This is a genomic window from uncultured Psychrobacter sp. (assembly GCF_947495825.1).
In the GTDB taxonomy this organism is placed as follows: domain Bacteria; phylum Pseudomonadota; class Gammaproteobacteria; order Pseudomonadales; family Moraxellaceae; genus Psychrobacter.
The window spans coordinates 115,344-173,014 of record NZ_CANMAH010000007.1; the positions used below are offsets into that span (position 1 = coordinate 115,344).

A 57,671-nucleotide genomic window follows, 5' to 3' on the forward strand; every position below is an offset into this window, starting at 1 on the left:
CATTGTCTAAAAGCAATTTCACATCTTCAAATAGACGTCTGACCTCATCGTCTTTGATGCCTTTATTGATTCGCTTTACAGCATCATTGAATAGCTCAGGGAAAATATTGGTATCGATATCCCATGTCGTCTCTTTGAGCGATAAATACTGATAGCCTAGCTTCATCAAGTGAAGAATAGTGGGTATTTTGACACGGGAGTCTTCGTTAAATTTCATGGGATAAGCTCATGGTTAAAGTTCATTTTTTTTATAAACATAGATCTAATCGTATCTTATCATCTATTGATTTTATAACGATGTTTTCAGCAAATTATGATAAGGCATTCTACTGACAATCATAGAACGCCTTACCTATCTTGTTTTTATATATAGGCTTATAGACCTTTATAAAGCCCAAAGCTTACGTTGTCTTGCCTGTTGTTCATCTAGTAGCTTTCGGATAGTTTGCTGCGTCTCTCGGCTCTTTTGGGTACAAGCGACTGCCTCGTTTTGCTCATCCTCAGACGGCATAATAACTGGCATCTGTTTGAGTTCTTTTAGCGATATATTCGCAATCGTTGCCCCTTTAATCAGGCGTGAGATCTGCACAGTACCAAAGTCGGATTTTAAATAAGTGTACAAGGCTCTAGGATCAACTTTACTTGAAGTCACCCGTATCACAATCCCAGACTTGTTCACCATCCAGCGCTTGTCCCCTGCGGTAGGGACGCTCTCAGGTACAATACCAAGCTTACCAGCACTGCCTTTCAAGATCATAACGATATCATTGGGTTGCAAAAACCCAGCTTCATTCTTTGCACGAACAGATTCTGATATACCTACCTCTTTGGTAGGTGTAGCAATATCACCGATACCCTCAATCTCACCTGCCCCCACTTCTAAGACAGTATAATCCCCTTCATCGGCATTAAAAGGTAGACCACGCTCAAACCTGACCAATCTATCTAAATCTATGGTCTCAGACTTTGCAATAATTGACTTAACCTTTTTTTCCTCAGGACTCAATACATAAGCTGCGCTATAGAGAGTATAGTCTTTATCTACGATACTTTGACGATCAACTGATAAGGCATAGTCTGTTTCTTCACTAGACTCAATCTGGGCTAGAATACCTTCGATATCTGTTAGTCCAACCAACCAGCGATTGGTTGTTTTATCAACAAACTCAGACTCTGATAAATCAACGAATCTTACTTGATCATTGCCCCCTTTGGGATCAAGAATCAACATAGACGTTTTCACACCCGTACTTGTCCAAATATTACTAGGTAATGAAATAACCGTGCTAACCATACCTTTATCAATCAGATATTGTCTGACTGGCTTTTCCATACTAGAAAACAGTATGCCCTCTGAGACAGTAGTAATGACTTTTTCAGAGCATTGTTTGATGAGATGGAAGATATCCGCTGTTTCTATCTTCTTTGGCACAACCTCATATCTACCATACTTATCATTTTCAGCATTCTTGCTTGAAAATCGAACGCCCATTGGTGAGAAACTTACACCATAGTCAAATAGCTGAAGCTGATTTTTATCATCAGTGTAGCTAGGAGACAGAAGCGGGTTTGCATAGTTAACATCAAAACTATCTGAACTAATCAATGACAGCACATCTGCGATTATCAAGTCAGCGTTGATCGTCTCGTAACTAACGTCACCATTTTTTTCACTAATAATGGTGCATAAAGGTGCGGTCGCTGGTGATGCTATATAAACACTTTTATTGTGTACGTCACCTAGGATAGCAGCTACTAAATCGTATAAGCTAATATGAGCGTAATAACCATTCATTTTTGATTGGCTACTAATATGTAAAATTATAAGCTCACGAACAAGCTGATTGATTTCTTGCTCAGGGACTTTGAGCAAGGTTTGTAGAAGCTTACTAACTAGCGACATTGGCAGTTGCTCTACATCTTTACTATTAGCAAAGACTCTTTGTACTTGTTCATCTTCGCTATTTTTTAAACTATCTAATAGTGCTAACCACTTATCTCTGTTTTCAGCAGTACTAGAGTCCAGTTTTATATCCTCTGGTAACTTATTTCGCAAAAATAGAGAATACATTGCTGTCATCTTTAACGCAGTGATACTATTAGTCTCTAAAATGTTCTGACCTCTTAAGACATCATAGAGCTGATAAGCAGTATTTTCACTAGTTTTAAAGTTTTGCATAAAACATGCCTTTTATAGATTATGTAATGAAGACGAGCTGTTTTTAGCACGTCGACGGTCATAGCTGTTTAGATGGTAAGCTGTGATCAAAGTATCGTTCTCAGATACTGCTACCACCCCACCTTTCTTCAAAATCTGCTTCAACGTTTTAATAATCATTTGTACTTCTCTTGCATCAAACGCCTTACCAGCTTTCATTGTTTCATAACAGCTTAGTTTCATTTTGCTCTCTCCAATTGATTATTATGAATATACTCAAATTCAGCTAGTAGCTCTTTTATACGCTTCTTATTAAGGACTACTTTGTCTCCTCTCACCTCTCCAAACGCTAACGTTATGTCTAGCTCAGACATGCTTATCGCTCGTTGACTCATTCTAGCTTGCAAGTGTCTTGTAGTATTCATGAGAGTATCCTTGTCATCCATCATTTGATGAGATAAGAATAAGCGAGTTTACTTTCCTTGTCAAATAATATTTTTGTTCCATTTAAAATAAATTAGTACTAAATTTTATATAAAGATGGTTTTATTTCTAGGAATTATTAAGAAATATCTATGCTTGAATTCTCACCGTTTTCTGACTGTCGGTTTGATTACTACCTTATTGCTTTGTATGCTAAATAAGTTTTGTACAAGGATTGACGCTAATGATTTGATAAGCTAGAACTGGCTTAGTGAGGAAAAAAGAGTTTTTTGATGATAATATATACCTGAGCTGAGTTTATGGCGTTGCTATGCGCATGTATATTTTTAAGTAATATCTTGATACAATTAACTATGAGATAAATCCCGTTTTTTACCTTGCATCCAATACTATATTACTGCTGGTCTATTTGTTGGTCTATAATAATATTACTGAATAAAAAACCTATAACTATCAATAATTTAAGAATATTGTTCGAATCCCTCCTTCACCGCCAATCTTATTCTGCTTAATCCAGCTTTTAGTTTTACTATTCCTCCCTGCTCAACATCATCAAGACTTTTACATTACGCTGCTCACAAAAGTCATTTAGCTGAGCGTAGGCGGTACGGAATATGTGCCAACTACGTGGGCTACCATATCGCTAGAGCCTTCTGAATACAAAGAGACCTCACCTACTATTAGTGTGCGCCCTACTTTTATCAACGTACACTCGGCAATAATACGCGCTTGGGCTGAAGGTTTGCGCAAAAAGTTAATGGTAAGGCTCGTCGTTACAGTCAGCGGGACAATACCTATTTTGCCCAGTATCGCCACATAAATGGCGACATCAGCGATACTCATCATTACTGGCCCAGAGACCGTACCACCAGGACGCAGCTCGTCTATGCCAATATCATGTGCTAAGGTCGCCCCTTTATCATCTACTGCTTCGATAATGCATTTGGTTTGGGGAAACTCCGATGTTATAAAAGCGACAATCTCTTCTTTGGTTGCTGACATATATCTTCCTTGAGTTTAATTCTTATTACCTTTCTGTCTTTATCTGAACAATACTTTTCTCAATCATCATAACAAATTTTTCAATCATTACATTTAACTATCTGTTGTCGATGTCTTTGCTATTGCCACACCGCCCCAGGTAACCAGCGCGACACCAAGCGCAATTAAAGAAGCGCCCAATAACAACCCCTCTGGCGGCGCTTCACCTTGCAAAAAAATAGCAACAGGGACGCCCACGATCGCTCCTACTGCGCCTAATAAGCTCAATAAAACTGGACCGCCTGTTTTTTGTAGCAAAAACAGCAGTAAAAATTGACCAGCAAAGATTAATGCTTGGATAGCGATTAACCAAAGCGACTTAAACTCTGTTAGCGGTACAGTAACTGAAAAGCTAGGCAGCGCGCTGACAGTGCCAAGCAATATTGCAGCGGCAATCAGCATGCCTGGGGCAAGCGAGCTAGGAGATGCGTTATCTGGCCAGCGTAAGGTACGATAAAGATTGCCGATTGCAAGCAAAACTGGTCCGCAAAGCGCCAATAAAATCCAAAACACACTGGCATCTGGGGTAGAGAACTTGCGGGCTGCCAACACTCCCACACCCAAAAGTGCTGCCACAACACCAGTAGCACGGAGCGCATTAAAGCGCTCTATTCGTAGCACTAAAGCGCCAAGATAAGTAAGCAGTGGCGGCAGAGCGATAATCAGGGCGACAAAACCTGCACCAACATGTGGAATGGCTGAAAAAAAGATTAAATTGGATCCTGCAACGCTCACCAACGCTGCCACCAAGTAATACTCAAAACTGCGTTTATTTAAAGGTGGTAGCTCATTTTTAAAAAAAGCGATGATGAATAAAATAATTGCGGCCCCTGTGATCGACCAAAACAAAAAAGCCAATGGCGTCAAATCAATGACGTTTGCATATTTGGCTAGATTGGTAGACACCCCAATCAACACACCGCCAGCTAACAGGCAAACTAAAGGAATAAACCATTTAGACTTATTGCGTGATATTCCTTGTTGCCCGTGTTCATTCATCGTTTATCCTACTCACTTGAAACGTACTTGGTCAATTATCGTTGAAACTTTACCTGAATAACAACCAAGTAAAAACCAATACAATGAACATTTTACTTATCTCTATTAAGGCCTATCATGGGTTAGCACATTTATACTTAATAAAGGTCTTAAAACAGTTAGGTTTCTCAAAATGTGAGTCGGCCTTGTAATATTCATAGTCAGTATTAGCTGACTATTATCTAATCACCTACCACTGATATACTAATAATTATTTTTTAAAATCCAAGTCGCTATCCCTCATATAAAGGTTCTAAGTCATTTATTTATATATTAAAATACCTCCAGCCACGGTCATGAACTTTGTTGACAATCAATATATTAATAAACTATAGTTTGCATTTTCACTCTTATCGTGTATATTCGTTTTTATGAATGTTGATGATAAAAAAAGGATGCATGGCAATGGAAAAAAGGGAACACGTCATATTACTCACTGACCATGAAGTGTCGTTAATACATACTTCACTGAGTAACTTTCAACGTGATCTGATTAATCGTTTTAAATCATTAAAGGAAGTGACTGAAGAAGGAGAAGAGGTTTGGATTGGGGATTATGACAGAATGCAGCTGGATGTCATCGATTCAATACAAAAAAAACTCTCAGAGTTTTGATAAATTTGCATATCATTGTATAGCGGTTCGATTTGCTATAATGATTAAACTTATTAACCATCACTCCCTGATTGGTTAATGAAGATATAAGAGACTTAAAACCCTGCCTCATCCTGTGTTAGTGGACTAATCTTGATAGGTACCGCGAATGACCATGCCATACCAGCCGTACAATAAAAACCATTGTCATCAAAAGACATAATGCGAGCTGTAAAGTCGTTGTCGACTTGATCTGACATAGCTTCTTCGTCACTGCTATCACTTACTGCACACCATATTTGTGTGTCACCACGATCCAACATCGCACGTGTTAGTTCACTACCAGTTAATTCTTTATACATTCTAATTCCTCCTAATTACGGTTTATTGTTATTAAACACTAAAATACTTTATGGTTTAATACTTTTATAAACCTAAGTAGTTAAGTACATCTAAAAATACTTTGTGCAAAAAATATTTAATAAAATAGTGTTTAGATGTATTGGATTTGAATGTTATAAGTTATTGTTTCTTTTATCTATTTATAATTGTATAAACGGTCTTTTCTTTGACTTGAACGGTTGTTTGTAATTGTTGCTACGATTATTGAATTAATATTGTTCAAAACCCTATCTCGTTTTGACTAAGCTCAACTCTACGAACAGGAACTGCATACTTCCATGATTTTCCCTCATTACAAACAAAATAGTCATTTGTATAAGTAACAATAGGATAGATACAGCTATAGTCAGCTTCATTGATAGTAGTCAGAGCTTGTCCATCACTATCGTTACTTACCGCGCACCATACCTGCTTATCACCGCGATTTAACATTGCACGTGCTAGATCACTACCTACTAAATTATTGTTCATATATATATCCTTATTAATAGACAATCGTCGTTATTTTCAAGCATACTCTTTATAGTATCGATTTATATTTATAGAATGTTCACTTTTGTGTCTTACTTTTTCAGATACGCTTACACTGATTATACAAAGCTCAAGCAGGTAATTAAAAAATCTAGTTACTTAAATGAATTTATTACTGACGTATAGATACGACTTATCTACATAGACAATTTCTACCCAGAGCAGTACACCTTAGGGAAGTTCTTCATATCTTTCAACCCTTGGATATGGGGTTCAGAAAACCAATAAGTTTATCAATTTTAATAAATAGTCAATAAAAACAGACAAAACACTCCTATCGACAGCTGTTACTTGAGTTTAGATTGGTATTGAGATCAACACGATATGAGTCTATTAAGAAAACCAGACGTCACTTATTTAAGGAGTCTACAATGAGACATATATTGCTAAAATCGAAAAGAATTACGCGCTTACTAGGAATAACCCTTGTCACGACAGTCGTAGGAATAAGCGCTTGTAATAGTGAGACAGAAGAGGCGAATGATACGGTAGCATTAGATCAGTCTACCGCTAACGTAGAGTCGACAGCGATGACTAAAGAAGAAAGTGTCACGGAGGAGCCATCCGAGCTTATGGACAACACTATGCCTGATAATACAAATAACGATGAGATGATGACTGACTTTGCGGAGAACACAAATATCGATAAAACAGATGCTGAAGGCTTACAATAAATGGCAATTGAGTAGTAAATAACTAATCGAGCATAATAAATAAAGAGGCAGACAGGGTTGCCCTAGTTGTCTGCCTCTTTATATTAAACTTAATGGTATCTTGTCTTGTCTAGACAAACGAAAGACAATTTTATTTACCTGACAATTTTGCCATCTATATTATCTATAGTATCTATTGATGTTGTGTGCTTATGAATTAATCTTTAGCATCTAATTGCTCTTTTGAGCGCCGCTCTTCCCAGTACAGAGCGTTTTTAATACCCAGTTTGTTAGGATCAAATGTATAGCGAGTCACCCCTGCTTTACGCTGGTTTTCATAGTCTTTGAGTGCTTTGAACGCAGGACGTGCCATAAAAAAAATCAGCAAGATACCAACGATATTTAACCATGCAATCAGACCGACACCAATATCGCCAACCGCCCAGATATAGCCTGCCGAATTGAGTCCGCCATAAGCAATCATCGACATCGTCAATACTTTAACCAACAATAATCCTATTCTGTTGACCCTAGGACTAATAGAGCGTGTCAGATAGGCAACATTAACTTCAGCAATATAATAATTGGCTAAAATGGTAGTAAAAGCAAAAAAGAAGACGGCAACAGCAATAAATGTATCACCAAATGCGCCATAGACCGACTCCATTGCCAGCTGCGTAAAAGCAGGAGAATTGATTTCAGTACCTGCCACGACGTTTTGTACAAGGTATTGACCCTCAGGTAACGTTCCTTGAATGTTATAGGTCCCCATCGTCAAAATCATAAAAGCCGTTGCTGAGCAAACCAATAAGGTATCGATATAGACAGAAAATGATTGTACCAATCCTTGCTGCGCTGGATGATCGACCTCAGCGGCAGCAGCAGCATGAGGGGTCGTGCCTTGACCGGCTTCACTTGAATAGACGCCACGTTTGACACCCCAACCGAGGGCGGCTCCCAGTCCTGCCTGCGCGGTAAAAGCATCACCGACGATTAGCGCAAATACTTGTGGTATCAGCTCAAAATTGATGAGCATAATTATTAAGGCTAAGACAATATAGCCGATTGCCATAAACGGTACGACAATTTCGGTAAACGTTGCAATACGCTTGATACCACCAAAGATGATAACACCAAAGACAATGAGGATGAGCGCTATTGCCCCAAGCCTCATGCTACTGACGTCTGTGCCTAAGATGTTTAACGTAGTTCCCTCACCCATTACCTGTGTGACAGCATTGACCACGCCATTTGTTTGAATGCCGGGTAAAAATATACTTAAAGCGGTGATAGCAGCAATCGCAAAAACGATACCGTACCAGCGTTGTCCCAGTGCCTTTTCAAAATAGTAAGCCGGACCACCACGATACTCTCCAGTAGTCGCATCTTTTTCTTTGTATATCTGCGCTAGTGTTGCTTCAATATAAGCCGTAGTCGCGCCTAAGAATCCAACCACCCACATCCAAAATACAGCGCCTGGTCCACCAAAGCCGATAGCTGCGGCAACCCCTGCTATGTTGCCCATCCCCACACGTCCCGCTAACGATAAGGTCAATGCTTGAAAGGAAGAGATACCATTACGACTTGCTTTGCCTTTAAATATGAGACGTAACATCTCTCCAAAGAGACGTACTTGAGCAAACCGTGTGACTATCGAGAAGAACAGACCTGCTCCTAAACACAAGTAAATTAGCGCTGAGCTCCAAATGATGCCGTTTATTGTATTGACAAAATCTTCCATGTATCTGTTCCTATTACTGTAGATATAACGGCAGTAGTGATTTGTTTGGCCTTTTATTTAATCGTAGATTTTCTATACCGTAAAGAGACTGCAATTTGGCATAAAATTAAAATAATTACTAGACAGTTTTTTCAACGATTGTGTTCGAATTAGCATATATTTAAGTTTGATGTCATAAAAGTGCGCATGACGATAGCGTTTCTTATCGTTAAAATAACCAATTCGCTGCTGTCTAATACAATAAGCTTGCTACCTTAACCGTTTGCTAACCACACGAATGTTTGGAGTAAGTTATACTAAACATCTCATTTATCTTGACAACGCATTTAAAAATAATAACAACGGATTGCTCTATGGTATTGGATATTTTACTCGTTATTCACTTTATATTATTACTGATCATATCTTTACGAGTACTTTCACGTCCTGAATTAACGTCACCAGCTAGGCTTGCTTGGTTGGTTGTTTTGTTCGTGCTTCCGTACATTGGCGTGGTTGTCTACTGGATGTTCGGTGAAGTCCATTTAGGAAATGGCTTTGCACAGCGTTATAAAAAAATCATTGACGATCTGCATCACAATAACCCTGAAGTACTCGGCTGCAAGGGCGCGCTAACAGAGGCTGTCAAACCGGAGTACCGAGCTGCCTTTGCATACTCAGCCAATATCACAGGCTTTCATACTACCTTAGGTAATAGTGCTGAGCTGATGAAAGATGCAGCGGATACACGTCAGCGTATGATTGCAGATTTCGATGCAGCGACCGATCACATTCATGTGTTGTATTATATTTGGCTAATCGACGGTATGGGAGTTGATACCGCTAAAGCCCTGATACGTGCTGCTAAGCGAGGGGTTACTTGCCGTGCAATGGTCGATGGGATGGGCTCGCGTAAGATGATCGGCTCCAAGATATGGCAAGAAATGAAGGATGCTGGTGTACAAGTCAGCGTTGCCTTACCGATTAGCAATCCAATAAAGGTGCTATTATTTAGCCGTATTGATTTGCGCAATCACCGCAAAATTACAGTCATAGACGGGAAGATTGGCTACTCTGGTAGTCGCAACTGTGCGGATCCAGAGTTTCGAGTAAAGCCAAACTTTGCGCCGTGGGTAGATATTATGCTACGAGTTGAAGGGCCTGTGGTTGCACAAAATCAAATGTTGTTTGCGAGCGACTGGTTGATTGAAAACCCAGATACTTCTTTTGATAGTTTTCCTTATTATACTGAATCTCATACTAAAACCAGTAACGAGTCTTATCCTAAATGTCAGGAAAATTCAAAACAAAATGGTTTTGCCGCGCAAGTCTTTGCAGATGGACCGACTCAGCAACATGGCTCAACTCCGCAGTTTTTAGGTGCTCTTATCAGTCAAGCTCAGCACACCTTAATTATCTCTACTACTTATTTTGTACCAGATTATTCGCTAGTCAGTATTTTATGCGCGACGGCCTATCGCGGGGTAGAGGTCACGATGATTTTCCCAAAACACAATGACTCATTGGTAGTAGCAGCGACCAGTCGCAGTTACTATTGGCAACTACTACAAGCAGGAGTGAAAATTTATGAATATAGGCCAGGTTTGCTGCACGCTAAAACTCTGACTGTTGATGGTAACATCAGCTTGATTGGCTCGACCAACTTAGATCTGCGTAGCTTTGATTTGAATTATGAAAACAACATTGTGTTTAGTGATACAGCGCTAACTGCTGATATTATCGAGCGCCAATATCAGTATATCGCTGATTCTGATGAGGTGCAGCTTCAACAAGTCAAAGACTGGCCGTTGCCTTATCGGATTTGGAATAATATCGTCGCTACCATGGGGCCTATATTATAAAGCGACCAATCTCACTATCAAGTTGTGCGTTTTTTTAATATATACACCACAAATTTTGCTTCGGTTACAAAGGGTGCAGTCTCAGCACTAGCCAGCAATATTTGGCGACTTTCAGGACGAGCACGGTAAGCATAAGGCGTCATGGTTAACAGATCGGTTAATGCCTCTACTGGTAAGCTTAATGAGACGCTAATATTGTGCGTGTCTATCAGCGCAAAATAAGGCGCTAAAGCGGGCAAAAACTTATCGGAGTCATGCTCACGTACGCTATCAAACAAGGCTTCACGTATACTCGCCAAGTGCCCGACATCCGGCTTGGCAATCAATAGATAACCCTCGTCCTGTAGAGCTGCTGCAAACGCTTCTGGTAAAATGGGGCTAAATATACTACTAATACCTGTCATGCTATGAGGACGCAGAGGTAAATGCGCAGCGCTGGTCACCAATGGATAAATAGCTGCCATTTTAGTATCAGTCTGTTTGCCATCGATATTTTGTTGATACCAAAGACTGTTTGCCGCTTTACTGACTTTAGCCAAGCTGGCAAGCGCGGGCTTACTAATATCTGCAGCGATTAAAGCGTCCATACCAGTTTGCGCCATTGCTTGTGTGTAATACCCTTCTCCGCAACCAATATCTAGCCAGCGCATAGGCTGTTCATCATCCTCCATTGCCGCTCTATTTTCTGCCAATAACTGCGTCATTTGCTGACAGATTAATGCTTGCAGAGGCTGATAGTAACCTGCTGCCAAAAACCGCTTGCGAGCATCGATAGATTGCTGACTGTCACCAGGCACTTTGGATTTTTTTTGTTGGACTGGTAACAGATTGACATAGCCTTGCCGTGCTACATCAAATGGATGCGAGGTTTGTTTAGGGTGTAGGCTACCATCACAGTGCCACGTATTTCTAGCAGGCTGCATAGGTGAGTGGCAAATAGGACAAGTAAATAAATACACAGGCAACTCAAAATCAGACATATTTGATGAGCATATTAGCAAAATTTATAGGTAATGGATGATATTAACCATTATTAAATAATAAAAAAGCCATCTCGACAGATCAAAGATGGCTTTTTATTGGATAAATTATGATTTTAGATTAGCGTAGCTTGAGCGTCATCAAACCTAGTACCACTAACACAATGGCAATAATCCAAAAACGCGCGACCACTTGAGTCTCTTTCCAACCAATCTCTTCAAAATGATGATGCAATGGTGCCATGCGAAAGACGCGCTTTTTACGTAGTTTATATGACCCTACCTGAATCATGACTGACATTGCTTCGGCAACGAACAGACCACCCATAATAGCAAAAGCAATCTCTTGCCTTGTCATTACTGCAATTGTACCTAGCATCGCACCAAGCGCTAGCGCACCCACATCACCCATAAAGACTTGGGCTGGATGCGCATTAAACCATAAGAATCCAAGACCGGCTCCAATCATTGCACCACAAACGATAATAACTTCAGAGTTATAGGCTATATAGGGAACATGCAAATACTCAGAAAATCTAACATCACCTGACACATATGCCATCGCACCCAGACCTGCTGCGACAAGCACTATGGGCAAAATAGCCAAGCCATCTAAGCCATCCGTTAAGTTGACTGCGTTAGAAGCACCATTAATGACAAAGTAGGTAAAGACAATAAAACCGATACCAAATGGAACTGCCGAAAATGGAATCGTTAAGTTTTTGAAGATGGGAATCAGCAGATCCTGCATCTCACGTGTCGTTGCCATATCAGGCTGTAGCGTAGCTATATAGTAAAGTGAAGCTCCGACAAATAATGCACCAACAGACAGCCAAAAATACTTTTTGCGGGCGATCAGCCCTTGAGGGTTTTTATATTTAATTTTTAGCCAATCATCTGCCCAGCCAACCGCGCCAAAGATAATCATTACAATCAGCAATATCCAAATGTAAGGATTGCTCAGCCTTGCCCATAGCAGTGTGGCGACCCCGATGGAGGTCAGAATCAAAACGCCGCCCATCGTGGGCGTACCGGTCTTGATTAGATGTGACTGAGGACCGTCATCACGGACCGCCTGCCCATACTTAAGTGAGCGTAGATGACGGATAACCCGTCCGCCAAAAAACAAGCTAAAACTAAGCGCGGTAATGACCGCAAGTAACGCTCGTAGTGTCAACGAAGAAACCGCAAAAAACGGTGTGTAATACTGACCAAGCCATTCAAACAACCAAACTAACACCGTCTACTCCTCAACTAGCGCATCAATAAGTGTTTCCATTTGCATGGAACGAGAACCCTTGAACAACACAGTACAAGGCTTGGCTTGTTGCGCTTGCAAAAATGTCTGCAAGTATTGTAGTAGACTTTCTTTGTCATCAAAAGCATGAGCACTGATCGCACTCACCTCTTTTGCACCTGCAACACTATAGGCTGCATATTCGCCCACACAGAGCAGTACATCGATACCCGTGGCACCAATAGTCCGTCCAAGGCTTTGATGTTCGCTGACAGCGGCATCACCAAGCTCTGCGATGTCGCCCAATACCATGACCTGCGTACCTGTTTGTGCAGCCAATACTTTAGCGGCAGCACGTACTGAGTGTGGATTGGCGTTATAAGTATCATCGATGAGCCTATGCATGCCTAACAGCTGACTGTTTAAACGTCCCTTAGCAGGTCGGGCATTTTCTAAACCGATTACGATATCGCTGACATCGATGTTCAACGCATGCGCACAAGCAGCAGCAGCCAAAGCATTATTCACATTATGCTCGCCTGCCAAAGGCAAATTGATATCATAGACCTGATTGCCCACATGCAGCTTAAACTCACTGCGCTCAGGCTCTACGTCTAAGTGGCTGGCACTGACATCGGTGTTACCAAAGCCAATTACATGTGAGGTGTGCTTTTCAGCGATGCGGCGCAATTGATTGGTAAAATCATCTTTATCGGGAACAATAGCAAATTGAGCATCCGTTAATGTGTGATAGATTTCAGCCTTGGTTTGACATATGCCTTCACGACTACCAAATTCCCCTAAATGTGCTGTACCGATATTTAATATACAGGCGACATCAGGTCGGACAATCTCAGTCGTATAAGCAATCTCGCCGATATGGTTTGCGCCCAGCTCTAGTATGGCATAACGATGATGATCAGATAGCTCAAGCAGCATCATCGGTACGCCCAAATCATTATTAAGATTGCCGCGAGTGATGAGCGTCGGTGCCAAGCGGCCAAAAATACTACCTAGCATCTCTTTACAAGTCGTCTTACCACTAGAGCCCGTAATAGCGATGACCGTCAAGTTTTGGTGCTGCTGACGACGATAAGCGGCCAAATGCCCTAAAGCCAAACGGGTATCGCTTACCACCAACTGCGGAATACTAGTAGAAATCGGACGTGATACGATCGCTGCGACCGCACCTTGAGCAGCGGCGACATTGATATAGTCATGTCCATCAAAATTATCGCCACTGAGTGCTAAAAATATATCACCTGCTTTGATGGTGCGCGTGTCGGTTGTGATACGATTGCTTGTAACGCCAACCTCTGTGCCTGATTGAGCTTGTTGCCAGTGACTGCTAAGCGCCTCTGTAGCCGCCAGCAAGTTATCTGCTTGCCAGACATAAAGTCCTTGCGACTGAATGGTATTGTTATTGCCAGCTGTCATAGTGATTGCCTTGTATGGTGACTACTGTATTTCGTTGTTTTTGATCGATTTGTCTTTTTAGTTATATTTGGCTAAGCATAAAACCATATATTTATAAGCGTCCCGCTTGTTGTAGCGCCTGCTGCAAGATAACGCTGTCATCAAAATCATGACGGACACCGTTAATCTCTTGGTAAGTCTCATGACCTTTACCCGCAATAACGACAATGTCATTGGCACTGGCGTTACTCACTGCATACTCAATCGCTCGTTGGCGCGCAGGCTCGACATGCGTACGCTTATACTGCTCTTCATCCATACCAGATTGCATATTTTGCAAAATTATATTTGGATCTTCAGTGCGCGGATTGTCGGCAGTTAGAATAACTTGATCAGCACCGGACAACCCCGCTTGTGCCATTAATGGTCGTTTGCCTGCATCGCGGTCGCCGCCACAACCAAACACCGCCCATAGCTGGCCTTGGCAATGCGTTCTTAAGCTATCTAGCACTTGTGTCAACGCATCAGGAGTATGGGCGTAATCCACGATAAAGCATCCATTGGTCGATGGCACGCGCTGCATACGTCCAACTGCACCTTGTAACTGTGATACCAAACTGGCAATGCGCTCAAGGTTGATGCCTAATGCTACCGCTGCTGCTATTGCCGCCAGCAGGTTAGCCACATTAAAACGCCCTAACAAGGGGCTGATAATATTGACATTATTCACATCGTTACCCTGACTGTCACCTAGTACACTTCGTAAAGCAATTTTTACGCCTTGTAGACTAGGCTCAATCTTAGTAGCGACAAAATTAGCATCCTCTGCCCCATTATCAGCTTGCAAGCTGTATGTCCATACAGTCAGATTACTGGCTTTAGCTGTATTAAGCATCACGTTAGCATGCTCATCATCGATATTAATAATAGCGTGCGTTAAGGTTGGAAAGTGGGCTTTATCAAATAGCTTGGCTTTTGCAGCAACATACTCTGCCATATCTGCATGATAATCTAGATGATCTCGGCTTAGATTGGTATAAATGGCGACTTTTATGGGTACACCTTGCAAACGCTTTTGATCCAATCCATGCGAGCTGGCCTCAAGTGCTAGTAAGTCAACGTTTTGCTCACCCATATGATATAAAAACTGCTGCACTGCTAAGGCATCACCCGTGGTATGGCGGGCTTGTAACAATGCATCAAGCTTACCATTACCTGCTGTTCCCATGACCGCGCTATCGATACCAGCCAGCTGTGCTAATTGTGCGACAAGTTGACTGATCGTGGTCTTACCATTTGTACCTGTTACAGCGACGACTGTCGGCAGTGTTATGGGCTGCTGATATTGCAAACGTGCCTGTATCAAGCTCCCCAAAAAATGGCGAATATCAGGTACATACAGGATGGGACAAGGTAGTATAGCGGTATTACCAAATAGTGCTAATGGATTGATCTCTGAAAAAATAAGAGCAGCACGTTTGCCAGCTTGTAATAGATAATCTCGAATTTTTTGTGGGTCTTGACCTTGCTGTGTCTGACTCTTTAATAGTATAAACGCATCATTGTCAGCGACATGACGGCTATCCAAACACAATTTATTAAAAGCAGTATTCGCTATCGCTTCTGGATTTTTAGCATTGTCTATCATCTTTGATAATTGCTGCCCCAACGCATTATTATTACTTTTTATAAGTTGTTGCAACGTAACAGCGTCATAGGCTGATGAGGTCATGGGCAAATCCTAAACGATTGAGAAAATGAAAAATTAAGACATAGCAAACATGCATAAGGAATGCTTTGAAATAGCAGATGTCGTTTACAAATCACGAAAACGACACCTGTTTGCTTGGCTTATTCAGTTTGTAAAGGCTTATCTAAAGGCACATTATACAAGCGCAAAGCCTCTTTCATAACATTGTGAAAAACTGGAGCTGCAGTCAAGCCTGCATAAATCTGACTACGAGGGTCTTCGATCAAAACGACACCGACTAACTTTGGATTTGATGCAGGAGCCATGCCAGCAAATACGTTGCGATATTGGTCAGTATAATAGCCTCCATCTGGGTTAATCCGGCGCGATGTCCCTGTTTTGCCAGCGACGCGGTAACCATCAATAGCTGCCGCCTTTGCGGTACCACCTGGCTCTGTTACTGCCTCAAGCATCTTGACAATCGACATCGCTTGCTCATGTTCCATAATGCGCTTACTGGGCAATGGCTTATCAGTCTTAGTCAAAGTCAATGGATGCATGACACCGCCCGAGGCCAATGCTGCATAAGCCTGTGCTACTTGCGCAAGCGTCACTTGTAGGCCATAACCATAACTGACTGTCGCACGGCGGGCCGTTTCTTTTTCTTTTGGCGTAGTCACTAGACCTGCGCCCTCACCTGGGAATTTAAGCGGGGTTTTGGCCCCAAAGCCAAATTGTTTTTGCATATTGGTAATCGCATCAGGCGGTAGAGACAAGGCAATCTTAGTCGAAGCCACGTTACTCGATTTCTGTAGTAGCGTCGCCATATTAATCATACCTAGATTACGGTGATCGCGAATCGTATAACCACGGACGCGAATAGAACCGGGGTTGGTATCGATTAAAGAATTGGCAGTGTATTTACCAGAGTCTAACGCAGCAGCGACGGTAAAGGGTTTCATCACCGAACCTGGCTCAAAAACATCAAGTAGCGCCCGGTTGCGTTGGTTTTCACCAGTCATATCATTGAGATTGTTAGAGTTAAATGATGGCCATGTCGATAGCGCCAATACTTCACCAGTTTGTACATCGACCACCATACCAGTCGACCAACGTGCTTGCTGCAAGCGTCCTGCTTTCTCTAACTCTTTATAAAGCAGATACTGCAAACGCGAATCAATAGTCAACGCCACGTCCTGCCCTGCGATTTCTGGTTCGACTTGTTTGATTTCTCTTAAGCTATTTTGTTTGGCATCTTTTAACACCAAGACCTTGCCATCTTCCCCTGCCAATGTTTTTTCGTACTGACGCTCAATACCTGCACGACCTTCGTAACCACCCTCAGGATCGTTGGCATTTTGTCCCATAAACCCAAGCAATTGCGAATTGGGCTGCGGCTGCGGGTAATAACGCTGAAAAAAGTTTTTTTCGTAAACACCAGGAAAATCAAGCGAGCTAACACTTTGGGCAATCTCAGGGGTGACCTTATTTAGTAATGGCAAATAATGCGAGCCAGGGCCCGATGGAAGTGCCGCTTTTACCGCTTCCTCATCGGTGACGTCGATACTGTCATCAATGGCGACTGCTTTTTCAAGCTCACCAACTGGGATATTAGCGGCAGCCGCTAAGCGGGTTAAATCCATATTGTCTAAGCGTTTTTGCATACGCGCTTGTAGCTGCGGACTATCAGGATTGGCGATTTTTACACGATTGAGCTCATAGTATTCGCGCGCATAATCATGCGGACTAAACGACACAGTCGCAAGCGGAGCGCTGACTGCTAAAGGCAAATCGTTGCGATCAGTAATCATGCCGCGATAGGATTTTTGTGTACGCACGCTTGTGATAAGCTCATTGCCTTTATCTTGATAAAACTGTGCGTTAGCTACTTGTAGATAATAAGCGCGTGCTATTAATAAGCCTAATACGACTAAGGCAATGCCCCAAATAGTACGAAAACGGTTTTTGTCGTTTTCAAACCCTCCACGCGAGGAGGCGCCAGAGGCTTTGCTAAAAATGACTTTTTTGCGGTTTTTGACACTGGTGTAAGCGCCTTGATTGTCGTTGTTCTTCAGTCGTCCAAACAGCTTAGCAGAACGATTGTTCGTACCTGCTTTAGAAGATTTGGTGTTTGAAGTCTTATTGTCTGTTTTAGCAGTATTGGCACGGCGTAAAGGCTTAATGACTTTACCGCTGGCTGGTTTTTTGCTGGTATTTTTTGCATTTTTCTTGCCAGTGCTTTTTGGTTTTTTATCACTCATTGTCCTGCCTCCTCTGCTGGCACATCAGGAGACAAATCTGTAGAAGCTCTTGGTCCAATATCGTACGAGCCATTCTCAGCTGAGTCGGTTACCACTGGTTTCAATGCGGTAGCAACTCCTGGCTGAATAATTAGCTTGTCCTTTAGCGTTGGTGAATACATACCTAGCTCAGCAACTGCGCGACTAGCAATCTGCGGTGTGGCACTAAAGGTTTGCTGCTCAATGAGCAAACGTTGGTGTTCTACTTTTAGCTTACGCTCTTGTTTTTTCATGTCTTGCAAGGTTCTATAATCCTGATGATATTGCTGAACGTCTTCAGCCGTTTTGATACCGCTCCATACGATTGCACCTGCCAATAGCAACAGTACAACCATATAGATACTGACGACATTGAATCGACGCGCGAATAGTTCGCCAACATCGGTCGTATTGGACATAGCGGCGTGGCGGTTTGCAGGTTTGTCAGATATTGCCATGACGATCTCAAAAAGTGGGCTTGAAGTATAAAAGCGCTAACTGTTTTAGATTTACAAATAACTTATCAGCACTATCAATAAAACATAAAAACAAATATCTCAGTCAACTGACCAAAAAACAACCAAACGAAAAATTAACTGCTGAGCCTAGCAGACAATATTTACAGCTTTTTAACAGTGGCGTAGCGATTAACACATTCGCGCACTATTTAGATAAACATTAGCAACCATACGTGGTTTGTCCAATGATTTCACCTAAGGTTTAAGATGCATCTGTCTGCTGATAGGCTGTATCTGTACGTGTTGCCATTCGTAACCAAGCACTACGCGCGCGTGGATTGTGGCTGACCTCAGCTTTACTTGGACCGATACGTTTGGGCTTACTAAAATAACGTGGACGCTTGGGCGGCATCGGTAGATTCTCATCTTCTGGATACTGCCCTTTGCTATGGCGCTGCAAAAACTGCTTAATACGTCGATCTTCTAACGAATGAAAGCTAATGACTGCCAGCTGTCCTCCTGGCTTTAGGATCGGAATACTTTGTGCTAAGAAGTCATCGACATCGCCAAGCTCATTATTAATAAAGATGCGCATGGCTTGAAAGCTTTGCGTCGCTGGATGCTTACCGCGTTGCCAATTAGGGTGCGCAACTTTAATCACTTCTGCCAGCTCAAGTGTGGACTCATAGCTGTCCATCTGTTTGATAGCGCGCGCAATACGGCGACTATGACGCTCTTCGCCAAACTCATAAAGTACGTTAGCCAAAGTCTCATCATCGACTTGCTCGAGCCATTCGGCAACCGACTGGCCACGACTGGTATCCATACGCATATCGACCGCGCCATCGCGCATAAAACTAAAACCGCGGCTACCATCATCAATCTGCGGTGAGGAGATACCCAAATCCGCCATGAGCCCATCAACTTGAGTAATACCCAAATCCGCCAGACTGTCAGTCAACGTAGCGAAGCTATCATGAATGACCTGTACGCGGCTGTCTTCACTTGCAAGCTTACGAGCAACGTTAATCGCAGTCGGGTCTTTATCAAAGACAATCAGCTGAGCATCATCGGCAAGCTGACTTAATAGCAGCCTGCTATGACCGCCACGGCCAAAGGTCGCATCGACATAAATACCACTTAACTGTAAGCTGTTTTGATCATTACCATCTGTTTGTTTGGGTAAGGATTTTATCCCTAATACCGCAGCGACGGTCTCTTGCAGCAGCACCGCATCGTGCACAAAACTTGCGTCATCAACCATCGTATCATCTTGACTAAGTGCTTGAGTCGTTTGATCACTCTGCTGGTTGACCTCTTTAGTAGGGACGTTTTTCATAGAAGATGGGCTAACCATTGATTCAGACATTCCGGTATTAGAAGAAGGGTTGGCTTTGGTATCTGACTTAGATGTCGGTTTAGGTTTTGGCTTATATTTTGACAATGACACAAACAACTCAATAGATGACGACCACCAAGGCCAATAATTAGATAAAAATAAACAAGTTATGACTTATCTAGCGTTATTATCGCAAGGATACATCTGTAGTCAAGCGCTAGACGGCCTTTTCGTTAAAAATATCATGTCTCTCTGTTATACTAGCGCTATATTTTACGCTATTTTTCTACTTTAACTTCTATTCATTCTTATTTCTTACTCATTCTTATTTTTCATTGTCATTTTTTATCATAAACAACCTTTTTGAGAACTTTATCATGCAAACCTCTACTCAAACTACTCCTAACGGCTCGCGTCCTGTCCGTACTCGTATTGCGCCATCCCCGACTGGCTTTCCACATGTCGGTACTGCTTATATTGCGCTGTTTAACTTAGCGTTTGCTAAAGCGAATGGTGGTGAATTTATTTTGCGTATCGAAGACACCGACCAAACCCGCTCAACCGAACAGTCTGAACAAATGATTTTGGATGCACTACGCTGGGTCGGCCTGGACTGGAGCGAGGGGCCAGATATTGGTGGACCACACGCCCCCTATCGTCAAAGCGAGCGCAGCGATATTTATAAAGAACATGCGAACAAGCTATTAGATAACAATCATGCGTTTCGCTGTTTTTGTACTAGCGAGGAGCTAGATGCCATGCGCGCTGAACAAATGGCCAATGGCGAAACCCCGCGCTATGACGGGCGCTGTGCTCATCTTGCTCCCGAAAAAACTGAGCAACTGGTCAATGAAGGCAAACCAAACGTCATTCGTATGCGCGTGCCAACCGAAGGCGTCTGCCAAGTACATGACATGCTACGCGGTACTGTTGAGATTCCTTGGGCGCAAGTTGACATGCAAGTGCTACTAAAAACCGACGGCATGCCAACGTATCACCTTGCCAACGTCGTCGATGATCATTTGATGGACATCAGTCACGTGATGCGTGGTGAAGAATGGCTAAACTCAGCACCCAAGCATCAGCTGCTTTATGAATATTTTGGTTGGGAGATGCCGACCCTTTGCCACATGCCATTACTGCGTAACCCAGATAAATCAAAACTGTCGAAACGTAAAAACCCAACCTCTATCACTTACTACCGTGATGCTGGCGTACTACCTGAAGCGCTGCTCAACTATCTGGGCCGTATGGGCTACTCACTGCCTGACGACACCGAAAAGTTCACCTTAGATGAGATGATTGCCAGCTTTGATATCCAGCGTGTGTCACTTGGTGGGCCTATCTTCGATATCGAAAAGCTTAATTGGTTAAATAGCGAGTGGCTACGCGCGCTCACGCCTGAAGAGTTAAAAAACAAGATCCTCGATTGGGCCAGTGACAGCGATAAACTCACCGCTATCGCTGCTGCGATTCAGCCACGCATTGAGCTATTGTCTGATGCAGTCAATTGGGGCGGGTTTTATTTCCAGAACCTACCTGATATTAATGCAGAAAGCTTTACCCATAAATCGCTTGAGCCTGAGCAAATCATCGAGATGCTACAACTCGCCCTTTGGCAGCTAGAAACCTTGCCTACATGGACGGAGGCAAACATCTACGCCACGCTTAAAGGTCTTGCGGTGCACCTTGATATTAAGATGCGCGACTTTATGGCACCGTTCTTTATCGCTATTGCGGGTAGCACCTCATCGACGCCTGTTATGAATTCGATGGCGATTATCGGTGCTGATATGACCCTGACTCGCTTGCGTCATGCTGTTGATGTACTAGGCGGCCTCGGTAAAAAGAAACTTAAAAAGCTTGAGAAAAAATCAGCAGAGTTGCCGGACTTTTTAGCTGCTGCTGAAAATAGTTAAGATTTATTAAAAATAAGTCTTTAAGAACTGTTCAAGTTATCCTAATCAATATACGATTAGGATAGCTTTTTTTTGGTAAAATTTAATGGATATTTAAACCTTATGAGCATTACAGCCACTGTCTTAGCTACCTTATTAAAAGATCCTTTAACAAAGGCTTTCGGCTGGACGTTTAAAGAAGCATTGAAAGGTACTCGCAATCAAAAGATAGAAAATTCGCTCAAAACCCTTTCTACTAGAATAATTGAAGTAGTTAAGGTAAAAACTATATATAAAGGTGATGATAGCATTGATTTACATAAATTTTATGTGGCTACTAAGATAGATAAAATTCAGGGATCTGTTGACAACATATTAGATATAAGTAGCGAGTCGTTAGTTTTGGAAGGTACCGTAGGCCAGGGTAAATCTATTTTCATGCGTTACCTAACCTATCAGGAAGCCACAAAAGGTCAGAGAGTTCCTATTTTCTTTGAGTTAAGACGACTTGAAGACAGCCAGAGTCTAAAAGCGGCTATTAGTGATAAGATAAAAAACTGGATACCACTATTCAATGATGATGATTTTGAAAAATTTGCTAGTAGCGGTAGCTTAGTTTTATTTCTAGATGGTTTTGATGAAGTACCGTATGAAAAAGTTGGTAGGTTGATAAATGAGATTGAGGGTTGGTGTGAGCGTTATGAAGGTTTACAAATAGTTATTAGCTCTCGTCCAGAAGCCGATATTCAAAAATCTAACAGCTTTAGAGTTTTTAAATTCTCTGATTATACCTTACATGAACAAGATAAGTTAGTAGACAAGCTTGTAACAGAGGAAGAATCTAGAAACTTACTAAAAAAAGCTATTGAAGGTAGTACTACTGAAATACAAAATTTATTGACGACGCCACTGATGGTTACTTTGTTTGTAATGAATTACCGATCGAACTTAGAAATACCAACGAATCAAAGTGAGTTTTATAAAGAACTATTTTCTGTACTTATTTCTCGCCATGATAAGACTAAACCCGGCTATAAAAGAGGGTTGAGTAGTAATTTAACTGAAACTCAACTACGAGAAGTCTTTGAGGAGTTTTGCTTTACTACGTGTAATAACGACAAGCTTATTTTTAGCCATGCTGAAGTAATTGGATTTATAGATGATTGCTTAAAAAGACAGAGGATCGAGGTGAGCGCCGAAAAGGTGTTGGATGACTTCTCTAAAGTCATATGTTTATTACTGAAAGATGGTATTGACTACTCTTTTATACATAAAAGCATTCAAGAGTATTTTTATGCTAGCTTTGTTCATAAAAAACCTGAAAAAGCCAAAGAGAGATTTTACCTGAAACTACGGCAGATTTCTCAATTAGAAAAATATGCTCGTATGTCTAACATTACTAATTTTTTAGAAGAAAGCGATACATACAATTACTATAAACACTTCAAAACACCTGCACTGATTGAGTACATTGACTGCTACGAGATTACATCTCAAAGCAACTGTATAGTTAAAAATCTATATATTCAGCATGTCAAAGCAATGGGTTCTTTCTTTCGTCTGTATAATAAAGGAAAAATAATAACTACATTAGTGCTCTTAACACCTCCTCAGTTAAAAACATTGCTTAATTTTGTTAGCTTTATAGCAGACGAAGATGCTAAACCAGGTCATGGATTTAGTCTAACTAGTAATGAGCCCCCTTATGAGAACTTTCAAAGTTTAGAAGATTTTTTTGATAGAAAAACATTAGAATTGATTTACCAAAAATCTATCGTTATCGGTCGTGAGATATTGAAAACTAGACAAGAACTGAACGACTATATTAACAAAGCAGATGAAATAAATTTTGATTTATAACAAGTATCCCTGTATACAAGCGTGTAAATACAAACCTGAAACAGGTGTCGTAAGAGTAATATTTCTGTTAAATCTCTTAATTGGAACTAAACATGGCTGCCAAAACCGTCACGATAGAAAGCAAAGATTATGTCTTTAATACCCTGAAAGAAGCACAGAAATACTATAATGCCATCGTAAAAGAGCTTTTTGAGGCAAAGCTAACCCTAATAACAGGTCAAGACTTTGAAGATTTTAAATGGATATACAGCACGTACTGTGGCTACACCAAGCACAATCTGGATAAATTAAGCGAGTTTGACATCATTGGTATTAAAGGAATAAGGACGATCAGAGAAAAAGGTGGTCAATACACTCCCGCTGAATGCTGTGCGATTGTTTTTTCTGATGGTAGTGAAGAAGAGTTTTATACCGATAAAGCCCTAAAAGAGATCGCCGTCAAACAAAATCCATGCTATTTTGGCCTAAATTGGTAGAAAAAATAGCCCTAAACACTTTTTTTTATATTTTTATGAATTATTTTTAAAATAGCAGTTGACAACGTCGTCACTCTTACCTAAAATACGCACACTCTTAGCGAGGGGCTATAGCTCAGTTGGTAGAGCACTTGCATGGCATGCAAGGGGTCAACGGTTCGACTCCGTTTAGCTCCACCATACTATTTATAGCAAAGCTCAGTACTACTGAATTTTATAATAAATACTCGCTAGTAGGACGATATCAGCACCTAGGCAAGGCTTGCACTATTATTAATAGATAAGCACTCTGATATTGTGAAGTACCGTTATAACCACAGGTTATGACACTCTATGCGTCCCCATCGTCTAGAGGCCTAGGACACCGCCCTTTCACGGCGGTAACGGGGGTTCGAATCCCCCTGGGGACGCCACTATTCGGCGTCAATTATTAGCACTTTTACAAGCTTGTATTGGATTAGACTAATAATCGCTCCACTAAAAAGCCCATTCACAATTCGTTGTGAATGGGCTTTTTTTATGTCTGCTCAAAACGCATGTATAAAGACGCAGACTTATATCTAGTCTCAAAACCCTTTCCATTTGTACATATAAAAGAGTCTAAAAATATAAAATATTTACTTTGCAATCAATAGTTTAACTATGATAACGACAAAGTCACACAAGTTTACATTTAGCGGATTTGGTGACACAAATTAACACCCTTATACACAAAGTCAGTGTTTCTCTACTTAACGCTATTATGAATATATTCATCTATTAATTATGATTGCCTTGTACTTAATGAAGACTTTTACAAGCTTCTTTATAGAAATCAACAATAATGATATGCAAATTAGCGTTTAAATAACATGTGATAAGGAATTGTTATGTTACCTACCTATACGCCTCAACGTCGCCCTTCATGGCGCGGCGTGCTAGCAGGTCTTATTATGGGACTGCTCGTAGTCATGGCGATGATCGCTATCGCTTTAATCCTAAGCTCATTTATACCGTTTGACCTAAAAGGTACTAGTATTGCTGCTGGTATTTATGCTGCTATTACTGCCTTAGTCAGTGCTTATGTTGCAGGCTATTTTGCTATCAAATACTCTGCACCTGAAGCTTTATTCGGTGATGGTACAGATGTCGATCAAAAAGACGCTACGTTGACTGGTATGTTGACTGCTGCTCTAATTGTATTAGTAACCACGTTTTTCACTTTTAGTAGTGCAACTGGTATCCTAGCGACGGCTGGTAATGCTGTTGGTGGTACGGTTAGTACAGTAGCAAAAACTGCAGGTGGTGTAGCAGCAGCTGGTACATCAGCGGCAAGTACAGCAGCCATCGCTGCACCTGATAGTACTGTTACGCAGGTTCAGCAAAAAGCGCAAGAAGTTTATCAAACAGTATCTGGTAACATCAGCAAAGCTGATATCAGTGCTATGGTAGCCAAAAATACTCAAGACTTAAACGATCAACAAATCCAAGCGACGACTAATGTGTTGGATGAGATGATTAACGAAACCAAAAGTGATGTTACCGATATGGACTTCACGAGTATTGATACATGGCGTAATATTGATGAGTATGCAAAACAACGCATGGCATCTATTGAGCAGACATTAAAAGGTCCTGAGCTAATCAACCGCCTACAGCAAGAAGGATTAAGCGAAGCGCAAGCGACTGAAGTACGTTCAGAAGTAGTACAGTCATTTAATGAGTACAAAACACAAACTGAGCAATATATCGCGCAAGCCCAACAAACCGTTGATCAAAATTTACAACAAGCTGAAGATGTTGCTCGTAAAGCTGCCTTGTATAGTGGTCTATTTTGGTTAATCAGTACTATCTTAACTTTCATCGCTGCTACTATGGGTGCCAAAAGTGCTGCTACTAAGCACCGTTTAGACAAGCCTATTGTTACTTGGGGTGACAATGTTAGATAAGAGTATGTTAGATTATAGATCTAGTAAAACTGATTATTAGTCAATAGTACTTACCCATAATAAGCCCAATCACATACGATGATTGGGCTTGTTTTATGGCTATCATTTCTAAAATACTTCTTAGTTTTATTCTCACTACTTTATAATTACTCGCGCTATTGCCAACCTATCCAATGCTCGCTACTATCTACCCCATAAGTATTTTATACAATATAAAAATGCTCTAGGACGTATGAATTTTTAGAACCATCAAAGGGAAGTGATTGCGATGTTCGGTATCGAGAATTATCTAGGGTTTATTTTAGCGGCGATTTTGTTGAACCTGACACCTGGCACAGATAGCATGTATATCATCACTCGCAGCGTCTCACAAGGGAACAAAGCTGGTTTCTATTCTGTACTGGGCATTGTCACTGGAATACTAGTGCACACGGTATTGGCGGCATTAGGACTATCAATCATTTTAGCCAACTCTCCACTAGCATTTACTATTGTTAAATATATTGGTGCCACCTACTTATGCTACTTAGGGGTCAAGATGCTCACGCAAAAGACGGACTCTGTCATAGCAAAAGGCTTACCCATTAATAACAAGGCCGCGCCAGCAAAGCGACTTGATTACGGCAAAATATATCAGCAAGGCGTCTTAACCAATACCTTTAATCCAAAAGTCGCGCTATTCTTCCTGGCCTTTTTTCCGCAGTTTATTGATCCTAACTATACTTATAGCGCATTATCATTTCTGATTTTGGGTTTGAGTTTTGCTATTACTGGTTTCATATGGTGCTTATGCTTGGCACTACTGGCGTCAAGATTTAGTAAAAAGTTACGCGAAAACCCAGCGATTGAGACTATCTTGAATAAGATCAGTGGCGCGGTGTTTATTGGCTTGGGGATTAAGTTGTTGACTGAAAAAGAATAAAAAGTTTTGAAAGATAAAAACGGTAAGTCTATGAGTTTTATAAAGCTGTTTTCGGGCGCTCTCGGCATTGTTGTATTGATAAGCTGTATTTACCTTATCAATGACAGTACGGTCACGGTTGATTCAGTTGCTTGTGACGCCTCTAATAACAATGATATTGTTTTATACGGTGCTGTGTGGTGCCCTTATTGTGAGCAGACTAGAGAGTTGCTTGCCTCGCATAATGTAGACTATTGCGAATATGATATCGAGCGCTCGGCTGAAGGCTTTCGACAATACGAAAGTCTCGGCGGTGGCGGCGTGCCTTTGCTGATGTTTAATGATGAATTGATTCGAGGCTATAATAAACCTGAGATTGAATGGCATGTGCAGAATCAGTAATTGTGTTTAACTTACTTCTTTTCTTTGCAAGATTATAAGACAGTACGAAAAGCTGTTAAACATATATTAGATTTTAAGGATACTTTATGCCTAGAAAACAAAGATCGTTAAACCAAGTAAAAGAAGATATATCTTTTAGAGTTTTAAGAGAAAAATTACCTGAAGAATGGGTTGTTCACAGTTATGGGTCTGATTACGGGATCGATTGTGTCATCGAGCTTTTCGACTTTATAAACGACGATAGAAAATTAGCTGAAACGCTTGGTGAGAACTTATTTATTCAGCTAAAATCATCAGACTGCATCGAATATGCTACTAGAAAAGCTTATAGTCGCGGAAATGTAACAAAGGGAAAGTTATCTGAAAACAAGAATGACTATGTTGAAATTGAAGTTGCTAAATTCCAATTAGATATGTCTGACATATTAACAGTCCAATCTATGGGTATAGCAATTCCAGTTTTATTGATACTAGTAGATACTGAATCAGAAAGAGCTTTTTATGTTTGCCTTAACGATTATATTGATAAAGTGCTTATACCAGAAGATTACGATTACGCTTCTAAGAAATCAAAGGTAATTTATATTCCTATTGCTAACGAAGTTTTAGATCAGGAGAATGCACTTCTAGCATTAAGAGCATACGGCAAACGTTCAAAAATGTATGGTGCATTTTCCTTATTTAATTACCAACTAGAAGAAATTCGTCGCCTGCAGGATAGAGCTAACATACCTACTGATTTATCTTTTGAAAATGAATTAAACATGATAAGAACTTTTGTCGATATAGCATTAAGACAAGATATATGGTCTGGTCACGAATTCTGGAAACTAATGGAGTGGAGCTATAAAGAGCTACTGACAGTTAAAGAAGAACTGAATCAAGGTGTAGAAAATAAAGATTATCACCAGTTTTTGGTATATTGCTTGAGTCATGTCTGGCATCGATTGAACAACTTATCGAGTATGTACGAGGAACTCGTCAGAGAGTGGTTTTTACCCACGTATTTTGCAATGTTGACCTCGTACCCTCCGAAAGAAGATACTTAGCTAGCTGAAAAAATCTAATAACCGCATATTTTGTAAGACGAATGCTTACTGAAATCAAAAACAACTATAAAGTAATCACATAATAAAAAAGCCCACTCATTGCGAATGGGCTTTTCATTATCTAAACTCTAATCAACCATTACGCAGCGTCTTTGCTATCAGCCGCTAGCTGACGTAACACATAGTGCAATACGCCACCATGACGCACGTATTCGCGCTCTTTTGGTGTCTGCAAGCCGACATTGACCTCAAAGGTTTCGGTCGAGCCATCAGCACGGGTAGCAGTGACTTGAGCGGTTTTGCTCTCGCCATTGTTTAGGCCGGTGATGCTAAGTACTTCAGAGCCATCAAGCTTGTAAGTGTCTGCATTCTCGCCGTCTTTAAAGGTCAGCGGCAATACACCCATACCGACGAGATTTGAGCGGTGAATACGTTCAAACGAGGTGGTCAATACTGCTTTGACACCCAGTAAGATCGTACCTTTTGCTGCCCAGTCACGGCTCGAGCCTGAGCCATACTCTGCCCCGCCGAGGACGACGAGCGGACGCTTATCTTCTTTATACTTCATCGCTGCATCATAGATAGCCATTTCTTCGCCATCTTGTAGCGTTGACTTATCATCTTTGAAGTAGTAGGTATAGCCACCCTCTTTGCCGCCCATCATCTGGTTTTTGATACGGATATTGGCAAAGGTACCACGGGTCATGACTGCATCATTACCACGGCGTGAGCCATAGCTATTGAAGTCTGCTTCCATGACACCGCGCTCTTGCAAGTATTTACCTGCTGGTGAGTTTGGATCAATATTACCCGCAGGTGAGATATGGTCGGTGGTGATTGAGTCACCAAATAGACCTAAGATACGCGCGCCTTCGATATCAGGGATACCTTCTGGCTCCATGGTCATACCATCAAAGAACGGTGGGTTTTTGATGTACGTTGAGCCTTCATCCCATGGATATAGCTGACTATCGGCTGAGCTAATCGCGTTCCATTCTTTACTACCGTCGAACACTTCACCATAGTTTTTACGGAACATATCAGCATCGATGTTATTGGCAATCAGCTCGTTGATCTCATCTGACGTCGGCCAAATGTCTTTTAAGTACACATCGTTGCCTTCTTGGTCTTGACCAAGCGGCTGGGTGGTTAAGTCGATATCAACCGTACCTGCCAGCGCGTAAGCGACGACTAATGGTGGCGACGCCAAATAGCTTGCCTTGACGTGTGAGTGAATACGACCTTCAAAGTTACGGTTACCAGAGAGTACTGCAGCCGCAACTAAGTCGTTTTCTTCGATACCTTGCTCGATACTTTCAAGCAATGGTCCTGAGTTACCGATACAAGTGGTACAACCATAACCGACGAGATAAAAGCCTGTTTTTTCTAGCTCATCCATCAGTTTGGTTTTTTCTAAGTAATCCGTCACCACTTTTGATCCTGGTGCTAATGAGGTTTTGACCCAAGGTCTTGCTTTTAGACCTTTTGCCGCTGCTTTCTTGGCGACCAGTCCAGCACCGAGCATCACCGCTGGGTTTGAGGTGTTGGTACAAGAGGTAATCGCAGCGATGACAACTGCGCCATCACGCAGGTTATATTGCTCATCATTGATATCAACGATACTACAGAAGTTACCGTCCTCATCGCAATTTTTAGGTTTAGCCGCCAAGTCTTTGGCTTGCTCTTGCTCACCACCTTCTTGATCAAAGCGTACCTTGCCTTCGACTTCTGCCTGACGGTCTTTGGTCATTTTCTCAAGCGTTTCGCCGAATTTTTCGTGCATATCAGATAGGTTGATACGCTGCTGCGGTAGGTTAGGGCCTGCCAGTGCTGGCTGGACAGAGGACAGATCAAGCTCTAGCTTACTTGAGTAGGTCGCCGCTGGCGTATTAGCATCGTGCCATAAGCCTTGCGCCTTGGCATATTTTTCGACCAGCTCAATTTGCGCTTCGTCACGACCTGATAGACGCAGATAGTCAATCGCCATTTGGTCAATCGGGAAGATACCACAAGTCGCGCCATATTCTGGCGACATATTAGCAATCGTCGCCCGATCCGCAAGCGGCATTTGATGTAGGCCTTCACCGTAAAATTCGACAAACTTACCTACCACGCCATGCGCCCGTAGCATCTCAACCACACGCAATACTAAATCCGTCGCGGTGACGCCTTCTCTGAGTTTGCCTGTCAGCTCAAAACCAACCACTTGCGGAATGAGCATCGAAGACGGCTGACCAAGCATCGCCGCTTCAGCTTCGATACCACCAACACCCCAGCCAAGCACACCGATACCATTAATCATCGTGGTGTGACTGTCGGTACCAAACACCGTGTCAGGATAGGCCGTCAGTTCGCCATCGACATCTGCTGCCATGACTACGCGCGCAAGATACTCTAGGTTGACTTGGTGCACGATGCCGGTCGCTGGTGGAACGACGACAAAGTTTTCAAAGGCATTTCGGCCCCAATGGAGAAACTCATAACGCTCATTATTACGCTTAAACTCAATCCTCTCATTCAGATCCAGCGCATCTTCGCGGCCATAAGCATCCACTTGTACCGAGTGGTCGACAACTAGCTCACTAGGGATAAACGGGTTAATTTGCTCAGCGCGTCCGCCAAGCTCTACTACCGCATCACGCATCGCTGCCAGATCAACGACTGATGGTACACCAGTAAAATCTTGCAGCACCACGCGGGCCGGCATAAAGGCAATCTCTTTTGAGGCCTCAGCGCCAGCGTCCCAGTTGGCCACTGCTTCGATGTGGTTTTTGCCGACAGACTGACCATCGTCTTCATTACGCAATAGGTTCTCTAGTACGACTTTCATACAGTATGGTAGCGTATTGATATTGTCGTAAGTCTCGGCAAGTTTGGGCAAGCTATAATAGGCATGCTCTTTGCCATCGACTGAAATGGTGTCTTTTACATTAAAGATATCACTCATGGTAGCTTCCTTATCGTTGTTATAAATCCTGAACACAAATTATCATGAACTTATGGTTTTGAATGGTGGCTAAACAGTTTATTGATTTATTAAATAAATACTGTGTCAAAGTAGGCACTAAAAACAACACGCACTAAAGACATTCGACACTAAAAAATAATGCAGGGTAATACCCTAAAGCAATCGACTATAAGTTTTAATTAACACAAGCTGTAAAGGTATTTTTAAAACTTAATATCAACTTGTTTTTACCATAACAAATATTAAAGCCTTTGTTAACGCTTAGACGTAGTCAAATCGTGGCACAATCGTAACCGTAACAATGTGTTAGCGGGTTATTAATAAGGGGTTAGAAAAATTCGTTTTTATTATTTTTTGCGGCGACCACTACGAAAGACAAATGGATCATCATAAAAATTAGGATCTTTATTTTCAGCCCAAAAATGCGGCACGCCTAAAATAGGCAGTGGCGATAAATGACGCGGTGTGACTTCATCCTTTGATAATAATTCATTCATATAATCAGCCAATTTATCATCCAAAAAGGCGATGCGCTGCTGCGTTGACAAGGCAAAGAAATCTTGGCTAACGTTGATGACCACACTATGCGCGCACAAGGGCTTACGCGGTGCTATTAATTGCTCAAGAAGGGCATGACCAAAAATATAAACCGCCGCTTGCGCCTTTGGACTAGGACTTATAGGGTCATCCCACTGCGCGCGGGGCTGTACCAAACTGCCCTGCCAGTCAAAGCCAATCAACGCCTCACCAATGCTAGGATTGGCGGTGACCAAAACCGCGCCGTTTTCATCAAACACAGTGATGGTATCGCGGACGCGGCCCCGACTGGCACCGACCCCTTGCTGCTCAATTTCAAGCATATGGTAGTGGTTTAGCAGGGCTTTGGTCTTAGGAAAAGTCAGCCAAATACTGCCGTTAAATAAGTCGTGTAAGTTATCACGCGTCGGGATATTGCCCTTACTGCCGATAAAGCTTTCGTAAGCCTCGCCCTCTGGCAACGCATCTTGTGAGACAAACTGTAAAGTCTGCGCCTTATGGTTATATACAGGCTTGGTGTGTGGCAGTCGCTGCTGCAAGGCTGCTGCCTGCTGATGCAATGCGGTATTTAATACTTTAGCAATGATGTCTGGCGTGTTTTGGGTACGGCTGATATCAAGGACTTGAGTCTCAGGAGCAGAGCTTTTAGTATTAGCGCACTTAATGCTCAAGCCTTTTGTCGCACTGAGCTGAGTAATAGTTTGACTAATAGCATCTAACTGCTGCACATGACCAAGCCACGGCGCGCGCCAGTCAATCTGAGCAAAGCTGTCATCAAGTCTGCTGGCAACTATGGCTGACGTCTGTACAGACGAATCGTTTGGCAAAGGCTTGTCAAAACGCGCATCTAAACGATGCAAAGGAGGCAGATTACTGGCAGTCATATCAAACTATCTCTCATGGGCGATGGGCGGCTTATGGTATCATGGTGCGCTTTTTTACGGCTAGACGGGCAGCTCGAAACGATGTTTTCGCGCGCTATTTATTGATGAGTTTTTATGGCAAATTTTAACACCCACTTAAATGTTGCATTTATGGTCAGCGGTACACTGAGCTTAACGGTCTATAAAGCGGGGCTGGTTGATGACTCTGGGTTTTTGATGTGTGCGGCGCTCGGTACCATCGGCGGCCTCTTGCCAGACTTGGATTCGGATCACTCAACACCAATTAAGCTTGGCTTTAACCTCATCTCTTTTGTCTTCGCTTTTGGGCTGGTGATGCATTGGCGCAGCGAGCTGAGTTTATTGGCATTGATGGTATTGTGGCTGGCAGGCTATGGATTTATGCGTTATGTAGTATTTCATATCTTCACCACGATGACGGTGCATCGCGGCGTCATCCATTCTGTGCCTTATATGGCGATATTGGGATTAGCGCTGACGTATTTAAGCCATGATATTTTGCACCTGCCCTTAACGGTGAGCTGGTTGTATGGTTTGTTTTTATTTGGCGGCGCGATGGTGCATTTGGCCCTAGATGAATTATATAGCGTCAATTTGTCCAATATGAAAATGAAGCGCTCATCGGGTACGGCGATGAAGTTTTATCAACATAAAGACAAATGGTGGTATTTGCTGCTGTACGTTATTTTGGCGTTATTAGTATATATAGCGCCGCCGTTTGACGCCTTTTGGCAGCAGGTCAGTGATCCTGCAGCTTGGGCAAAGCTTAAGCTCGGTCTATGGCCAGAATTGATAAAAGGCTGGCTAAGTTAAGGCCGCCTCTACCAGCAAAAAATGATAAATAATGAGAGTACACTATGTCGACTTCTGCCGCCCTCCAAACCTGCCCTTGCCAAATCAACCCCGCGTCAGAAACCACCACCGCGCCCCTACTTTATAAAGACTGCTGTCAGCCTTATCATGACAGCGTTTTAAATAAAGAAGCAGATGACATCAAGGCAGAAACGGCGGAGCGTCTGATGCGCACGCGTTATAGTGCTTTTGTCTTAGTTAAGCCAGAATACATCGTCAGAACCACCTTACCCGCCCAGCAAAGCTTGCTAGATGTGACAGCAATTGAGGAATGGGCCACTAAGACCGATTGGACAGGATTAGAGGTTGTAGAACACAGAGCAAAACTTGGCAAACGGCACGCGCAGGTTGAATTTAAAGCTTATTTTAGAACGCCTGATGGCTTGCAAGCGCATCATGAGTTGTCTGCCTTTGTAAAGGTAGCGAATAAAGCCGATCATGATACGCGTTGGTATTTTCTCGACCCGACCATTCCTATGTCTGTCGCCCAAAAGCAGCCGTGTATTTGCAGCTCGGGTGAGAAGTTTAAGCGTTGTTGTGGATTATATAGTTAATTCACTGTAAAACCGATACAGTGCAGCTGGTATGAATTTTGCGCAGCATCTGTCAGCGTAGACACAGCAAGCAAGGAAAATTTGTACCAGTTGCACGTTGATATGAGCATATCGATCTTATTTCGAACTGACTATATCTGTAGCTGATATTGACGATGCGCCAACTCTAAACACTCGCCCCTACCGCACGTGCCACTGCAATCCCTTCGTCAATGGTCAAAAACTTACGCTGACTTGGGCTGTCTTTATAAATAATCTCACCCTCAGAGAATATCAAGCATTCATTGACCGCCAACTGTTGCCATTTTTCGTTTTCAGTCAATGGCACGGTCACCAAAATCGTCACCTTATCGGTATCGGTGGTGACATCGCTAAAGTTAATCGCCAAGTCATCGTCTGCCAGTTTCGCTTCGCCAAATGGCGCTTGGCGGGTGAGATAAAACAATAAGCTGCCGGCATAAGCCAATTGCCAGCGGCCGTTTGAGATTAGACAATTAAACAAGCCATTGGCCGATAAATAACGGCACTGAGTGGTCAAAAAGTTAAACAGCGTCTGGTCGTCAGGACGGGTTTTAAAAGTGCTTTTTAAGCGATTGACCAGATAACAAAACGCCATTTCTGAGTCGGTGCTGCCAACAGGTTGGCAGTGCGAGGCGTTGCCATTGTCTTGCAGACGCTGACAGCGCTTGATAAATTCACTATTCATCTGCCCGTTGTGGGCAAATACCCACTGCTCGCCCCAGACTTCGCGAACGAAAGGATGGGTATTTGCCAGACAGTTTTGTCCCTGCGTGGCTTTACGAATGTGGGCGATGACATTCATGGCCTTAATCGGGTAGTTGTTGACTAAATCTGCCACTGGCGACAGATGGCTTGGGCGATTGTCATGAAACAAGCGTAGTCCCGTTGAGTCGTTTGCCGTCTCGCCATTGTTGGTGCAGTCGCTACGTTCAAAAAAAGCAATACCAAAACCATCCTCATGGCTATCAGTCATACCGCCGCGACGACGAAACCCTGCAAAGCTAAACCCAATATCGGTTGGGGTATTACAGTTCATTCCTAAGAGTTGACACATTTATGCTTTACCGCCTTTATTACTTTGATTGTCTAAGCTGTTTTTATTTTCTTCGATACCCTGATTGTCTTGTGTCGCTGTTGTAATACCAAGCTCTGCATCGCTCATATTATCTAGCAAAACTTCGCCAGCAGTGTCGGTATCGATACTGTCCAAGATACGTCTGGCATGGGCCAGCTCAGTATCTTGTATCCACAGCACAATACCTGAATTCATCCCTGGCATCGCGCTTAGCGGCTGCAAGGACACAGTGATGCCATTATTACGCAGTAGATTGGCATGCAGCTCACCTTGCATATTGGTGTCATAGCGTGCCAGCTTATGCCAGTTATCAACTTGATCGGTCATAGGGTCACCTCTGTGGTTTGGATGCAAAAAATGGTATTGAGCAGAAAAAACTTACGCCAATTGATCGAGCGTATATTCTTTGATGCTCAACTCACGACGATTACGTAAAGTAGCACGTGCTTGCTCAGCGTGGGTGATATCACTAAATACGCCAATGATTTGCTTGTCGCTCTTATCATTTGATAATACAAATACCGTCTTTTGCGCTTTTTCAACATGCGCCCAATGATAAGCCGCTAAGCGCTTCATGAGGTCAGGATTTTTGACCATGATGTTGTCGCCAGTCCGACCTTCGGTACGGTTATAGTGAATGACATTAAGACGCAAAAGCCAAAAAATCACCGCTGCTTTGGCAAGCATAACAGGTAATGCACGCTTTTCATCACGGTTTAGCGTGCGTTTTGACTCATATCCTTCTAAAAACGCTGCCATCTTACGACGATCAAAGTGTACCAGCTCGCCTTGCTCAGCATCGCCCCACGTGGTACAAAAATCATTGATGGTAATGGCGATATCCATCACATAGTGCTCGACACTCACCTCAGTAAAATCTAATAGACCTGTTAACTTTTCCTGCCCTTTAGTCAAGTCCCATAGCGTATTGTCAGCAAACATATCGAGATGACACAAGCCTTTTGGCAAGTCGGTCAGGGGTAGGTTTGAGTAAGCTTGCCAAATATCGCGCATGAGCTTGGCTTCATCGCCTGGCATAAACTGCATTTCACGGTCGCGCACCTCGCTCCACGGATAGAGGGGCACGCCGTAATCTTGTGCAGGTTGTAGCGCTTGCAAAGTCTCATGCAGCATCGCTAACGCCGCGCCGATCTCATGACACATCGCAGGCGTGGTCTCTTGCGGATGCGCGCCAGACAAGCACGGCACCAAGGTGATCGCCTTGTCTTCATAATGAATGACATAGCGTTTTTCCGTATCATCATTATCATCAGCACCTAATTCTAACAGCGCCAACGGGGCAGCGACTGGCAGCTTGCCATCTAGTTGGTTTAATATCACCGCCATTTTTTCGATGTCTTCTGGCGGGCGCTCTTCAAACAAGGTAAACACATAAGCGTGCGCGCCATCGACATCGTCTGTCGTTTGAATAAACCAGTTAGAGTTTTTGATGCCTTGGGTAATCGGAATGGCACGGGCGAACGACACGCCAAAACGTTGGCAAAAGGCGGCAAATTGATCATCAGTTAACTGGGTATAGACGGACATGACATCTCACTTTGGCAATTGGATAAGAAGATAAATAGAATAAATCTGGACGCTAATGACAATAATCGTCCCGCGCATCAGCAAACCATCATAAAAAGCATAATAATCTTGTGAAAACCTGCCTGATATGGCAGCGATTTTGCTAGACTAGCGCTTATGGTTGAATTGATTATAAGGTGAAAGACCCTATGTTAGCAAAGCGTATCATTCCTTGTTTGGACGTGGACAATGGCCGCGTGGTCAAAGGCGTACAGTTTGTCGATATTAAAGACGCTGGCGACCCTGTCGAAGTGGCGCAGCGCTACAACGAACAAGGCGCTGATGAGATTACTTTTTTGGATATTACTGCCACCAGCGATGAGCGTGATACCACTTATCATACTGTCGAGCGTATGGCGGAGACGGTGTTTGTCCCCTTAACTGTTGGCGGCGGCGTGCGCAAAATTGCTGATATTCGTAACCTGCTCAATGCTGGCGCGGACAAGGTGGCGATTAACTCAGCAGCAGTTTTCACGCCTGAGTTCGTCGGAGAGGCGGCGCAAAAATTTGGCAATCAATGTATCGTCGTCGCTATCGATGCCAAACGTGTGGCTGATATAGAGGTGGACGGCATCCTCACCCCGCGCTGGGAGATTTTTACCCATGGCGGGCGCAAACCGACTGGCATTGATGCTGTCGCTTGGGCAAGCAAGATGGCCGATCTGGGTGCTGGCGAGTTACTCGTTACTTCGATGGACGGTGACGGCACCAAAAAAGGCTATGATTTGGCGCTGATGCGTGAGATTACCCGCCGCGTTAATATCCCCGTTATTGCTTCAGGCGGCGTGGGTAACCTGCAACATTTGGCCGAAGGCGTCCTAGAAGGCGGCGTCGATGCGGTGCTGGCTGCCAGTATCTTTCACTTTGGCGAATACACCGTATCGGAGGCCAAAGCCTATATGGCAGCACAAGGCATATCCATGCGCCTGTAATACGCTTGTAAAATACAAACGCCTTGACAAAAAATGTTATCATAGCGCTACTTATTTATTTTTGTCAGTTAACTATTGAAAACAATCGAGATTTTATACAAAAATTTTGCTTAAAATGCTACTTACTCAAAGGATTCTCTTATGTCAAACTTACAGCAGCAGCGCAATGACATCACCCATATCGATGGCAACTTACACCAAAACGAAGAGGCCCGTATCGGTATCGTCGTTGGCCGTTTTAATGGGTTTGTCGTTGAGTCATTAGTCGACGGTGCTATCGATGCCCTACTACGTCATGGCGTATTGGGCAGCAACATCACTGTGATTCGTGTACCAGGTGCCTTTGAGCTACCCCTTGTCGCCCAGCGTGCCGCTGAGTCTGATCGTTTTGATGCCATCATTGCGCTAGGCGCGATCATCCGTGGTAGCACGCCACATTTTGACTTTGTCGCTAGCGAGTCTGCAAAGGGTCTTAGCAGCGTTGCGATTGATTATAATATCCCTGTCGCCAACGGCGTCATCACCACCGATAGTATTGAGCAGGCGATTGAGCGCTCGGGCACCAAAGCGGGTAACAAAGGCTCGGAAGCAGCGATGGTGGTGCTTGAGATGCTAGCGGTTTTATCACAATTAGATGTTGATGATGACTATGATAGTAGTGATGACGCTTAAGCTTTTTTAAAAAGCCATCACTTTATTTTGATACAAGCGTTATTTACTTTATTTGTGTAGGCTGGGTTATCACTATTAACCCAGCGCAAGCTATAATGCTCAAAACGACAATGCTAGAAAAATAGTACTAAAAACGACAATCAGCTTAAATGCTGGGACAAAACCCTAGCGCATGGCTGTTTATACGGTACTGAGAACCGTACAGAGAATCACATTTTTTAACAGCGTTTATTTTGTTGTTTCGAACATAACTCAATTTATTGCTAAAAACTCGACTGGCATCGCCCGCCAGCCGATTACTATTTAACATTTTTATGCTCTTTAAACCTAGGTATTGACCCCCTATGACTGACCAACTCAAGCGCGCCATTAACGCTGCAAAAACCGCACAAGCCAATGACGAACAAGCTGAAGCGACTCGTATCGCAAGCAGCAGTGCTGGTGAGCAAACCTTTGATATGAGTGAGTCTTCTTATAAGACCAGCCATACCGCTGTGCGCAAAGCCAGACGTTTTGCCATGCAAGGCCTATACGAATGGCTGGTCACCGACCGCCGTTTCGATATAGACGGCAAGCTTGGCTGGAAGGACAATGCGCCGCACGATATCGCTGCCCGTACCCGTGCGACCAACGCCATGCATACCGTCCATATTGGCTACTATCATGAAATGATGCGTGATATTCCAGAGCAAATCGAAGCGCTAGATGCGCTTATTAGTCAGCATCTCGATCGCGGCATCGACAAATTAGATACCGTTGAGCATGCTATTTTATTGATTGGTGCTTATGAGCTACAACACCGCTTAGAGATTCCATATAAAGTGGTATTGGATGAAGCGATGAAGCTTAACAATCATTTTGGTGCTACTGACGCGCATAAGCTGATTAATGCGGTACTTGATAAAATGGCTACCGAGCTACGTGCCATCGAAGTGCAAGCAGACAGCAAAGCCAGTCGTCGCCCTTCTCAAACAGCAGACCAATCAGATAAGCCAAAAGCACAGAGCATCGATAGCAATAAAGACGCGGCGCAAACTGCTACGGATGACACGCCAACAGCGTCAAGCAAACCGCGTATCAGCGCCAATAATGCCACTGTCAAACGTGAGCGTTCTAATAAAGCTCGAGCAAATATTAATGAGTTTAATACCAGCAAAAAGCAGCGTATGGAACAAAGCAGCGCGCAAACACATGACGATACTGAAAGCAAGCCTGTAGCAGGCAGTACCTCAGCCGATGTTGGGCTACATGACTCAAACCTTGTCAATCCAGACGAAAAAAGTAAAGATTAGCCATGAATGAATTTGAGCTGATTGAGCGCATATTTACTCAGATGCAGGCGGCCCAACCTTTATCTGATGATGTCGAAAAAGGCATTGGCGATGATGCAGCGGTAATGGCATTGCCCGCAGGCGCGCGCTTGGTCAGCTGTATCGATACCTTGGTACAAGGTCGGCACTTTAGTGCTGATTGGAGCCAAGTTAACGAGTTAGCTTTTCAAATTGGTTATAAAGCAGTGGCTGTCAATGTCTCAGATATCGCTGCGATGGGTGCGACGCCGCACAGTATGTTACTGGCATTGGCATTGCCTGAGCGCTTGGCAACTGAAACGTGGCTCACAAACTTTTCTAAGGGCTTATTTCATGCCTGCCAGCTGTTTGGCGTGACACTTATCGGTGGTGATACTACGCGCAGCGATAACTTAGTGCTAAGCGTTAGCGCGCAAGGGGTCTTGCCCGCCGATATGCCAGCCGTCTATCGCTCAGGCGCTAGCGTCGGTGACAAAGTCTATGTATCAGGGACTCTTGGTGATGCCGCGTATGCGCTGCAGCATCCTGATAGCAGCCAAGGTCTAGAGCTTGCCCACCGTTTGCACATGCCCACGCCGCGTATCACTTTAGGTGCGGCGCTGGCACAGATTGGTGCAACGGCGATGATTGATATCTCAGATGGCCTATACCAAGATCTTGGCCACATCTGCGAGCAAAGCTCGGTTGGTATGCGTATTAATTTAGAGCAACTACCGAACAGCCAAGCGTTAGCAAGCGTGGATTTGTCTGAACGCTTACTATGCCAGCTGGCAGGCGGTGACGACTATGAGCTGGCCTTTACTTTGCCCGCTGATATTATGCCGCCTATTGATAGCAGCAACACACCTGTGATCTGTATTGGTGAGGTGATACCCGCTGAAGACGCGAGGAGAGAAACCTCCATAAACCTGCGTCCCAAGCTGTTTTATCAAGGACAGCCAGTCACGCCTACGCACCCTGCCCCCTTTACTACCTGGCCTACTCTTACTGGTTACCAACATTTTACAGGTTAATCCATGACCGATCATGACCTATCTAAGCCCAATATTCGTAAAGCAAACGACTGCCCACCGCTACCAACAAATGCCAGCATGCTTGATCGTGTGGTTTATTGGCTTGGTATTGGTCTCGGCAGTGGCCTGCCGCGCCGCGCTCCAGGCACTTGGGGGACGGTTGGTGGATTAATCGTTGCGATACCGCTCATGAGCTTAGGCTTTTTACCGTTTTTGATAATCACTATATTGTCTTGTGTCGTTGGTAATTCAATATGCGGCAGAACCTCTACCCTAATGGGCGGTCACGACAACCCACATATTGTTTGGGACGAATGGGCGGGTATGTGGATTACTCTGTTGCCTTTTTCTTATACAGGTATTACTGTTGCAAATTTCTGGCAAGATATTTCACAAAGCTTGTCTATCATTGCGCTTGTCATTGCATTTGTACTTTTTCGCTTCTTTGATATTATTAAACCACCACCAATCGGTTGGGCAGATAAAAAGGTATCAGGCGGTTTTGGTATCATGCTTGATGACATTATCGCTGGGATTATGGCTGCAGCTGTATGGGTGATCGTAATGCTTGGCATGCTGATATAAACAGCTGCTCATTAAACGCACGATGTTACAAACTACCTCATTACTATAAACTTAACGATAACAAAGCGTTGTAATATTCACTTAAATGAATATGTTTTTCTCGACAATTGCGTTATAATCCTATCATATTCTGTTACACCTATTATAGAGTACTTATGACAAATTCCCTTTCTGTGATTATCCTTGCTGCCGGAAAAGGCACGCGTATGCAGTCTGCTAAGCCAAAAGTTTTGCAGACATTAGCAGGCAAACCTTTATTAGGACACGTCCTAGATACTTGTGATGAGCTGTCTGCTACTAAGACTATTGTGGTTTATGGTTTTGGCGGCGACCAAGTACAAACAGCAATGGACAGTCAATACGCGCATCTACCAATTACGTGGGTTGCGCAGACGGAGCAGCTAGGGACAGGTCATGCTGTTAAAGTTGCTTTAGAGCAACTACCAAAAGACGGTCAAAGCCTTATTTTATATGGTGATGTGCCATTGGTAAGCTGTCAGACTTTAACGACCCTACAAACGGCGAACACTAATGGCATGTCGATGTTGACTTTGACAGTAGACAATCCATTTGGTTTAGGTCGTATTAAGCGTGATGCTGCAGGGAAGGTTGAAGCCATCGTTGAGCAAAAAGACGCTAGTACCGATGAACAAAATATAAAAGAGATTAACAGTGGCATTTATTGCGTTGATAATGCGCTGCTTCATAAATATTTGCCTGAATTATCAAATGATAATGCGCAACAAGAATACTATTTGACCGATATCGTCAAAATGGCGGTTGCTGATGGTGTGACGATTGCCGCAATCGAGCCTGAACATACGTTTGAGATTGAGGGGGTTAACAACCGTCAACAATTAGCCAGCTTAGAGCGTACGTGGCAAGAAAAGTTAGTCGCTGACCTGCAAGAAGCAGGTGTACAGTTTGCTGATCCAACTCGCGTCGATATACGTGGTACGCTAAGCGTAGGTCAAGACGTATTCGTCGATGTCGGTGTGGTATTCGAGGGCGACTGTACTTTGGGTGACAATGTATACATCGAAGCTGGTTGTGTTATCAAAAATACCCAGATTGGCAATGCTTGTCATATCAAACCGTACTGCGTACTTGATCGCGCTGAAGTCGGTGCTGGTGTCGATGTTGGGCCTTTTGCAAACTTACGTCCTGACACCGTATTATCTGACAACAGTAAAGTTGGTAACTTTGTTGAGATTAAAAAGTCGACTATCGGTCATGGTAGTAAAGTCAATCATTTAAGTTATGTTGGTGACGCGACCGTCGGCACAAGTGTCAATATCGGCGCTGGGGTCATTACCTGTAACTATGATGGCGTGAATAAGTCGCAAACTATTATTGAAGATAACGCTTTCGTTGGCTCTAATGTGAGCTTGGTCGCTCCAGTAACGGTCGGCGATACTGCTGTGGTTGCGGCAGGATCTGTAATTACAGAGAATGTCGATAGTAATGCTTTGGCTTTAGGCCGTGCTCGTCAGGTACAAAAAGCAGATTTTAAACGTCCAACTAAAAAGTCGAAATAGTTAATTACGAAATAAACAACTAATAGTAGTGGGATTAAAGTTAAGCCCTTAGTACTCAGATTTTGATTCACTTAAGCAGCATGGCAATTTTGTGGTGCTGCTTAATAATATGGCTTATATGCTAAATCATTTGTGAATACTTAGAAAGCGTTCACAAACTACTGTGTTATATACACTATTTTAAATTTAATCTTATTTATACTTTATTTGTTCAACATCAAACATCATTATAAATCTAACTTAAGGAATAGCTATGTGCGGAATTGTAGGCGCAGTTGCTGAGCGTAATATCGCTAATATTTTACTCGAAGGTCTCAAACGTTTGGAATATCGAGGCTATGATTCTGCTGGCTTGACTGTCGTTCGTAATGGCGAATTACATCGTGAACGTCAAGTAGGCAAAGTATTGGCATTGGTTAATGCAGTTGCTAATGACCCAGCGAACTTTGATGGTCATATTGGTATTGCGCATACACGCTGGGCCACGCATGGCGAGCCTGCACAACGTAACGCGCATCCGCATGTCTCAGGTAAGATCGCTGTCGTTCATAATGGTATTGTCGAAAACTATGCTGAGCTAAAAGAAGATTTGATTGCCAAAGGTTATGAGTTTACCTCGCAGACAGATACCGAAGTAGTCGCGCATCTGATCAATGATGTTTATCAAAAAACATCTGATCTACTAGAAGCCGTTCGTACGGTTACACCGTTATTACATGGTGCATTTGCCCTTGGGATCGTCCATGTAGATAGTCCAGAAGAGCTGATTGCTGTACGTTTGGGCTCACCTTTGGTCATCGGTGTGGGTATCGGCGAGAACTTTATCGCTTCAGATCAGTTAGCACTATTGCCCGTCACCAACCGCTTTATGTATCTTGAAGAAGGTGATATTGCCAATATTACGCGTGAGCAAATTCGTGTTTATGCAGATGGCGTAGAAGTCAGTCGCAAAGTTCATGAGATAGATGCCAAGCAGCACAATGCAGACAAAGGTGAATTTAAGCATTATATGCTCAAAGAAATCTATGAGCAGCCAGATGCGGTCGCTCGTACGGTTGAGATGGCGGTAGATAATGGAGAAACAGCCAAACTACGCGATGACTTTTTAGACCGTCATGAAACTAAGCTTGCTGGTGTTAAACACATTCAAGTACTCGCTTGTGGTACCAGCTATCATGCAGGTATGGTCGCAAAGTATTGGTTTGAAAATTTAACACGCCTGCCCTGCTCGGTCGAAATCGCAAGCGAGTTCCGTTATCGTAATCCTGTCGTCGTCGATAATTCGCTCGTCGTTTGTATCTCACAATCTGGTGAAACAGCCGATACTTTATCGGCGCTACGCGAGATCCAAAAGCACAAACCAGAAGGGCTAGTCAGTTTGGCACTATGTAACGTGCCAACGTCATCGCTAGTACGCGAGACGGATATCTTCTTACCAACGCTTGCAGGGCCTGAAATTGGTGTGGCTTCTACCAAAGCCTTTACCACTCAGCTTGTCGCGCTAGTGCTATTATTATTAAAGATTGGGGTCGTACAACAGCGTATCGATAATGAGCGTTTGACATCGTTGTTAGAAAACTTACATAAGCTACCGGGTCAGCTTCATGCCAGCCTAAAGCTTGATGCACCCATTAAAGCGATGAGCGAAAGCTTTGAAGAGAAGAAGAGCTGTCTATTCTTGGGTCGCGGTTTGCAGTTCCCAATTGCCTTAGAAGGCGCGCTTAAGTTAAAAGAAATCTCTTATATCCACGCTGAAGGCTACGCGGCAGGTGAGCTTAAGCATGGTCCATTGGCATTGGTAGATAAAGATATGCCGATCGTCGTACTTGCACCAAAAGACAGCATGTTCGATAAGCTCAAAGCCAACATGCAAGAGGTGCATGCGCGCCATGGCGAGCTGTTTGTCTTCGCTAGTGAAGCCAGTCAAATGGTAGCGGAAGATAGATTGCACGTAGTATATGTACCGGATGTCTGCGAAATACTAGCACCGATCGTTTATAGTGTGCCTGTACAGCTGTTGTCGTACCATGTAGCGGTGATGCGCGGCACAGACGTCGATCAGCCACGTAACTTGGCCAAGAGTGTCACAGTCGAATAACTTAAGATATTGATTTTAAAGTAAATACTACAGTAAAATGACGAATCCTCCGCTATCTTATACAAAACAGATGGCGGAGAATTTTTTAAAATAATGCAAACAAAACAAGCTCTATCGTAATGGAGCCTTCAATACGTTATCAATCGTTTACTACATCAGCTATAACTACCTAAGCGGCTAAATCAATTCAGCCAAGTCAGTCAATTTCTCCAGCACCATATCTGGCGCATGCCGCTCAAGCTGTGCTTTGGTCTGTGCACCGCTCAAGACCCCGATACATAAACTGCAATTGGCGTTTTTGCCTTCTTCGATATCGATACCACTATCGCCGGCTTTGAGTACTTGCGTTGGGTCTTTGATTCCAAACTTTGCCATAGCAAGCGTGATCATATCTGGCGCAGGACGCCCATGGCGCACATCATCCGCTGTGATCAAGGCGTCGATCTCACGGCCCACAGACCAGCCTAAAATAGCCAATATATTGTTGGCAGTATATGAGTCATAACCCGTATTTAACACCACTTTTTTGCCACTAGCTTTTAAGGCATCAAACAAAGCCTGTATTCCATCAAAGGCAGACAACGTCTGTGCGCTATAGGCTGTCGCCATCTGGGTTTTAAATGTTTTAAATGCTGCCGCTGTCAGACGCTCGACATCGGCAGCCGCAAGGTCTAACTCGCTCAGTATGTCGTGGATCGCTTGCTGCTTTTCTTTACCTGCACCAATCGCTAAGCAAGTCGCAAGATCTACTTTTTTATCATCAGCAGTTAGCGTCTGATTGATAGCAGTGCACACGGTTTTGTAGACCAGATTGTCTTCATCCACCGTGGTACCAGCCATATCAAAAACACACAGTCTAATATTATCGAACTTATCTTTGATACTCATCATGTCTGTACTCATTGTTTTGACTCCAATACCAAATCAATCAACTCTTCACCAAAGGCAAAGCCTGTCGAGGCGCCCGTGCCTCCTGTGACAGAGCCAACTACTACGCCCTTTTCTGGGGCAGCTTTAAACACCACATCCTCACCACTCGGATAGACACCCAGCCAGTGCTGGACGATATCCATGTCACCGATATTGAGCACTCTTTGGCACTCATTAATAATTAATTCATCAATGCGCACATCTCTAAAAGGCAGCTCTCTGTCGCTATAGTCATGGCTGTCGCCGATGATAAGAGAGCCATCAGCAGACTGCACCACGATCAGATGCACACCTGCCTGACGCTCAGCAGCTTGTACCTTGTCCAGCAGTGAGATAAGCCCTTTTGCTTCGGGCAATTGGGCAAACCCATCGTAGCGAGCAAAACTCAGATCCGACATCACTGCGGCATTGAGCGTGAAGGCTTGTTTGGGCATGACACGCAGCATATTGAGCGTGCAAAGCTTGGCCTGCGCCTGTGCCAACGTCTCAGGATACAAGCTATACAAATCAGCCCCTGGACAGACCACGCAGTGCTCTGCCGTCAGCGTACCGCGACTGGTATACACCTTGGGCAGCTCAACTAACTGCACACTGGTCTGGTTATAAAAATCCACGCCATGAGCCTGCTGCAGCCACGTCGCCAACTTGCCAATGGCGGTCTTGGACTCGACTCTAAGCTCATGAGGGCTATATAGCACCCCCAGCCCTTGATGAAGATAAGGCGCCTGTTTTGTGATTTCAGCTTGGCTCAATAACTGACAATCGGCCCCCATCGGTGTCTTTAAAAATGCTTCAGCCACGTCCATCGCTTCTGGACGCTGAATGAGCATGTGCAGGCCGCTATGCTCTATATCGATACCCGCTTTGGGCGCAATATCTGTCCATACATCACGGGTATACCTCGCTCGCTGCCAGTGTGCGCCGCTTTTTTGGCCACTGACGGTGATAAAACCGAAGTTACGCACCGATGCATCTTTATTTTGTGCCTCGCGTTCAACCAGTGCCACACTGAGTCCTTTTTTGACAGCGGCGTAAGCGCTAGCGAGGCCGATGATACCGCCTCCGACGACGACCACATCGTATTTTTTTTCAGATAATTTGCCTGTTGACTGCACCTTAGCGACTCCTAAATATGAATGGGTATTAACAGCAAAATGAATGGCCCGCGCAAAGCCCAAAGGTTAATAAAGGCTTTTTTTGGGTTCAGGATCTAAATGACAAAAACTTTTTGCTTAAAAAAGGCCTAACTGGTCTGATCGTGAAAAAACGCCCTGTGTTTATCCAGTAGCTCAGCGGTGAGTGGCTCTGCATAGGTTTTGACATTGTTTATTTGATTGTCGGGTGCGACCGTTTCACCCTCATAGACAACTGTTGGATATATCTCTAGCAGCTGCGGCCGTGCTTGCTTGACGATGATTTCGGCCATCTTCATGGCGTTTGGATTGGTGTCTGCGCCTTTATCGAGGACGGCCACGGCTTCACTGAGCGTATAGCTGCCTTCGCTTGGGTCGATGTAGTCGATAGGTAGCCCTGCCGCCTTGTGAGCCACGGCTTGATGCCGCATGCCAAAGCCAATGGGTACCTCACCTGCCATAACTTTTTTGAGCGGGCCGGAGCCTGATAGCTCCAAGTTTGGCCCAGCGTTTTGCCGGATGCGATTCATAATGACCTGCCCTTTATCCGCCATGCCATATGTCGCCGTGATATCTTGTACAAACAGCCAGCCCGTCGATGAGCCATTTGGATCTACCATGGCGATTTTGTTTTTGTAGATGGGTTTTGCCAAATCTTTGACACTGGTCGGCTTTGGAAGCTGCTGCGTGGCCATCTCTTGCGTATTTAAAATAATCGCCCCAGCAAAGCTTAAAATCGGTGCGTAGTAATTAGGGACAGCTTCTTTAGGATTGAGAGTAAAGTCAATTTCTTGAAACATCGAATGGCGAGCTTGCGCACTCTCTAAATAAAACGCACTCATGGTGACCAGATCCGCTTCTGTATTTTTGCCTTCCGCTAATAAACGCCCGCCCAGCTCTCCTGTGCCAAAGGACTGAAGGATGTACTGACCTTCGTACCCTGCTGCGTCCAACACCGTTTGCATGACTTCTACAGCTTCTTGATCGGCATTGCTATAAATAATGACCTCTTCTGCGCTGGCGCTATCGCTTGAGGACGCTGAGCTACAGCCTGCCAGTACCATCCCGCACATCAGGCTTATCGCCAGTTTTTTGACTAATAACATTGTGTTTCCTATTGGTTTTATTGATTTTTAAAGAATTTTTATTTTTTTAACGATCTTGTTTTTAGCGATAAGGGCACTCACGCTTATGTCGCCAACGCTTGGTTGGGCGCTTTTTTGTGGCCATAAAGACGTCTGCTATATAAATGGCGCATCAGAGCAAACAACGACAGTGCACAGATATTGGTCAGTAATATCATGAGTGATAAGATAAAAATCTCATCAAAGCGGGCAAAATGCTGCAGCTCAACAATTTTGGTGGTGAGTACCATGGTTTTGGCCCCAGAGATAAAGATCACAGCACTAATTGTCACCATGGCACTGATAAAGTAAAACGAGGCGACCTCAATTAACGTAAAAAAGGAATTGGGTAGCACGATGCGACGCAACGACGTCAACCACGAATCCCCCAATAAACTGGCTGTGGTCTCCCAACCTAAGTTCATTTTGGCCAATGCGTTTTTACTCATCAGGTAAGGCGTCGCAAAATAATGAATGATGTTACTTATCACGATAATAAAAATAGTATTGGCGATTGCCGTGCCCGAAAACACCATCAGATAAGCGATACCCACGACCATCCCTGGCACCGTATTGGTCACTAGCGCCGCACTTTCGATACCAAACTTACCGACCTTAAATAAGCGGGTGCGCTCGCCTAATAAGGCTGAAAAATAGGTAATCAAGATGCCAAAGACCGCCGTCAAAACCGCAACGATAAGCGAGTTTTTGTAGACTCGCATCAGGTTGGTCGATGTCAAAACCTGACTCACCGTATCAGTGCTAAACTGCATTTGATAGGGCCATACCTTGACCCATGGAATGATAAAGATCACGGCAAATACCGCCAGCAAACACAATAAGATAGCGCTCGACGATACTGCCAAGATACGGTCTTTAATCGGTGTCGCTGGCAAGTCGATAGGCTCGGCCGTATCATAGCGAACGTTAAAGCGCGCGACATACCAGAGCAGTAGAATGCTGAGCGCTGAAGGGATAAGCATAAACAAAGCAACCACCGCCCCTTTTTCAAACGATGGTGACGCCCCTAGTATGTGAGTATAAAGCTCGATTGCGATGACTTTGTACTGCCCGCCGATAGACGCTGGGATACCAAAATCAGTAAAGGCTAAAAAGAAACACTGAATCAGCGCCGCAGCAAAAGTGCCAATTAGCGGACGCATGACGGTCATATCAAACTGGCGCAAAGGCGAGTCGCCCATCAGCTCTGAGACGATCACAAACTTTTTATCCAAATACTGAAAAGTGTTATTGAGTAATAAGAAGGCAATCGGCAAGGTATAAATGGTGTAGCCAAGCCACATTCCCTGAAAACCATAGATGTTTTCAAACAGCTGAAAACCGAGTATTTGAGTTAATAAACCTTGCTTGCCAAAGGTATAGATAATGGCAAAGCCGTAAGTCACGGTCGGCAACAACATCGGCAACAAGGCGGCAAGCTTGATGGTCTTTTTAAACCCTGTGGGCAAGTGCGTCCAGTGCACGGTATAAGCTAAGACAAAAGCAAGAGTTGTAGCGCTAAACGCACTGATTGTCGCCACAAAAAAACTATTGAACAACACCTGCTGAAAACCGTCACTACTCACCATGCTTTGATAGTTATCCAAACCAATGCCATCACCCACATTTAAGGACAGCATCAGCATTTTGGCCAAGGGTACAAATAGGAAAACGACAAACAGTATCGTCACAAAGAGCCAAATGGCTTTTATTTGGGGCGGGTTATTAAGCGTCATAAACATCCAAAACCATCAAATGATTCACGTTTTATTTGATAAAAATGCCAGTCCGTACGGCTATCAGAGCTTTAGCCACGCTATTACTTATCGGTGGCGCTCCATGCTCAAAGCTTAACCATCGGCTTTTAACGACTGGCTGGTGGCGGTATCTGCTGATGTTTGCTGATCCGAAGAGCCAAGAGTACGGGCAGGCGCAGTGTGTTGGGGCGCAGCAGCGGCATACCGTTCATGGTTTTGGGTTTGCGTGTATTTGCTCAGTGGGTCCACTGGCGCATGACCATCTGCAAACAGGCTTAGGATGTTGCGGCGTTTGATATTGAGCTGATTGAGAATGAAGTTGGTGACAAAGCCATTGGCGGGGTTGCAGATGATGTCAGTTGGCTTGGCAAACTGTGCCACCTTGCCATCTGACAACAACAAAATACGATCAGATAGCGTCATGGCTTCTTCTGGGTCGTGGGTCACGATGAGGGTGGTCAGCTCATAGCGCAGCGCAATCTCACGAATACGCTGTTTGATGGTTTCTTTGATCACGCCATCGAGGGCAGAGAGCGGCTCATCGAGTAGCAGTATTTTAGGTTTGGTGACCAGCGTACGTGCCAGTGCCACACGCTGCTTTTGGCCGCCAGAGAGCTGGCTAATGCGCTTGTTGAGATGATCTCGGATATCGAGCAGATCGATCAGCTCATCGACCTCTTGCGCTGTGCTAAGATGAGGGTTATTACGTAGGCCGTATTCGATGTTTTGTTTGACATTGAGATTGGGAAATAAAGCATAATCTTGAAAGACAATATTAAACCCACGGTGCTTCATCGGCACTCGGGTAATATCTTCGCCATTGTAGGCGATTCTGCCGCCACTGATATCCGTCAGGCCCAAAATCATGTGCAACAAGGTGGTCTTGCCGCAACCTGATGGCCCCAATATCGAGACGATCTCTCCTTTATTGATTTTTAGTGATATATCTTCAAAGATCACTTTATCATCGTACTTCTTGGTCACTTGCCTGAGCTCTAACATATCCACTCACCTAATCGCATAAAAGTTTTAGTACTTATCTTGGATAGGTCAGCAGTGTAGTCATTAGTTATGACATTTTGATGAAGGTAATATGACAAGACGATGACTTAAGCCTAGATATGCTTGTATAGTCTTAAATAAGGATAAAGAGACTCATGTATTAATGTATAAATATATTGAAAAGGTAGCATGCTAGATATTAATAGAAGGGGTTAAAAATTAACAATCAATGGAATACACTATAGATAGAAAACTCTCATTATACTGAGCAATACTACTTAGGATTTGCCCACTTAACTTCTCTTTTAGTTCAAAATAATTATCTACATTTAGTATGATAAGTAATGATTTACAGCTAATTTCCCTCTCTTTATAGTTTAATAACATAATAGTTTTTTTACATTAATGCATGGTTATGCCGTTATAAATGCGGTAAAAACGATATGTATAAAAGACAGTAGATATACAATGATAGTCTCTACAGTATGGGCATTAAAGACACGAATATGAATATGGACATCGAAAATAGCAACGCTGACCAAATAGAGATCCTCTATGAGGATGAATTTTTGGTAGCGATCAATAAAGAGGCAGGTCTACTCGTGCATCGCAGTTGGCTGGATAAGGGCGAGACACGCTTTGCCTTGCAGATGACCCGTGATGCGGTAGGCTGTCATGTCTTTCCAGTACATAGACTGGATAGACCGACCTCAGGGGTATTGCTCTTTGCTAAAAGCGCTGCTGTGGCGCGCAGTCTGACCGAGGCGTTTACGGAGCGTCAAGTCACCAAGCAATATTTAGCCGTGGTGCGCGGCTTTATGTCAGAGCAAGGTAGTATTGATTATGCATTAAGTTTTAAGCCCGATGCCATCGCTGACAAGTTTGCCAATTTGGACAAGCCTGCACAAGAAGCAGTGACCCATTGGCAATGTCTGGCACAAATCGAGCTGCCATTTGCGGTATCAAGAAAGCATGACACCAGCCGCTATAGTCTTATGCGTTTGATACCCGAGACAGGGCGTAAGCATCAGCTGCGCAGACATATGAAACATCTATTTCATCCTATAGTAGGCGATACTAGCCACGGTGACGGTCGGCACAATCGATTTTTTCGTAGTCAATATGAGTGTACGCGGATGCTGCTGCATGCGCAGCGTTTAGCGTTTAGTCATCCCGTCACCGGTGAGCCTTTGCTGATAACAGCGGGGTTTGATGAGCAATGGATGCGGATTTTAGAGGCGTTTAATTGGGTGAAGAGGGTTGAGGGTTTAGTTCCCTAATAAGGATTTGAATCTTAGGCTACAGGCTAATAGTCTCAATATTTTAAATCGCTGAAATAGTTGCAGTGTACTTCATGATGTACCTATCATACATACACTATTCGTCATCGGTACGCTATACAGGCATCGAACTGACCTGTACTGTCAAATCTATAGATATTAACTTGGGAGATTTTAGTTATATAGCTCAACGATAATAATCAAACCAAAAATTGTTCGTTTGTTAAAATCAGCTCTACGGTTTTTTAGCATAGCTTACTGGTTTTCATTTACTTCACTCGATTAGATAAAATAACGCCAATTGAGCTTAACACTATGCCGCATACCACTACTATTGTTAAAGGCTCATGGAGTATCAACGCTGCAAGTAAGGCGGTCAGTCCAGGAGACAAGGAGCCAAGCAGCAAGGTGCGAATAGAGCCCAGTTTGTTGACTGCATAAGAAAACCCAATGGTTGAGACCACCCCAACACCAACGCCTTGTACTAAGATAAAAGGTAGCGCGTCGTCAAAAGAAACGACCCCTAGATTTGTCTTTAAAATGCCAGCCAAAACCATCACTAATACTATCAAAAATGATGTGTAAGAAAGTACGATAGCCACCGCTATTGGACTCAACTTCGTATTTTTTAGACCCAAGGTATAACCTGCCCAGACCAAGCTTGCAAGCAATAAGAAGGCCACGCCATGTAGCAAGCTTTTAGGTGGAAACCCTGCATTCCCTACAACCATAGCGGCTACACCAAATAGAATCAGTATGAATGCCAAAAATTTCTTTAACGAGATCTTTTGACGATAAAGAATAAAAGACAAGAGGGCAGCAAAGAATACTGGCGTCCCTGTCAAAATAGTACCCACGTAAGCAGCAGGAGCAGTTTTTGCGCCAAAGGAAGCTAGCAACAGAAAGGGAACGCCACCGAATAATATAAATAAAACATCAATCCATTTGATACTTTTAATCTCCATTAAACTGGAATATGCCCAAGGCGTCAGTAAAAGTAATGGTACGCTAAATCGAATGAGCATGACATCAGCAATAGTTAGCGATGACCCACCAATAGCTCGGACCGTCAATGCAAAGCCTGACCAAATAAGTAGCACGGCAATCATAGCCACATAGCCTTTCGCTAGCGGAGACATTGCAAATAAGGTGCTTTTGCGCGGAGAGGATTGAAAGATTGTATTCATGTCGATATCTTAAGCTTGTATACAAAACCTAATTATCAATCAAACATCGCGCTTTTATCTCTATTCTTTTATTGTAAATCTATAGTTATTTAGTGGATAATACCAAATAATATAGGATTATTGGCTTAAAACACTAGAAAGGCAATACATGGATAAAATCGATCGTCATATTTTGGAAGTGCTTCAGAAAGAAGGACGCTTATCAACAGCTGAATTAGCCGAGCGCATTGGTCTGTCACCCTCACCTTGTGCCAGGCGCCTGAAACGTTTAGAAGATGAATCCTATATAGAGGGTTACCAAGCGAACGTCAGTAGAGTGAAAGCTGGCATTAAGATGAGCTTTTTTGTAGAAGTCAGTCTCAATAATCATCAAGAAGCGTCAATTATCGCTTTTGAAAATGCGTTATCTGAGATGGACGAAGTCATCAATGGCCATGTGGTCTCGGGTCCTTATGATTACTTATTGGAAGTAGTCAGCGCAGACCTCAATGGTTATGAAGATTTTACGCGTAAGTTGCATAAGCTGACTAGCGTTAAAGACATACATACCCACTTATCAGTGAGAAAAGTGGTTAATAAAACAACGTTGCCCATTTTTACATGATATCTTTTAATGCCTATTAGGGTCTGTGCTCAATTTAAAAAACAGTCATTTAAATGACTCAAGTAGTGAATAAACTTAAGAAGATGCCATGAAGACTTTACAACTCAGCTCAATCATTTTATTAGCAGCCTTATCCGCGCTAACCGGTTGCCAAAAAACTGACAAGGCATTAGAGACATCACTAGAAACACAGTCCCCTAGTGTCATGAAAAAGTTATTCAATATTGATGTTGATAAGTCATTTTATATCACTTTTCCCGATCATAAGAATCAAATCCAATTGACAGAGTTTACCAAGTTGAGCACTAGTAAAAATGAAAAGCCTTATGTAAACGGCGTCCTGTCAAACAATGAACATTATGCAGCATGGCTTGACTATACTAATATCACTGCGTTGAATATTTCAAATGATAAGAACATTTTTAAGTTTGTTGCGCCTTATACTTTAACGAATACCAATCCTGATACGGATAAAAAATCCAGTCTGGATAGCCCTGATCTACCTAGTAGCGCACTCTATCTAGGTGCTTTTGAGCTAGATTACCGTACTAATGACATCAACCAATACGGGCAACAGCTCTTAGGTAAGTACAGTACACTGACTGCGATAGATTATGATGGAAAAAAGACTGTTGATGTCACTATACGTCAGTATCCAACACAGGCTGACCAAGATAAAGAAATCAACTCAAGTGCTCATAGGCTAACGTTTGATGTAGATGAAGGGTTGAGCTTAGTTGATGATGCTATCGTAGAATAAGCGTTAATGGCTTTAATTATGGGTTAGTCTCGTTTTTACCTGCATTATTAGTGATGAAGCATAAAAAGTTACTGATAAAGCTAGACAGATAAAAGTTAGAGGTAAAAACAGACTTTCTTGAAGTACGCCTTCAGAATCAATGCCGCCGTAAAACATGGTTTCCATCAGTCCAGAAAACACAGCAACCGCTAGCAGTATTGAGCCACCGATAAATAGTTTAGATTTCATAAAAGCTCCTTTAGATGATAAATTGAGGGCATAAATAAGCTTTCCTCATCGTTGCAGTATGGTTATCGATCAATGACACAAATAGGATAGTTTCCTGGATTCTGGCCACCACCTAGATCTAAGCAAATATCATTATAGTGACGTTCGTGAGCTTTGATACCCAGCCAAAAAGCAAGAATGGCAGTAACAGCAATGATTATCATCATTTTAATATTCATATAGAGATCCTAAGTAACTACAACAATATTGAATTGGGTCTATCTTATATGAGTTAGGAATAAATAGAACTGTAGCTTATTCTTTTCACAAACTATTCATACTATGGTTTTGTAGGATGATTTAGATTATGGGCAAATATTGCAATAGTTATTATAAGCTTTGACTACGTCATTCTGAGTACGGCAGAAAGTCTGAAAAAACTTCTAAAATATCAATATTTCTTGATCAATTTGCTGTTGTATCCTAAGCAGAAATTTTTTGGTCATTCGTTTTGATACTAATTTTTTAAAAGGAACACAGCTAGTATGAAACAAACACTACTTCTAAGCACTCTGCTACTCAGTTTGACGGCATGTCAGAATACCAATACATCTATCTTAGATAAGAACGATACCTTACCCGCAAAACCCTCTATAACCGTTGAAGCGGATCATACGACTTCCAACACAAGCGGTAACTATAATAAAAGCTTTCACTATGCAGATTTTTCTGCGCGTGTAGTGAGTACACCTGATGGTAAAGGTGGTTATAACTTAAAGATTCAGACAATGGGAGAAGATATGATTGAAAAATCTATTGATGATCCTGTCGTTAGTGCCGCGGTAGGAGATCTTAATAAAGATGGATTCTATGAGATATTAGTCTTCACTCAAAGCGTGGGTAGTGGCTCATATGGTGATGTCATTGCTTATTCGAGCAACAAAGGGATGTCGTGGAGTGAGGTCTTTCATCCAGAACTGACTGATAAACTCAAACAAGGTTATATGGGCCATGATCAGTTTGCCTTGGTTGAGAATGTATTAGTTAGACAGTTCCCACTATATTTAGAAGGTGATACTAATGCCAACCCCCAAGGTAAAATCCGCCAAATTCAGTATGATATGAAAGATGGGGAAGCTTCTCGTCAATTTGTAGTTAATGAAGTCAGCGAATTCTAAGTACCTTGCTATGAAGTCTCACTACATTCGAGCAGATCAAGATTTCTTGTAGTTTTAATCTGGACGTAGTCTTTTATAGGTATACCCCAGCGGAACTAGTTACTTCACTCTTTAAACCTATCAATAGACCACTTAAAACAAACCGCTATAATGAAACCACTTATATTAAACAACTAAATCAGCTATCCCCATCAAAACCTATAAAGTTCTACTGAGTCACCCCTAAACCAACCCTTTATAAAGAAAATAAAGTCCAACTACGAATAACAATACCGAAAAGCACTTCTTTAACAGTGGCGGTGAGAGCATATGAGCGACTTTTGCCCCAACTTTAGCGGTAAAAAAGCTCATACTCGCAATGCCCAAAAAGGCATAAATATGCACAAAGCCAATGGTATTGGGCACATCAACTTGCTGCTGCATACCAAAGAACATAAAGCCGAGCGCGCCAGCGATGGCAATCGGCAGACCGCAAGCCGCTGAAGTGCCTACCGCTTTTTGCATGACCACATTATAACGGGTGAGATACGGCACCGTTAAGCTGCCGCCGCCAATACCGAAAATGGCCGAAGCCACACCAATTACCCCGCCTGCCGCAAGTTGCTTGGGTTTAGACGGTAATACCACAGGCGTATGACTCGCATCACTCATATGTGTACGTCTTTTACCAGCGGTAAACATTCTATAAGCCACCCACAGCAAAAATACCCCGACAATCAGCTGCAGATATAACCCTGATATTTGCCCTGCTATCCCTGCCCCCAAAAAGCACCCCAGCGCCAAACCAGGTGCTAGGTTTTTAAAGACCGGCCACATGACGCCGCCTTTTTTATTATGCGCCATTAATGAGCTGATCGAGGTGACGATAATGGTCGCAAGCGACGTCCCCAAAGCCAGGTGCATGATAGTATCGGCATCGTAGCCCATTTGAGTAAAGACGATAAAGAGTAGCGGTACGATAATGGTACCACCGCCCACACCAAATAGTCCGGCCGCAAACCCTGCTAGTGCGCCGATGATTAAAAAAATGAGTAGTTCCACGGGATAGTGTCTTCTTATATAGATTTATTTTCTGAGCAAGTGCTCTATATTAATGCCAGTTATGACTTATACAAGCTCAACTTGACCGACGTAATGATAAGCACGGTTAAAATACACTAAACTCTCATCTTGCCCGCTTGCGGATTCTGGAGGTTTGATAGCGACCACTCGGCACATCAGCACACTATGCGTACCCACTTCTTGAATGTGCTCAATCTCACAATCAAAGCTCACTAGCGCATCTTTCAGGATAGGCGCGCCTGTCACAAGCTCAGTCCAAACTCCTTGCTCGAAGCGCTCATCTGAGCTTAGTTTAGAAGCAAAAGCATTGGATAAGTGTTCATGCTGGGCACCAAGCACATTGACGCTCAAGACTTTATTATCCACAAAATTCCCATGTGAGCGCGCGGCTTGATTCATACACACCAGCAGTGTCGGCGGTGTATCAGTGACGCTACATACCGCCGA

53 protein-coding genes and 2 tRNA genes (2 of these 55 cut by a window edge) are annotated in these 57,671 nt (G+C 43.2%); 25 read left to right on the forward strand and 30 right to left on the reverse strand.

The window, feature by feature from the left end:
- From Q0895_RS09035 to Q0895_RS09055, 5 genes are all read right to left on the reverse strand, one after another.
- Positions 1 to 217: the 5' portion of a type I restriction endonuclease gene (locus Q0895_RS09035; protein ID WP_299187975.1), read on the reverse strand. Its footprint begins 2,867 nt before the window's first position; 217 of the gene's 3,084 nt are visible here — the first part of the coding sequence; it begins with the start codon at positions 215 to 217; its stop codon lies beyond the left edge, outside the window.
- 168 nt (positions 218 to 385) lie between these two features.
- The gene (locus Q0895_RS09040) at positions 386 to 2,179 is read right to left on the reverse strand and encodes an N-6 DNA methylase (RefSeq protein WP_299187978.1); all 1,794 of its coding nucleotides are present in this window, start codon (positions 2,177 to 2,179) and stop codon (positions 386 to 388) included.
- A 12-nt stretch (positions 2,180 to 2,191) separates the two neighbouring features.
- Positions 2,192 to 2,401: a hypothetical protein gene (locus Q0895_RS09045; protein WP_299187981.1), complete on the reverse strand. Its 210-nt coding sequence runs from the start codon at positions 2,399 to 2,401 to the stop codon at positions 2,192 to 2,194.
- A 789-nt stretch (positions 2,402 to 3,190) separates the two neighbouring features.
- A complete protein-coding gene (locus Q0895_RS09050; RefSeq protein ID WP_299187983.1) occupies positions 3,191 to 3,604 on the reverse strand; it encodes a PaaI family thioesterase in 414 nt (137 codons plus the stop codon).
- Positions 3,605 to 3,697: 93 nt separating this feature from the next.
- Complete coding sequence (locus Q0895_RS09055; RefSeq protein ID WP_299187985.1) at positions 3,698 to 4,642, reverse strand: DMT family transporter; 945 nt, start codon at positions 4,640 to 4,642, stop codon at positions 3,698 to 3,700.
- 438 nt (positions 4,643 to 5,080) lie between these two features.
- On the opposite strand from Q0895_RS09055, the gene Q0895_RS09060 reads away from it, so the two are divergent.
- The gene (locus Q0895_RS09060; RefSeq protein WP_299187988.1) at positions 5,081 to 5,296 is read left to right on the forward strand and encodes a hypothetical protein; all 216 of its coding nucleotides are present in this window, start codon (positions 5,081 to 5,083) and stop codon (positions 5,294 to 5,296) included.
- A gap of 95 nt (positions 5,297 to 5,391) precedes the next feature.
- Here the strand turns inward: Q0895_RS09060 and Q0895_RS09065 are convergent, their stop codons facing one another.
- Positions 5,392 to 5,637, reverse strand: coding sequence for a hypothetical protein (locus Q0895_RS09065; RefSeq protein ID WP_299187991.1), 246 nt, complete (start codon positions 5,635 to 5,637; stop codon positions 5,392 to 5,394).
- Positions 5,638 to 5,896: 259 nt separating this feature from the next.
- Entirely contained in the window at positions 5,897 to 6,148 is a 252-nt protein-coding gene (locus Q0895_RS09070; RefSeq protein WP_299187993.1) for a hypothetical protein, read from the reverse strand.
- Between the two features lie 431 nt (positions 6,149 to 6,579).
- On the opposite strand from Q0895_RS09070, the gene Q0895_RS09075 reads away from it, so the two are divergent.
- The gene (locus Q0895_RS09075) at positions 6,580 to 6,882 is read left to right on the forward strand and encodes a hypothetical protein (protein WP_299187995.1); all 303 of its coding nucleotides are present in this window, start codon (positions 6,580 to 6,582) and stop codon (positions 6,880 to 6,882) included.
- Positions 6,883 to 7,078: 196 nt separating this feature from the next.
- Here the strand turns inward: Q0895_RS09075 and Q0895_RS09080 are convergent, their stop codons facing one another.
- Positions 7,079 to 8,602, reverse strand: coding sequence for an alanine/glycine:cation symporter family protein (locus Q0895_RS09080; protein WP_299187997.1), 1,524 nt, complete (start codon positions 8,600 to 8,602; stop codon positions 7,079 to 7,081).
- Positions 8,603 to 8,955: 353 nt separating this feature from the next.
- On the opposite strand from Q0895_RS09080, the gene cls reads away from it, so the two are divergent.
- Complete coding sequence (cls, locus tag Q0895_RS09085) at positions 8,956 to 10,443, forward strand: cardiolipin synthase (protein ID WP_299187999.1); 1,488 nt, start codon at positions 8,956 to 8,958, stop codon at positions 10,441 to 10,443.
- A 17-nt stretch (positions 10,444 to 10,460) separates the two neighbouring features.
- Here the strand turns inward: cls and Q0895_RS09090 are convergent, their stop codons facing one another.
- The 7 genes from Q0895_RS09090 to rsmH all read right to left on the reverse strand — a co-directional run bounded on the left by Q0895_RS09090 (position 10,461) and on the right by rsmH (position 19,767).
- Positions 10,461 to 11,423 carry a putative RNA methyltransferase gene (locus Q0895_RS09090; protein ID WP_299188001.1) on the reverse strand — a complete coding sequence of 321 codons (963 nt, stop codon included), beginning with the start codon at positions 11,421 to 11,423 and terminating at the stop codon, positions 10,461 to 10,463.
- A 121-nt stretch (positions 11,424 to 11,544) separates the two neighbouring features.
- A complete protein-coding gene (mraY, locus tag Q0895_RS09095) occupies positions 11,545 to 12,663 on the reverse strand; it encodes a phospho-N-acetylmuramoyl-pentapeptide-transferase (RefSeq protein WP_299188003.1) in 1,119 nt (372 codons plus the stop codon).
- Between the two features lie 3 nt (positions 12,664 to 12,666).
- Positions 12,667 to 14,097, reverse strand: a complete 1,431-nt coding sequence (gene murF, locus Q0895_RS09100) for a UDP-N-acetylmuramoyl-tripeptide--D-alanyl-D-alanine ligase (RefSeq protein WP_299188005.1) — start codon at positions 14,095 to 14,097, stop codon at positions 12,667 to 12,669.
- Between the two features lie 91 nt (positions 14,098 to 14,188).
- A complete protein-coding gene (locus Q0895_RS09105; protein WP_299188007.1) occupies positions 14,189 to 15,808 on the reverse strand; it encodes a UDP-N-acetylmuramoyl-L-alanyl-D-glutamate--2,6-diaminopimelate ligase in 1,620 nt (539 codons plus the stop codon).
- 119 nt (positions 15,809 to 15,927) lie between these two features.
- Entirely contained in the window at positions 15,928 to 18,027 is a 2,100-nt protein-coding gene (locus tag Q0895_RS09110) for a penicillin-binding protein 2 (protein ID WP_299188009.1), read from the reverse strand.
- Positions 18,024 to 18,503 carry a cell division protein FtsL gene (locus Q0895_RS09115; protein WP_299188011.1) on the reverse strand — a complete coding sequence of 160 codons (480 nt, stop codon included), beginning with the start codon at positions 18,501 to 18,503 and terminating at the stop codon, positions 18,024 to 18,026. The genes Q0895_RS09110 and Q0895_RS09115 overlap by 4 nt, the downstream gene beginning before the upstream one ends.
- Positions 18,504 to 18,765: 262 nt before the next feature.
- The gene (gene rsmH / locus Q0895_RS09120) at positions 18,766 to 19,767 is read right to left on the reverse strand and encodes a 16S rRNA (cytosine(1402)-N(4))-methyltransferase RsmH (RefSeq protein WP_299188144.1); all 1,002 of its coding nucleotides are present in this window, start codon (positions 19,765 to 19,767) and stop codon (positions 18,766 to 18,768) included.
- Between the two features lie 449 nt (positions 19,768 to 20,216).
- On the opposite strand from rsmH, the gene gltX reads away from it, so the two are divergent.
- The 9 genes from gltX (at position 20,217) to Q0895_RS09165 (ending at position 28,356) form a co-directional block, all read left to right on the forward strand.
- Positions 20,217 to 21,761 (forward strand): glutamate--tRNA ligase, encoded by a 1,545-nt coding sequence (gene gltX, locus Q0895_RS09125; RefSeq protein WP_299188146.1) that lies wholly within the window; start codon positions 20,217 to 20,219, stop codon positions 21,759 to 21,761.
- A gap of 102 nt (positions 21,762 to 21,863) precedes the next feature.
- Positions 21,864 to 23,600 (forward strand): NACHT domain-containing protein, encoded by a 1,737-nt coding sequence (locus Q0895_RS09130; protein ID WP_299188014.1) that lies wholly within the window; start codon positions 21,864 to 21,866, stop codon positions 23,598 to 23,600.
- A 92-nt stretch (positions 23,601 to 23,692) separates the two neighbouring features.
- A complete protein-coding gene (locus Q0895_RS09135; RefSeq protein WP_299188017.1) occupies positions 23,693 to 24,076 on the forward strand; it encodes a hypothetical protein in 384 nt (127 codons plus the stop codon).
- 104 nt (positions 24,077 to 24,180) lie between these two features.
- A tRNA-Ala gene (locus tag Q0895_RS09140) sits at positions 24,181 to 24,256 on the forward strand.
- 157 nt (positions 24,257 to 24,413) lie between these two features.
- A tRNA-Glu gene (locus Q0895_RS09145) sits at positions 24,414 to 24,489 on the forward strand.
- Positions 24,490 to 24,945: 456 nt separating this feature from the next.
- Positions 24,946 to 26,004, forward strand: a complete 1,059-nt coding sequence (locus Q0895_RS09150; RefSeq protein ID WP_299188020.1) for a hypothetical protein — start codon at positions 24,946 to 24,948, stop codon at positions 26,002 to 26,004.
- 268 nt (positions 26,005 to 26,272) lie between these two features.
- Positions 26,273 to 26,926, forward strand: a complete 654-nt coding sequence (locus Q0895_RS09155; protein WP_299188023.1) for a LysE family translocator — start codon at positions 26,273 to 26,275, stop codon at positions 26,924 to 26,926.
- 30 nt (positions 26,927 to 26,956) lie between these two features.
- Entirely contained in the window at positions 26,957 to 27,307 is a 351-nt protein-coding gene (locus tag Q0895_RS09160; RefSeq protein WP_299188026.1) for a glutaredoxin family protein, read from the forward strand.
- A gap of 86 nt (positions 27,308 to 27,393) precedes the next feature.
- Positions 27,394 to 28,356 (forward strand): DUF4365 domain-containing protein, encoded by a 963-nt coding sequence (locus Q0895_RS09165; protein ID WP_299188029.1) that lies wholly within the window; start codon positions 27,394 to 27,396, stop codon positions 28,354 to 28,356.
- A 139-nt stretch (positions 28,357 to 28,495) separates the two neighbouring features.
- On the opposite strand, the gene acnA is transcribed toward Q0895_RS09165, so the two are convergent.
- Entirely contained in the window at positions 28,496 to 31,303 is a 2,808-nt protein-coding gene (gene acnA / locus Q0895_RS09170) for an aconitate hydratase AcnA (RefSeq protein WP_299188031.1), read from the reverse strand.
- Between the two features lie 368 nt (positions 31,304 to 31,671).
- Positions 31,672 to 32,745, reverse strand: a complete 1,074-nt coding sequence (locus Q0895_RS09175; protein ID WP_299188033.1) for a DUF3025 domain-containing protein — start codon at positions 32,743 to 32,745, stop codon at positions 31,672 to 31,674.
- Between the two features lie 114 nt (positions 32,746 to 32,859).
- On the opposite strand from Q0895_RS09175, the gene Q0895_RS09180 reads away from it, so the two are divergent.
- Entirely contained in the window at positions 32,860 to 33,576 is a 717-nt protein-coding gene (locus Q0895_RS09180) for a metal-dependent hydrolase (RefSeq protein WP_299188035.1), read from the forward strand.
- Between the two features lie 44 nt (positions 33,577 to 33,620).
- Positions 33,621 to 34,169: a YchJ family protein gene (locus tag Q0895_RS09185; RefSeq protein ID WP_299188037.1), complete on the forward strand. Its 549-nt coding sequence runs from the start codon at positions 33,621 to 33,623 to the stop codon at positions 34,167 to 34,169.
- A gap of 166 nt (positions 34,170 to 34,335) precedes the next feature.
- Here the strand turns inward: Q0895_RS09185 and Q0895_RS09190 are convergent, their stop codons facing one another.
- Genes Q0895_RS09190 through Q0895_RS09200 form a run of 3 tightly spaced genes read right to left on the reverse strand, consistent with a single transcriptional unit; the run spans position 34,336 to position 36,813 of the window.
- Positions 34,336 to 35,244, reverse strand: a complete 909-nt coding sequence (locus Q0895_RS09190; protein ID WP_299188039.1) for a class II glutamine amidotransferase — start codon at positions 35,242 to 35,244, stop codon at positions 34,336 to 34,338.
- On the reverse strand, positions 35,245 to 35,592 hold the full coding sequence (locus Q0895_RS09195) for a hypothetical protein (RefSeq protein ID WP_299188042.1): 348 nt from the start codon (positions 35,590 to 35,592) through the stop codon (positions 35,245 to 35,247).
- A 51-nt stretch (positions 35,593 to 35,643) separates the two neighbouring features.
- The gene (locus Q0895_RS09200; protein WP_299188045.1) at positions 35,644 to 36,813 is read right to left on the reverse strand and encodes a homoserine kinase; all 1,170 of its coding nucleotides are present in this window, start codon (positions 36,811 to 36,813) and stop codon (positions 35,644 to 35,646) included.
- Positions 36,814 to 37,001: 188 nt separating this feature from the next.
- Here Q0895_RS09200 and hisF point away from each other — a divergent pair, with 188 nt between their 5' ends.
- The 7 genes from hisF (at position 37,002) to glmS (ending at position 45,000) form a co-directional block, all read left to right on the forward strand.
- Complete coding sequence (gene hisF / locus Q0895_RS09205; protein WP_299188048.1) at positions 37,002 to 37,784, forward strand: imidazole glycerol phosphate synthase subunit HisF; 783 nt, start codon at positions 37,002 to 37,004, stop codon at positions 37,782 to 37,784.
- A gap of 141 nt (positions 37,785 to 37,925) precedes the next feature.
- The gene (gene ribE / locus Q0895_RS09210; RefSeq protein WP_299188051.1) at positions 37,926 to 38,456 is read left to right on the forward strand and encodes a 6,7-dimethyl-8-ribityllumazine synthase; all 531 of its coding nucleotides are present in this window, start codon (positions 37,926 to 37,928) and stop codon (positions 38,454 to 38,456) included.
- Positions 38,457 to 38,800: 344 nt separating this feature from the next.
- Positions 38,801 to 39,748: a transcription antitermination factor NusB gene (nusB, locus tag Q0895_RS09215; protein ID WP_299188053.1), complete on the forward strand. Its 948-nt coding sequence runs from the start codon at positions 38,801 to 38,803 to the stop codon at positions 39,746 to 39,748.
- A 2-nt stretch (positions 39,749 to 39,750) separates the two neighbouring features.
- Complete coding sequence (gene thiL, locus Q0895_RS09220) at positions 39,751 to 40,779, forward strand: thiamine-phosphate kinase (protein WP_299188055.1); 1,029 nt, start codon at positions 39,751 to 39,753, stop codon at positions 40,777 to 40,779.
- A 3-nt stretch (positions 40,780 to 40,782) separates the two neighbouring features.
- Entirely contained in the window at positions 40,783 to 41,364 is a 582-nt protein-coding gene (locus Q0895_RS09225) for a phosphatidylglycerophosphatase A (RefSeq protein ID WP_299188057.1), read from the forward strand.
- Positions 41,365 to 41,519: 155 nt separating this feature from the next.
- Complete coding sequence (gene glmU, locus Q0895_RS09230) at positions 41,520 to 42,902, forward strand: bifunctional UDP-N-acetylglucosamine diphosphorylase/glucosamine-1-phosphate N-acetyltransferase GlmU (protein ID WP_299188059.1); 1,383 nt, start codon at positions 41,520 to 41,522, stop codon at positions 42,900 to 42,902.
- Positions 42,903 to 43,155: 253 nt separating this feature from the next.
- The gene (gene glmS, locus Q0895_RS09235; RefSeq protein ID WP_299188061.1) at positions 43,156 to 45,000 is read left to right on the forward strand and encodes a glutamine--fructose-6-phosphate transaminase (isomerizing); all 1,845 of its coding nucleotides are present in this window, start codon (positions 43,156 to 43,158) and stop codon (positions 44,998 to 45,000) included.
- 177 nt (positions 45,001 to 45,177) lie between these two features.
- On the opposite strand, the gene Q0895_RS09240 is transcribed toward glmS, so the two are convergent.
- The 5 genes from Q0895_RS09240 to Q0895_RS09260 all read right to left on the reverse strand — a co-directional run bounded on the left by Q0895_RS09240 (position 45,178) and on the right by Q0895_RS09260 (position 50,946).
- Positions 45,178 to 45,903, reverse strand: coding sequence for an HAD family hydrolase (locus Q0895_RS09240; protein WP_299188065.1), 726 nt, complete (start codon positions 45,901 to 45,903; stop codon positions 45,178 to 45,180).
- Entirely contained in the window at positions 45,900 to 47,045 is a 1,146-nt protein-coding gene (locus Q0895_RS09245; protein WP_299188067.1) for a TIGR03364 family FAD-dependent oxidoreductase, read from the reverse strand. The genes Q0895_RS09240 and Q0895_RS09245 overlap by 4 nt, the downstream gene beginning before the upstream one ends.
- A 128-nt stretch (positions 47,046 to 47,173) precedes the next feature.
- Positions 47,174 to 48,169 carry an ABC transporter substrate-binding protein gene (locus Q0895_RS09250; RefSeq protein ID WP_299188069.1) on the reverse strand — a complete coding sequence of 332 codons (996 nt, stop codon included), beginning with the start codon at positions 48,167 to 48,169 and terminating at the stop codon, positions 47,174 to 47,176.
- Between the two features lie 83 nt (positions 48,170 to 48,252).
- On the reverse strand, positions 48,253 to 49,923 hold the full coding sequence (locus Q0895_RS09255; RefSeq protein WP_299188071.1) for an ABC transporter permease subunit: 1,671 nt from the start codon (positions 49,921 to 49,923) through the stop codon (positions 48,253 to 48,255).
- Between the two features lie 114 nt (positions 49,924 to 50,037).
- Entirely contained in the window at positions 50,038 to 50,946 is a 909-nt protein-coding gene (locus tag Q0895_RS09260; protein WP_299188073.1) for an ABC transporter ATP-binding protein, read from the reverse strand.
- Positions 50,947 to 51,458: 512 nt separating this feature from the next.
- On the opposite strand from Q0895_RS09260, the gene truC reads away from it, so the two are divergent.
- Entirely contained in the window at positions 51,459 to 52,226 is a 768-nt protein-coding gene (gene truC, locus Q0895_RS09265) for a tRNA pseudouridine(65) synthase TruC (RefSeq protein WP_299188148.1), read from the forward strand.
- A 269-nt stretch (positions 52,227 to 52,495) separates the two neighbouring features.
- Here the strand turns inward: truC and Q0895_RS09270 are convergent, their stop codons facing one another.
- Positions 52,496 to 53,413: a DMT family transporter gene (locus Q0895_RS09270; RefSeq protein ID WP_299188075.1), complete on the reverse strand. Its 918-nt coding sequence runs from the start codon at positions 53,411 to 53,413 to the stop codon at positions 52,496 to 52,498.
- A gap of 148 nt (positions 53,414 to 53,561) precedes the next feature.
- Between Q0895_RS09270 and Q0895_RS09275 the strand changes: the two genes are divergently transcribed.
- Positions 53,562 to 54,017: an Lrp/AsnC family transcriptional regulator gene (locus Q0895_RS09275; RefSeq protein WP_299188077.1), complete on the forward strand. Its 456-nt coding sequence runs from the start codon at positions 53,562 to 53,564 to the stop codon at positions 54,015 to 54,017.
- Between the two features lie 88 nt (positions 54,018 to 54,105).
- The gene (locus Q0895_RS09280) at positions 54,106 to 54,777 is read left to right on the forward strand and encodes a hypothetical protein (RefSeq protein ID WP_299188079.1); all 672 of its coding nucleotides are present in this window, start codon (positions 54,106 to 54,108) and stop codon (positions 54,775 to 54,777) included.
- A 12-nt stretch (positions 54,778 to 54,789) separates the two neighbouring features.
- Here Q0895_RS09280 and Q0895_RS09285 read toward each other — a convergent pair whose 3' ends face one another.
- Both Q0895_RS09285 and Q0895_RS09290 read right to left on the reverse strand, forming a co-directional pair.
- On the reverse strand, positions 54,790 to 55,005 hold the full coding sequence (locus tag Q0895_RS09285; protein WP_299188081.1) for a hypothetical protein: 216 nt from the start codon (positions 55,003 to 55,005) through the stop codon (positions 54,790 to 54,792).
- A gap of 62 nt (positions 55,006 to 55,067) precedes the next feature.
- Entirely contained in the window at positions 55,068 to 55,223 is a 156-nt protein-coding gene (locus tag Q0895_RS09290; RefSeq protein ID WP_299188083.1) for a hypothetical protein, read from the reverse strand.
- 306 nt (positions 55,224 to 55,529) lie between these two features.
- Between Q0895_RS09290 and Q0895_RS09295 the strand changes: the two genes are divergently transcribed.
- A complete protein-coding gene (locus Q0895_RS09295; protein WP_299188085.1) occupies positions 55,530 to 56,162 on the forward strand; it encodes a hypothetical protein in 633 nt (210 codons plus the stop codon).
- Between the two features lie 222 nt (positions 56,163 to 56,384).
- On the opposite strand, the gene Q0895_RS09300 is transcribed toward Q0895_RS09295, so the two are convergent.
- A complete protein-coding gene (locus tag Q0895_RS09300) occupies positions 56,385 to 57,203 on the reverse strand; it encodes a sulfite exporter TauE/SafE family protein (RefSeq protein ID WP_025646794.1) in 819 nt (272 codons plus the stop codon).
- Positions 57,204 to 57,269: 66 nt separating this feature from the next.
- Positions 57,270 to 57,671: the 3' portion of a flavin reductase gene (locus Q0895_RS09305; protein WP_299188150.1), read on the reverse strand. The gene runs 102 nt beyond the window's last position; 402 of the gene's 504 nt are visible here — the last part of the coding sequence; the start codon falls outside the window, past its right edge; it ends in the stop codon at positions 57,270 to 57,272.

Excerpts from the sequence above, each read along its gene's own strand:
- rsmH (WP_299188144.1), bottom strand. The coding sequence starts at position 19,767 with ATGGTTGATGACGCAAGTTTTGTGCACGATGCGGTGCTGCTGCAAGAG.
- Q0895_RS09070 (WP_299187993.1), bottom strand. The coding sequence starts at position 6,148 with ATGAACAATAATTTAGTAGGTAGTGATCTAGCACGTGCAATGTTAAAT.
- Q0895_RS09055 (WP_299187985.1), bottom strand. The coding sequence starts at position 4,642 with ATGAATGAACACGGGCAACAAGGAATATCACGCAATAAGTCTAAATGG.
- thiL (WP_299188055.1), top strand. The coding sequence starts at position 39,751 with ATGAATGAATTTGAGCTGATTGAGCGCATATTTACTCAGATGCAGGCG.
- Q0895_RS09275 (WP_299188077.1), top strand. The coding sequence starts at position 53,562 with ATGGATAAAATCGATCGTCATATTTTGGAAGTGCTTCAGAAAGAAGGA.
- Q0895_RS09260 (WP_299188073.1), bottom strand. The coding sequence starts at position 50,946 with ATGTTAGAGCTCAGGCAAGTGACCAAGAAGTACGATGATAAAGTGATC.
- Q0895_RS09105 (WP_299188007.1), bottom strand. The coding sequence starts at position 15,808 with ATGACCTCATCAGCCTATGACGCTGTTACGTTGCAACAACTTATAAAA.
- Q0895_RS09290 (WP_299188083.1), bottom strand. The coding sequence starts at position 55,223 with ATGAATATTAAAATGATGATAATCATTGCTGTTACTGCCATTCTTGCT.
- Q0895_RS09080 (WP_299187997.1), bottom strand. The coding sequence starts at position 8,602 with ATGGAAGATTTTGTCAATACAATAAACGGCATCATTTGGAGCTCAGCG.
- Q0895_RS09250 (WP_299188069.1), bottom strand. The coding sequence starts at position 48,169 with ATGTTATTAGTCAAAAAACTGGCGATAAGCCTGATGTGCGGGATGGTA.
- Q0895_RS09280 (WP_299188079.1), top strand. The coding sequence starts at position 54,106 with ATGAAGACTTTACAACTCAGCTCAATCATTTTATTAGCAGCCTTATCC.
- Q0895_RS09180 (WP_299188035.1), top strand. The coding sequence starts at position 32,860 with ATGGCAAATTTTAACACCCACTTAAATGTTGCATTTATGGTCAGCGGT.
- Q0895_RS09075 (WP_299187995.1), top strand. The coding sequence starts at position 6,580 with ATGAGACATATATTGCTAAAATCGAAAAGAATTACGCGCTTACTAGGA.
- nusB (WP_299188053.1), top strand. The coding sequence starts at position 38,801 with ATGACTGACCAACTCAAGCGCGCCATTAACGCTGCAAAAACCGCACAA.
- Q0895_RS09110 (WP_299188009.1), bottom strand. The coding sequence starts at position 18,027 with ATGAGTGATAAAAAACCAAAAAGCACTGGCAAGAAAAATGCAAAAAAT.
- Q0895_RS09090 (WP_299188001.1), bottom strand. The coding sequence starts at position 11,423 with ATGTCTGATTTTGAGTTGCCTGTGTATTTATTTACTTGTCCTATTTGC.
- Q0895_RS09115 (WP_299188011.1), bottom strand. The coding sequence starts at position 18,503 with ATGGCAATATCTGACAAACCTGCAAACCGCCACGCCGCTATGTCCAAT.
- Q0895_RS09255 (WP_299188071.1), bottom strand. The coding sequence starts at position 49,923 with ATGACGCTTAATAACCCGCCCCAAATAAAAGCCATTTGGCTCTTTGTG.
- Q0895_RS09155 (WP_299188023.1), top strand. The coding sequence starts at position 26,273 with ATGTTCGGTATCGAGAATTATCTAGGGTTTATTTTAGCGGCGATTTTG.
- Q0895_RS09130 (WP_299188014.1), top strand. The coding sequence starts at position 21,864 with ATGAGCATTACAGCCACTGTCTTAGCTACCTTATTAAAAGATCCTTTA.
- Q0895_RS09240 (WP_299188065.1), bottom strand. The coding sequence starts at position 45,903 with ATGAGTACAGACATGATGAGTATCAAAGATAAGTTCGATAATATTAGA.
- murF (WP_299188005.1), bottom strand. The coding sequence starts at position 14,097 with ATGACAGCTGGCAATAACAATACCATTCAGTCGCAAGGACTTTATGTC.
- glmU (WP_299188059.1), top strand. The coding sequence starts at position 41,520 with ATGACAAATTCCCTTTCTGTGATTATCCTTGCTGCCGGAAAAGGCACG.
- Q0895_RS09225 (WP_299188057.1), top strand. The coding sequence starts at position 40,783 with ATGACCGATCATGACCTATCTAAGCCCAATATTCGTAAAGCAAACGAC.
- ribE (WP_299188051.1), top strand. The coding sequence starts at position 37,926 with ATGTCAAACTTACAGCAGCAGCGCAATGACATCACCCATATCGATGGC.
- glmS (WP_299188061.1), top strand. The coding sequence starts at position 43,156 with ATGTGCGGAATTGTAGGCGCAGTTGCTGAGCGTAATATCGCTAATATT.
- Q0895_RS09185 (WP_299188037.1), top strand. The coding sequence starts at position 33,621 with ATGTCGACTTCTGCCGCCCTCCAAACCTGCCCTTGCCAAATCAACCCC.
- Q0895_RS09060 (WP_299187988.1), top strand. The coding sequence starts at position 5,081 with ATGGCAATGGAAAAAAGGGAACACGTCATATTACTCACTGACCATGAA.
- Q0895_RS09190 (WP_299188039.1), bottom strand. The coding sequence starts at position 35,244 with ATGTGTCAACTCTTAGGAATGAACTGTAATACCCCAACCGATATTGGG.
- Q0895_RS09175 (WP_299188033.1), bottom strand. The coding sequence starts at position 32,745 with ATGACTGCCAGTAATCTGCCTCCTTTGCATCGTTTAGATGCGCGTTTT.
- Q0895_RS09165 (WP_299188029.1), top strand. The coding sequence starts at position 27,394 with ATGCCTAGAAAACAAAGATCGTTAAACCAAGTAAAAGAAGATATATCT.
- Q0895_RS09160 (WP_299188026.1), top strand. The coding sequence starts at position 26,957 with ATGAGTTTTATAAAGCTGTTTTCGGGCGCTCTCGGCATTGTTGTATTG.
- truC (WP_299188148.1), top strand. The coding sequence starts at position 51,459 with ATGGACATCGAAAATAGCAACGCTGACCAAATAGAGATCCTCTATGAG.
- Q0895_RS09200 (WP_299188045.1), bottom strand. The coding sequence starts at position 36,813 with ATGTCCGTCTATACCCAGTTAACTGATGATCAATTTGCCGCCTTTTGC.
- Q0895_RS09135 (WP_299188017.1), top strand. The coding sequence starts at position 23,693 with ATGGCTGCCAAAACCGTCACGATAGAAAGCAAAGATTATGTCTTTAAT.
- cls (WP_299187999.1), top strand. The coding sequence starts at position 8,956 with ATGGTATTGGATATTTTACTCGTTATTCACTTTATATTATTACTGATC.
- hisF (WP_299188048.1), top strand. The coding sequence starts at position 37,002 with ATGTTAGCAAAGCGTATCATTCCTTGTTTGGACGTGGACAATGGCCGC.
- Q0895_RS09050 (WP_299187983.1), bottom strand. The coding sequence starts at position 3,604 with ATGTCAGCAACCAAAGAAGAGATTGTCGCTTTTATAACATCGGAGTTT.
- Q0895_RS09295 (WP_299188085.1), top strand. The coding sequence starts at position 55,530 with ATGAAACAAACACTACTTCTAAGCACTCTGCTACTCAGTTTGACGGCA.
- Q0895_RS09045 (WP_299187981.1), bottom strand. The coding sequence starts at position 2,401 with ATGAAACTAAGCTGTTATGAAACAATGAAAGCTGGTAAGGCGTTTGAT.
- acnA (WP_299188031.1), bottom strand. The coding sequence starts at position 31,303 with ATGAGTGATATCTTTAATGTAAAAGACACCATTTCAGTCGATGGCAAA.
- Q0895_RS09150 (WP_299188020.1), top strand. The coding sequence starts at position 24,946 with ATGTTACCTACCTATACGCCTCAACGTCGCCCTTCATGGCGCGGCGTG.
- Q0895_RS09285 (WP_299188081.1), bottom strand. The coding sequence starts at position 55,005 with ATGAAATCTAAACTATTTATCGGTGGCTCAATACTGCTAGCGGTTGCT.
- Q0895_RS09040 (WP_299187978.1), bottom strand. The coding sequence starts at position 2,179 with ATGCAAAACTTTAAAACTAGTGAAAATACTGCTTATCAGCTCTATGAT.
- Q0895_RS09195 (WP_299188042.1), bottom strand. The coding sequence starts at position 35,592 with ATGACCGATCAAGTTGATAACTGGCATAAGCTGGCACGCTATGACACC.
- Q0895_RS09270 (WP_299188075.1), bottom strand. The coding sequence starts at position 53,413 with ATGAATACAATCTTTCAATCCTCTCCGCGCAAAAGCACCTTATTTGCA.
- Q0895_RS09065 (WP_299187991.1), bottom strand. The coding sequence starts at position 5,637 with ATGTATAAAGAATTAACTGGTAGTGAACTAACACGTGCGATGTTGGAT.